The sequence below is a fragment of the Tistrella bauzanensis genome, assembly GCF_014636235.1.
GTDB lineage: Bacteria > Pseudomonadota > Alphaproteobacteria > Tistrellales > Tistrellaceae > Tistrella > Tistrella bauzanensis.
Genome location: NZ_BMDZ01000051.1, coordinates 1 through 42,417 on the forward strand (window position 1 = coordinate 1; position 42,417 = coordinate 42,417).

Annotated in this window: 38 protein-coding genes; 12 read left to right on the plus strand and 26 right to left on the minus strand. The window is 67.9% G+C overall.

The window, feature by feature from the left end; genetic code table 11:
• Positions 1-8: 8 nt before the first annotated feature.
• Complete coding sequence (locus tag IEW15_RS18300; protein ID WP_188580577.1) at positions 9-2,105, minus strand: glycosyl hydrolase family 28-related protein; 2,097 nt, start codon at positions 2,103-2,105, stop codon at positions 9-11.
• 245 nt (positions 2,106-2,350) lie between these two features.
• Here IEW15_RS18300 and IEW15_RS18305 point away from each other — a divergent pair, with 245 nt between their 5' ends.
• Positions 2,351-3,802, plus strand: a complete 1,452-nt coding sequence (locus IEW15_RS18305; RefSeq protein ID WP_188580579.1) for a TrkH family potassium uptake protein — start codon at positions 2,351-2,353, stop codon at positions 3,800-3,802.
• Positions 3,803-3,856: 54 nt separating this feature from the next.
• Here the strand turns inward: IEW15_RS18305 and IEW15_RS18310 are convergent, their stop codons facing one another.
• The 5 genes from IEW15_RS18310 to IEW15_RS18330 form a co-directional block, all read right to left on the minus strand.
• Positions 3,857-5,461: a gamma-glutamyltransferase family protein gene (locus IEW15_RS18310; RefSeq protein WP_188580581.1), complete on the minus strand. Its 1,605-nt coding sequence runs from the start codon at positions 5,459-5,461 to the stop codon at positions 3,857-3,859.
• 13 nt (positions 5,462-5,474) lie between these two features.
• Complete coding sequence (locus tag IEW15_RS18315) at positions 5,475-6,314, minus strand: sulfite exporter TauE/SafE family protein (RefSeq protein WP_229708272.1); 840 nt, start codon at positions 6,312-6,314, stop codon at positions 5,475-5,477.
• Between the two features lie 75 nt (positions 6,315-6,389).
• Positions 6,390-7,715: a TRAP transporter large permease gene (locus tag IEW15_RS18320; RefSeq protein WP_188580583.1), complete on the minus strand. Its 1,326-nt coding sequence runs from the start codon at positions 7,713-7,715 to the stop codon at positions 6,390-6,392.
• Positions 7,712-8,260: a TRAP transporter small permease subunit gene (locus tag IEW15_RS18325; RefSeq protein WP_188580584.1), complete on the minus strand. Its 549-nt coding sequence runs from the start codon at positions 8,258-8,260 to the stop codon at positions 7,712-7,714. The genes IEW15_RS18320 and IEW15_RS18325 overlap by 4 nt, the downstream gene beginning before the upstream one ends.
• Before the next feature lie 38 nt (positions 8,261-8,298).
• The gene (locus tag IEW15_RS18330) at positions 8,299-9,408 is read right to left on the minus strand and encodes a TRAP transporter substrate-binding protein (protein ID WP_188580586.1); all 1,110 of its coding nucleotides are present in this window, start codon (positions 9,406-9,408) and stop codon (positions 8,299-8,301) included.
• Positions 9,409-9,681: 273 nt separating this feature from the next.
• On the opposite strand from IEW15_RS18330, the gene IEW15_RS18335 reads away from it, so the two are divergent.
• Positions 9,682-10,374 carry a GntR family transcriptional regulator gene (locus tag IEW15_RS18335; RefSeq protein ID WP_188580588.1) on the plus strand — a complete coding sequence of 231 codons (693 nt, stop codon included), beginning with the start codon at positions 9,682-9,684 and terminating at the stop codon, positions 10,372-10,374.
• Between the two features lie 110 nt (positions 10,375-10,484).
• A complete protein-coding gene (locus IEW15_RS18340) occupies positions 10,485-10,922 on the plus strand; it encodes a pyridoxamine 5'-phosphate oxidase family protein (RefSeq protein ID WP_188580590.1) in 438 nt (145 codons plus the stop codon).
• Between the two features lie 23 nt (positions 10,923-10,945).
• On the opposite strand, the gene IEW15_RS18345 is transcribed toward IEW15_RS18340, so the two are convergent.
• The 3 genes from IEW15_RS18345 to IEW15_RS18355 all read right to left on the minus strand — a co-directional run bounded on the left by IEW15_RS18345 (position 10,946) and on the right by IEW15_RS18355 (position 15,784).
• Positions 10,946-11,701, minus strand: coding sequence for an enoyl-CoA hydratase/isomerase family protein (locus IEW15_RS18345; protein WP_188580593.1), 756 nt, complete (start codon positions 11,699-11,701; stop codon positions 10,946-10,948).
• Between the two features lie 219 nt (positions 11,702-11,920).
• Complete coding sequence (locus IEW15_RS18350) at positions 11,921-13,456, minus strand: Ppx/GppA family phosphatase (RefSeq protein WP_188580595.1); 1,536 nt, start codon at positions 13,454-13,456, stop codon at positions 11,921-11,923.
• A gap of 99 nt (positions 13,457-13,555) precedes the next feature.
• The gene (locus IEW15_RS18355) at positions 13,556-15,784 is read right to left on the minus strand and encodes an RNA degradosome polyphosphate kinase (protein ID WP_372402871.1); all 2,229 of its coding nucleotides are present in this window, start codon (positions 15,782-15,784) and stop codon (positions 13,556-13,558) included.
• A 434-nt stretch (positions 15,785-16,218) separates the two neighbouring features.
• On the opposite strand from IEW15_RS18355, the gene IEW15_RS18360 reads away from it, so the two are divergent.
• Complete coding sequence (locus IEW15_RS18360) at positions 16,219-16,755, plus strand: SixA phosphatase family protein (RefSeq protein ID WP_188580597.1); 537 nt, start codon at positions 16,219-16,221, stop codon at positions 16,753-16,755.
• On the opposite strand, the gene IEW15_RS18365 is transcribed toward IEW15_RS18360, so the two are convergent.
• The 13 genes from IEW15_RS18365 to IEW15_RS18425 all read right to left on the minus strand — a co-directional run bounded on the left by IEW15_RS18365 (position 16,724) and on the right by IEW15_RS18425 (position 31,007).
• Entirely contained in the window at positions 16,724-17,629 is a 906-nt protein-coding gene (locus tag IEW15_RS18365; RefSeq protein WP_188580599.1) for a glycerophosphodiester phosphodiesterase, read from the minus strand. The genes IEW15_RS18360 and IEW15_RS18365 overlap by 32 nt on opposite strands.
• A 43-nt stretch (positions 17,630-17,672) precedes the next feature.
• Positions 17,673-20,438 carry a bifunctional acetate--CoA ligase family protein/GNAT family N-acetyltransferase gene (locus IEW15_RS18370; RefSeq protein WP_188580600.1) on the minus strand — a complete coding sequence of 922 codons (2,766 nt, stop codon included), beginning with the start codon at positions 20,436-20,438 and terminating at the stop codon, positions 17,673-17,675.
• A gap of 123 nt (positions 20,439-20,561) precedes the next feature.
• Positions 20,562-21,434, minus strand: coding sequence for a TIGR01459 family HAD-type hydrolase (locus IEW15_RS18375; RefSeq protein WP_188580602.1), 873 nt, complete (start codon positions 21,432-21,434; stop codon positions 20,562-20,564).
• A 64-nt stretch (positions 21,435-21,498) separates the two neighbouring features.
• On the minus strand, positions 21,499-22,734 hold the full coding sequence (locus tag IEW15_RS18380; RefSeq protein WP_188580605.1) for an EAL domain-containing protein: 1,236 nt from the start codon (positions 22,732-22,734) through the stop codon (positions 21,499-21,501).
• Between the two features lie 13 nt (positions 22,735-22,747).
• Complete coding sequence (locus tag IEW15_RS18385) at positions 22,748-23,860, minus strand: quinone-dependent dihydroorotate dehydrogenase (protein ID WP_188580607.1); 1,113 nt, start codon at positions 23,858-23,860, stop codon at positions 22,748-22,750.
• Complete coding sequence (locus IEW15_RS18390) at positions 23,857-24,267, minus strand: DUF952 domain-containing protein (protein ID WP_188580609.1); 411 nt, start codon at positions 24,265-24,267, stop codon at positions 23,857-23,859. Before IEW15_RS18390 ends, IEW15_RS18385 begins: the two co-directional genes overlap by 4 nt.
• Positions 24,264-25,583, minus strand: coding sequence for an acetylornithine deacetylase (gene argE, locus IEW15_RS18395; RefSeq protein WP_229708276.1), 1,320 nt, complete (start codon positions 25,581-25,583; stop codon positions 24,264-24,266). The genes IEW15_RS18390 and argE overlap by 4 nt, the downstream gene beginning before the upstream one ends.
• Before the next feature lie 181 nt (positions 25,584-25,764).
• Positions 25,765-26,466 carry a response regulator transcription factor gene (locus IEW15_RS18400; protein WP_188580611.1) on the minus strand — a complete coding sequence of 234 codons (702 nt, stop codon included), beginning with the start codon at positions 26,464-26,466 and terminating at the stop codon, positions 25,765-25,767.
• Positions 26,467-26,601: 135 nt separating this feature from the next.
• The gene (locus IEW15_RS18405; protein ID WP_188580613.1) at positions 26,602-27,474 is read right to left on the minus strand and encodes an SAM-dependent methyltransferase; all 873 of its coding nucleotides are present in this window, start codon (positions 27,472-27,474) and stop codon (positions 26,602-26,604) included.
• Positions 27,471-28,592 (minus strand): glycosyltransferase family 4 protein, encoded by a 1,122-nt coding sequence (locus tag IEW15_RS18410; RefSeq protein ID WP_188580615.1) that lies wholly within the window; start codon positions 28,590-28,592, stop codon positions 27,471-27,473. The genes IEW15_RS18405 and IEW15_RS18410 overlap by 4 nt, the downstream gene beginning before the upstream one ends.
• Entirely contained in the window at positions 28,589-29,002 is a 414-nt protein-coding gene (locus IEW15_RS18415) for a 6-pyruvoyl trahydropterin synthase family protein (protein WP_188580616.1), read from the minus strand. The genes IEW15_RS18410 and IEW15_RS18415 overlap by 4 nt, the downstream gene beginning before the upstream one ends.
• A gap of 29 nt (positions 29,003-29,031) precedes the next feature.
• Positions 29,032-30,000: a zinc-dependent alcohol dehydrogenase gene (locus IEW15_RS18420; protein ID WP_188580618.1), complete on the minus strand. Its 969-nt coding sequence runs from the start codon at positions 29,998-30,000 to the stop codon at positions 29,032-29,034.
• Positions 29,997-31,007 (minus strand): RibD family protein, encoded by a 1,011-nt coding sequence (locus IEW15_RS18425; RefSeq protein ID WP_188580620.1) that lies wholly within the window; start codon positions 31,005-31,007, stop codon positions 29,997-29,999. The genes IEW15_RS18420 and IEW15_RS18425 overlap by 4 nt, the downstream gene beginning before the upstream one ends.
• A 314-nt stretch (positions 31,008-31,321) precedes the next feature.
• Here IEW15_RS18425 and IEW15_RS18430 point away from each other — a divergent pair, with 314 nt between their 5' ends.
• The 5 genes from IEW15_RS18430 (at position 31,322) to IEW15_RS18450 (ending at position 36,278) form a co-directional block, all read left to right on the plus strand.
• On the plus strand, positions 31,322-32,143 hold the full coding sequence (locus tag IEW15_RS18430) for a CDP-alcohol phosphatidyltransferase family protein (RefSeq protein ID WP_188580621.1): 822 nt from the start codon (positions 31,322-31,324) through the stop codon (positions 32,141-32,143).
• 80 nt (positions 32,144-32,223) lie between these two features.
• Positions 32,224-32,817: a YceI family protein gene (locus IEW15_RS18435; protein WP_372402872.1), complete on the plus strand. Its 594-nt coding sequence runs from the start codon at positions 32,224-32,226 to the stop codon at positions 32,815-32,817.
• A 65-nt stretch (positions 32,818-32,882) separates the two neighbouring features.
• Positions 32,883-33,998, plus strand: coding sequence for a GTP cyclohydrolase II (gene ribA, locus IEW15_RS18440; RefSeq protein ID WP_188580623.1), 1,116 nt, complete (start codon positions 32,883-32,885; stop codon positions 33,996-33,998).
• A gap of 257 nt (positions 33,999-34,255) precedes the next feature.
• Positions 34,256-35,623 carry a hypothetical protein gene (locus IEW15_RS18445; RefSeq protein WP_188580626.1) on the plus strand — a complete coding sequence of 456 codons (1,368 nt, stop codon included), beginning with the start codon at positions 34,256-34,258 and terminating at the stop codon, positions 35,621-35,623.
• A 142-nt stretch (positions 35,624-35,765) separates the two neighbouring features.
• Positions 35,766-36,278: a L,D-transpeptidase family protein gene (locus IEW15_RS18450; RefSeq protein ID WP_188580628.1), complete on the plus strand. Its 513-nt coding sequence runs from the start codon at positions 35,766-35,768 to the stop codon at positions 36,276-36,278.
• 58 nt (positions 36,279-36,336) lie between these two features.
• Here the strand turns inward: IEW15_RS18450 and IEW15_RS18455 are convergent, their stop codons facing one another.
• A complete protein-coding gene (locus tag IEW15_RS18455; RefSeq protein ID WP_188580630.1) occupies positions 36,337-37,017 on the minus strand; it encodes a YggS family pyridoxal phosphate-dependent enzyme in 681 nt (226 codons plus the stop codon).
• A 133-nt stretch (positions 37,018-37,150) separates the two neighbouring features.
• On the opposite strand from IEW15_RS18455, the gene IEW15_RS18460 reads away from it, so the two are divergent.
• Positions 37,151-37,699, plus strand: a complete 549-nt coding sequence (locus tag IEW15_RS18460; RefSeq protein ID WP_188580633.1) for a thiamine phosphate synthase — start codon at positions 37,151-37,153, stop codon at positions 37,697-37,699.
• Between the two features lie 22 nt (positions 37,700-37,721).
• Here the strand turns inward: IEW15_RS18460 and IEW15_RS18465 are convergent, their stop codons facing one another.
• The 3 genes from IEW15_RS18465 to IEW15_RS18475 form a co-directional block, all read right to left on the minus strand.
• Entirely contained in the window at positions 37,722-38,588 is an 867-nt protein-coding gene (locus IEW15_RS18465; protein WP_188580635.1) for a class I SAM-dependent methyltransferase, read from the minus strand.
• Complete coding sequence (locus IEW15_RS18470; protein ID WP_188580637.1) at positions 38,585-39,481, minus strand: sulfotransferase domain-containing protein; 897 nt, start codon at positions 39,479-39,481, stop codon at positions 38,585-38,587. The genes IEW15_RS18465 and IEW15_RS18470 overlap by 4 nt, the downstream gene beginning before the upstream one ends.
• A 224-nt stretch (positions 39,482-39,705) precedes the next feature.
• Entirely contained in the window at positions 39,706-40,800 is a 1,095-nt protein-coding gene (locus IEW15_RS18475; RefSeq protein ID WP_188580639.1) for a porin, read from the minus strand.
• A gap of 373 nt (positions 40,801-41,173) precedes the next feature.
• Between IEW15_RS18475 and IEW15_RS18480 the strand changes: the two genes are divergently transcribed.
• Together IEW15_RS18480 and IEW15_RS18485 are read left to right on the plus strand one after the other, a co-directional pair.
• Positions 41,174-41,761, plus strand: coding sequence for a DUF3108 domain-containing protein (locus IEW15_RS18480; protein WP_188580642.1), 588 nt, complete (start codon positions 41,174-41,176; stop codon positions 41,759-41,761).
• A 32-nt stretch (positions 41,762-41,793) separates the two neighbouring features.
• Positions 41,794-42,204, plus strand: a complete 411-nt coding sequence (locus IEW15_RS18485) for a YbhB/YbcL family Raf kinase inhibitor-like protein (RefSeq protein ID WP_188580644.1) — start codon at positions 41,794-41,796, stop codon at positions 42,202-42,204.
• The last annotated feature ends 213 nt before the right edge of the window (positions 42,205-42,417 follow it).

Consider the following 42,417-nt stretch of genomic DNA (forward strand, 5'->3'; position numbering starts at 1 on the left):
CTCGTCGATCAGCCGTGGCTCATCATGTCCATCGGCATGCGATCATGGGCACATGGGTGACCGTCCATGGGACTTGGTATGAGCCCCAGCGAGGTCACGGTCACCAGCCCCCGGAAGCCGGCCGGCAGGGCCGACGCATCAACCAGCGTCGTGGTGGTGCCGCCGACGGAACCGGTGACGTTCAGACGGTGGTTGATGAAGCGGTTGTCGATCGTCGCGTCGAAACGGACCTGCTCGGCGAACTCGGTCTTACCCAGTTCCACCAGTGGCCCGGCCATGGCCTGAACCGTCGCCGCGTCCCAGTCGCGGTCGAAGCGGCCGCGGATCACCTTCTGAAGATTGCGGATGATGATCTCGAACCGGTTGCGGGCCTGGATGCCGGCGGTATCGCCCGCCTCGAAGTCATAGATGTCATTGACCGGTGCCGAGAAGGCGTCGGCGGAGCGGATCGCCGCCCGGATGTCGAGACCGGTCGGCCGGACATGTGGCAGGTGCTTGACCAGCTTGCCCACATGCTCGCCAACTTCCAGCTCCGCCTCAAGCACACAGTCGAAGACGCCACCGGTCTTGTTGTCGGTACTGAACGGATAGTTCATCACTGGTGTCAGCACGGCACCGGTGCCGGTGGCCGAGGTGACGGTGATGATCGGCGGACGCTGATAACCCTTGCCGGTATCGGCGGTCGAGTCTCCCAGATACAGAGCCTGATCCGAGAGGGCCACGCTCTCGATGGCACCATTGGCATCGACGGTCAGGGTTCCCACCTGATGAGAGGTCGGGCCGCCGCCGACAACGTCATTGGTGAAGACCACAGTATCACCGGCGGTGTAGCCGCTGCCGCCATTGATGACAGTGATGCTGCTGATCCGCGCATCCTGCTGGGTCAGCGTGGTGTTCCACAGATGGTTCAGCCGCGCCACATAACCCTGAATGCGGATATGGCTGTTGCGCGCCGTGCCCCGGATCAGGTCGCTGCCACCGGTGCCGGTCAGCCCGGTCTCGTTGTCGTTGGTGATCCGGATGTCGGCATTCATGTTGTTGGCGTTGTACATCGTCAGCACGCCGCCGATCCGCCGGGGGTCGTCGATGAAATCGCCAGTGTGGGTATAGCCGTCGGGGCTGGCGTCATAAGCGGCGTTGCCGACATTGTGCAGCCAGATGTTCTTCAGATCGATCGACGACTTCATCTGGGGCGGCACACCCTGGACGATGAAGCCATATTTGCAGTCACGGGCGATCACCGTGTCGACGATCACCTGACGCAGTTCCCGGCCCAGGCTTTCAGTGCCCTCGATCGTCGCGACCACGTCGCAATCCTCGATCAGCAGGTTCTGGAGGATGATGTCGTTCTGGCCCAATTGAAGTGTGATGCCCTTGCCGCCACCGCCGGGGAAGATATCGGGCAGCTTGGCCGTGGTGTTCGATGTGAGATTGGTGCGGCAGCCTCGCAGACGCACATCCCTGACGATGATCTTCTCGCCGCGCCCCACCGAGCTTGCATAAGGCGCCGAGATCCCCAGCGCGTTGAACCCGCCACGAATCATGATCTGGTTGGCATCGAGCGTACCGCCATGCCAGTGAACGTTCTGCGCGTGACGGATGCTCACCAGCCCGCCCAGATGGCCGATGCCGCTCTTGGTACCATTTGTCCGCGCATCCCAATAGCCGGCTTCCCAGACGTTCTCGGGATCCGAGCCCCCAACCGGCAGTGCCTTCAGCACCGCGCCATAGGCGAAGACGATGGTGTTCGACCGGATCGACAGCGCACGGCTGAGACGATAGGTGCCGGCCGGCAGCATCACCACCTTCCAGGCGTCGGCCCAGGTCTCGGGGGCGCTGGTGCCCGAGGTTTTGCCCCAGCCCAGCAGATCGAACCGGGCATCGAACAGCGCCCGCAGGGCCGCCGTGTCATCGGTGACACCATCGCCGACCGCGCCGAAATCGCGGGCATCCAGATATTGCGCGTTCAGCCTGGTCGCCAGATCGCGCGCGGTCGTGGTGATGGTCGAGGCTGTATCGGTGCCGTTGGCGACGCCCGTGACGAAGCTGCCATAGGCAAGATACGTGTCGTTGTCCAACTCAGAGGCCGGGTACTGATAAATCACGTCAGATGCATCCGTGCTCATCATCACTGTCCCATATTGTGAAACGCCACCAGCCGCTGCCGGGGCCTCTTCACCTGAACCCACATGGCCATTTGCCGCCAGCAAGCTGGTGTTGCCGCGTTGCGGCAGCACCAGCCCCATGGACAGCGGCGGCGGTTTCCCCGATCATCGCCGGCGGTGCCGCGCCCGAACCCCCGGGCCCGCGGCCGTATTGCGTTGCGTTGCAGCATCGGGAGCCCGCCACTGTGATCGACATCAAGCCGGTGCTGTTCATCATCGGCGTGCTGCTGGCGCTGCTGGGCGCCGCCATGCTGGTGCCGGCCGCTTTCGATGCGCTGGCCGGCCATGCCGACTGGGCGGTGTTCGTGGTGTCGTCGCTGGTGACGGTGTTCGCGGGTGTCAGCCTGGTGCTCACCACCCGCACCGCACACCCCACCTCGCTGGGGCTGCGTCACGCCTTTCTCACCACCACGATGTCATGGACCGGGGTGGCGGCCTTCGCGGCCCTGCCGCTGATGTTCGCATCCCCCGACATCACCTATGCCGGCGCCTTTTTCGAGGCGATGTCCGGGCTGACCACCACCGGGTCGACCGTGTTGAGCGGGCTCGATACCGCACCGCCCGGCATTCTCGTCTGGCGCGGCATGCTGCACTGGCTGGGCGGTATCGGCATCATCGTCACCTCGGTCGCGATCATGCCCATGCTGCGGATCGGCGGCATGCAGCTGTTCCGCACCGAAAGCTCGGACAATTCGGAAAAGATCGTGCCGCGCGCCGCCCAGCTGGCCTCGGCCTTCGGCCGGATCTATCTGGTGATGACCATCGCCTGCATGGTGCTGCTGTGGTCGGCCGGCATGACCGGGTTCGAGGCGCTGGTGCATGCGATGTCCACCGTCTCCACCGGCGGCTTCTCCACCTCCGACGCCTCGATCGGCCATTTCGACAGCCCGCTGATCGAGATGATCGTCGTGGTGTTCATGATCGGCGGTGCCCTGCCCTTCGCGCTCTATATCCGCGCGCTGACCCAGAACCACGACGCGCTGTGGCGTGACGCCCAGGTTCGGGCCTTTCTGGCCGGCATCGCCATCTGGACGGCGGCGCTCAGCCTGTGGCTGGTGCTGGGTCAGGATGTGGAACCGCTGCAGGCGGTGCGGATGTCGCTGTTCAACGTGGTGTCGGTGATCACCACCACCGGCTTCGCCACCGCCGACTACAATCTGTGGGGCACTTTCCCGTTCGCGGTGTTCTTCTGGCTGATCCTGGTCGGCGGCTGCACCGGCTCCACCTCTGGTGGAATCAAGATCTTCCGCTTCGTCATTCTGGTCACCACCGCGCGCCGCCATCTGCACCAGCTGATCCACCCCAATGCGGTGATCGTGCCGACCTATAACCGCCGGCCGGTGCCCGAAGCCATTCTGCTGTCGGTTTTGAGCTTCGTGACCGTGTTCTTCGCGGTGTTCGTGATCCTGTCGATCGTGGTGGCGTCGCTGGGGGTCGATTTCATCACCGCCGCCACCGCGGTCTCGCAGGCACTGGCCAATGTCGGCCCCGGGCTCGGGCCGATCATCGGCCCGGCGGGCAATTACTCGACCATGAGCGACCCGGTGCTGGCGGTGCTGGCCTTCGCCATGCTGCTGGGCCGGCTGGAGCTGTTCACGGTGCTGGTCCTGTTCACGCGCGCCTATTGGCGCGCGTGAACCATCTTCATGATCCAGGCCGGGCGCGCACCTATTGGCGCGCATGCCCCGGCGTCACACCGCCGCCACCGCCCCGTCCGAGCGCGGATCGCTGGCCCCCTCGATCACGCCGGAGGGGTGCACCGATACCGCCCCGGCATGGCCCATCAGGTCGTCCCAGGCATCCACCATCTCCACCGCATGGCCAGCGGCGGCAAGCTGGTCGGCCAGCGCCGGATCGATGCGGCTTTCAAGCTTCAGCGAGGTGGTGCCGGCACCCCAGGTCCGGCCCAGCAGCCAGCGCGGCGCGGTGATCGCCGCCTGAAGATCCTGGCCGAAACGGACATGGCGGGTGAACACCGCCGCCTGGGTCTGGGGCTGGCCCTCGCCGCCCATGGTGCCATAGGCGATCAGCCGGCCGTCATCCAGCCGGACCATGGCCGGGTTCAGGGTGTGGAAGGGCAGCCGCCCCGGCGCCAGCCGGTTGGCGCCGGCAGCGGCCCCAAGGCCGAAGCCGCTGCCCCGGTTCTGCCACAGCACCCCGGTTTCCGGCACGACCACGCCACTGCCGAATTCCCAGTAGATGCTCTGGATATAGCTGACCACCCGGCCGGCCGCGTCGGCCGCCCCCAGCCAGACGGTGTCACCGGCGCGTGTCGGCTGCGGCCATGGCGCGGCCCTGTGGCGGTCGATATGCGCCGCCTCGGCCGCCAGCGCCTCGGGCGTCAGCCAGGATTGCGGATCGACCACCATCGCCTCGGGGTCGCCGATATGGGCGTTGCGCAGCAGGAAGGCGCGCTTGGTCGCCTCGACCAGTCCGTGGACATGATCGAACCCCTCGGCCACCGTCACGCCCAGGCGGTCGAAGATCCCAAGGATCGCGAGCGAGGCGGCGCCCTGGGTCGGTGGCGGCTGGTTCCACACCGTGGCACCGGGAATGTGCAGGGTCAGCGGCGCCACCAGCGCCGGGCGCCAGGCCTCCATATCGGCCAATGACAACGGGCTGCCGGCGGCGGCGAGCCCGGCCGCATTGGCGCGGGCGATGTCGCCACGATAGAAATCATCCAGCCCGGCCTCGGCCAGCCGTTGAAAAGTCGCCGCCAGCGCCGGCTGTTTCAGGATCTGGTGCAGCGCCGGCGGGCGGCCATCGGGGGCATAGACCGGGGCAAAACCCGGCTGGCCGGCCAGTTCCCCCAGCTTCTGCGCGGTCAGCGCCGCCTGCGAGGCGGTCACCGGCACGCCGTCGCGGCCATGGCGGATGGCGTCGTCCAGCAAGCGCGACAGCGGCAGCGCGGGCCGGCCGCCGCGCCAGTCCCTGGCCACCGTCAGCGCCGCCGCCCAGCCGCCGACGGCACCGGCCACGGTGAGTGCTGCCAGCGGCCCACGGGTCGGCAGGCTGCCGGTGTGGCCGGCCTCGGCATAGAAGCCCTCGGTGGCGTGCGCGGCGGCGGCGCCGCAGGCGCGGATCGCCACCGGCGCCTGCCCGGGCTCGGCGATCAGCCAGAAGCCGTCGCCGCCGATCGCGTTCATATGCGGATAGACCACGGCGATGGCGGCGGCGGCGGCGACCATGGCCTCGACGGCATTGCCACCCTCGGCCAGAACGCCACGGCCAGCCTCGGCCGCAAGATGATGGGGGGCGGTGACCATGCCGCCAAGGGCGGTGCGGGCGCGGATCATCGGTCGGGCATCCTCAGCTGAGCGAATAGAACATGCGGGCGGCGGTCAGGAACAGGAACAGTGCGAAGGCGCGCCTGAGCCAGACCGGCGAGATGGTATGCGCCAGCCGGGCACCGAGCGGGGCTGTCAGCATGGTGGCCGGCACGATCAGCGCGAAGCCCAGCAGATTGGCATAGCCCAGGCTCGCCGGCGGCAGGTCGGGCCGGCCGTATCCGGCCAGGATGAAGGCGATGGCGCCGGGCAGGCCGATCACCAGCCCCAGCGCCGATGCGGTGCCGACCGCGCGCCGGATCGGATAGTTGAACGCGGTCAGGATCGGCACCGACAAGGTGCCGCCACCGATGCCCATCACCACCGAGAACCCGCCGATCACCATCCCGATCAGATGGCGGAGGATGCCGCCGGGCAGATTGTCTGCCAGGGTCATGCCTTCAGGCCGCAACGCCATATTGGCCGCCACCAGCAAGGCCACCACACCGAAGATCAGGGTCAGCACCTCGCCTTTGGCGCCGCTGCCCAGCCAGCTGCCGATCAGCACCCCCACCAGCACCGCCGGCATCAGCCGCCAGAACAGCGCCGTATCCAGCCCGCCACGCCGGTAATGCGCCCGCGCCGAAATGATCGAGGTCGGGATGATGGTGGCAAGCGAGGTGCCCACCGCCACATGCATCCGCACCTCTTCAGGAATGCCGATCAGCGGGAACAGATTGAACAGCACCGGCACGATGACGATGCCGCCACCAACGCCCAGCAGGCCGGCAAGCGTTCCGGCGACGGCGCCGGTTGCTAGCAGTGCGGCCGCGAAGGCGGCCAGGAAGAACGGGTCGGCATGAAACAGGGCATCTAGGGTCAAGGTCGGATCTCCGGGTGCGGGGGGTCACCGGTTGTGAGGGTGGATGGCGGGTTGGAGGTTGAGAGGGGGAGGCTGCTACCAGCCGATGGCGCGGGGCAGCCAGGTGGCCATGGCCGGCATCAGGAACAGCGCCACCAGCGCCAGCGCCTGAAGGCCGATGAAGGGCAGCACGCCGCGATAGATGTCCATGCTGGTGACACCGGGCGGCGCCACCCCCTTCAGGAAGAACAGCGCCCAGCCGAAGGGCGGCGTCAGGAAGCTGGTCTGCAGGTTCATCGCCACCAGGATGGCCAGCCACACCATGTCGATATCGGTGTTGGCGAAAACCGGCAGGAACAGCGGCAGGGCGATATAGGAAATCTCGATCCATTCCAGAAAGAAGCCCAGCACGAACAGCAGCGCCATCAGGAACAGCAGCTCGGCATAGAGCCCGCCGGGGATCAGATCGAACATCCGGTGCACCAGCCCCTCGCCGCCCAGGCCCCGGAAGGCCAGCCCGAAGGGTTGCGAGCAGATCAGGATGAAGAACACCATGGTGGTGGTGATCAGCGTGGTCTTCAGTGTGTCGGTGAACACCGGCCAGCTCAGCCGCCGGGTGCCCGCCGCCAGCAGCAATGCCCCCAGCGCCCCCATCGATGCGGCCTCGGTGGGGGCAGCGATCCCACCGACGATCGAGCCCAGCACCACGAACACCAGTGCCAGCGGCGGCGCCACCACCTTCAGCAGCTTGGCCCGCAGCACGGCCGGCGACATGCCGGCCCGCTCATCGGCCGGGATCGCCGGCACCAGCTTCGGCCGCAGGATGCCCAGCACGATCAGATATCCCGCCAGCAGCGCCGCCAGCACCAGACCGGGGATCAGGGCGGCCGCGAACAGCGTGCCCACCGACAGCCCCATGATGTCGGCCAGCAGGATCAGCACCAGCGATGGCGGAATGATCTGGCCGAGCGTACCCGAGGCGCAGATCACCCCCGCCGCCACGCCCTTGTCGTAGCCGCGCGCGATCAGCGGCTTCAAGGCCAGCAGCCCCACCGTCACGACGGTGGCGCCGACCACGCCCGACGACGCCCCCATCAGCACGCCGACCAGCACGATCGCCAGCCCCATGCCGCCGGTCAGCCGGCCCATGGCATGGCCGATGACGTCGATCAACTCTTCGGCGAGTTTGGATTTCTCAAGCATCACCCCCATGAAGATGAACAGGGGCAGGGCCAGCAGGGTGTAATTGGTGACGACGCCGTAAACCCTGGACGGGATCAGTTGCAGCAGCAGCGGCCCGAAGCCCGCGAAGCCGAAGCCCAGCCCCGACACCGCCAGCGCGATGCCGACCGGGATACCGGCGACCAGCAGCCCGAAGAACGCGGCCACCATGGCGATGGCGAGCCATTCATTGCCGGTCATGGCCGACCTCCCGCCGGCGCCGCAGCCGCCAGGGCCGCCCGGCACTGGCGCGCCGACATCATCGCCTGAGCCAGCGCCTGCAACACCAGAATGGCGAAGCCCAGCGGAATGAAGGCCTTTAACGCGAAGCGCCACGGCAGCCCGCCGGGGTCGGGCGAGCCCTCCATCATGCCGATGGATTGCTGCACATAGGGCAGCGACAGCAGGATCATCGCCACCGCCATCGCCCCCATCAGGATGGCGGCCACGGTGTCGATCGCCGCCTGCACCGCCGGCCCCAGCCGGTCATACAGCACGTCGACCCGGACATGGGCGCCGTGGCGCATGCCATAGGACATGCCGAGCAGCGCGATCGGCGAGATCAGATGCCATTCCAGTTCCTGAAAGCCGACACTGCCGGTGCCCAGCACATAGCGCAGCAGCACATTGCCGCCCACCACCAGCACCAGCGCGAACCCGCACACCGCCGCCACCGCCCCGGCACCGTCGATGACGGCGCCGAGGATGCGGTCGAGCGGGCTGACAGGACCGATGGCCCCGGTCATGGCTCATGCCTCCCCCATGACTCTGGCCCCTTCATGGCTCAGGCCCCCTTGCCGGCATCGGCAATGATGGTCTCATAGGGCCGTTCGCTGACCGCCGCCCAGGACGCATGTTTGGCGCGGAAGGCCATGAAGCTGTCATGGACCTTCTTCGTGGTCGCGTCTTTGGCCGCTTCCGCCGCCAGCACCTCGTCGGTCACCGCCTTCAGCCGGTCGACCACCGGCACCGGCAGTTGCCGGGCGATGACACCCTCATTCTCGACCAGATCCTTCAGCGCATCGGCGTTCACCGCCTCCGACCAGGCGAAGCTGTCCAGATTGCAGGCCTGCGCCGCCGATTTCACGATCGCCTGCAGATCCTTGGGCAGGTTGTCCCAGGCCTTGGCGCCGATCAGTAGCTCGGTGACATTCGACGGCTCGTGCCAGCCGGTGGTGTAATAATTCTTGGCGGCCTTGTGCAGCCCCATGCGCCGGTCCTGATAGGGGCCGACGAATTCGGCGGCATCGATCACGCCGCGCTCCAGCGCCGGGAAGATCTCGCCGCCGGGCAACAGCTTCACTTCCACGCCCAGTTGCTGGTAAACCTTGCCGGCGAGGCCCGGAATCCGCATCTTCAGGCCGTTGAAATCCTCGATGCCGTTGATCGGCTCGCGGAACCAGCCGGTCATCTGCACCCCGGTATTGCCCATTGGAAACGCGATCAGCCCCAGCGGCTTGTAGATCTCGTGCCACAGCTCCAGGCCGCCCGCATGGTACAGCCAGGCATTCATGCCCTGAAAATTCAGCCCGAAGGGCACGGTGGTGAAATACTGGGCAGCGAACAGCTTGCCGGCCCAGAAATAGGCGTTGGCGGCGTTCATCTCCACAATGCCGGCGCGAACCGCGTCGAAGCCCTCCAGCGCCGGGATCAGCTCGCCGGCGGCGAAATGCTGGATGGTCAGCCGCCCGCCCGACATCTCCTTCACCCGCTCGCAGAAATCGGTCGGGCTGCCCGGCCCGGTGACATAGAACGGCGATCCCGGGCCATAGGCATTGGTCATCTTCCAGTTGAACCGTTCCTGCGCCCGCACGATCGCGGGGGCGGCGAACACCCCTGCCACCGTCCCGGCCGCACCGGCCTTCAGAAATCCGCGGCGCCTCACATCCGTCATGGCCCTGGAGCCTCCCCTCGAAACAGGCAACATCGATCGTGTATACACGAGCAATCCTTATGCCGAATCATACGGGTCAACAGGTTGAATGGTATGCTCTGGCATGTTCTCTGATTTTTCTGCCTATTTTATATCCATATTTTCGTAAATGATTATTTTTTAGGCGAAATAATCTTTGACACCACCAGCCGGGGGGAATTGTCTCGAAATTCCGCCCTTATCGGACCATAACAGCTTTGACACCGTGTATGCACGGACAGAAGGAGACCCGAAATGGGCAGGCAGATCGGCGGCGGCCACGAGGATGAGGTGACGGCGGCGTTGCTGTGCCACCGCCTGGAGGACGACATCGTCGGCGGCCGCATCCTGCCGGGTGCGCGGCTGGAGGAACTGGCCCTGGCGCGCCGGTTCGGCGTCTCACGCACCCCGATCCGCGAGGCACTGCAATTGCTGGCGGCGACCGAGCTGGTGGAAAAACGGCCCAATCGCGGGGTCTATGTCACCCTGCCCGCCCCTGAGCGGTTGACCTCGATGTTCGAGGCGATGGCGGAACTGGAGGCGACCTGCGGCCGGCTGGCGGCGGAACGGATGACCCCGGCCGAGCGCGGGCAGTTGGACCACACCCATCGCGTGCTGGGCGTGGCGATGCGCGCGGGCGAGGCTGGCGATTATGAGGCCGGCAACCGCCGGTTCCACGACCAGATCTATGCCGGCGCCCGCAGCGATGTGCTGGTCGAGTTGACCGCCGCGGTCCGCCGGCGGGTGGCGCCGTTCCGGCGCGTGCAGTTCAACCATCTGGCCCGGCTGGGCGCCTCGCATCACGAACATCAGGCGGTGGTCGATGCCATTCTGCGTGGCGACGGCCGCGCCGCCGAGGCGGCCCTGCACAGCCACATCATGGCCGCCCACGAGGTCGCCCAGGATTTTCTGGCAAGCCTGACCCTGGCCGCCCGCCGCCAGGGGTGACAAGGCTGCGGCGCCGCGGTCGGCACGGGATGAGGAACCATGATCCGGTTGAAGGGTTGATCCGGGCGGCCGCATGTCGCGGCCCCGGATCAACGCCGGAGATCACTGTTATGGCCGACATGACCATGAAAGACCTGTCGCGTAAGATGCGCGAGATCGACTTCACGATGCTGGTCACCCGCACGTCAAACGGTGCCCTTGCCGGGCGGCCGATGAGCAACAACCGCGACGTCGATTACACCGGTGACAGTTATTATTTCGCCAACGACCAGACCCGCACCGTGTCGGACATCGAGGCCGATCCGACTGTGTCGCTGACCTTTCAGGGCAGCAGCGGCGTGCTGGGTCAGCGGCCGCTGTTCGTCTCGGTCGAGGGCAGGGCCGAGCTGATCCGCGACAAGGCGCAGTTCAAGGCCCATTGGACCCGGGATCTGGACCGCTGGTTCGCCAATGGCATCGATACCCCGGGCGTGGTGATGATCCGGGTCCGCGCCAGCCGCATTCATTACTGGAACGGCATGGATGAGGGCGAGGTGACGCTGGGCTGAGCCAGACAGGCCAGCACCACGCCTCAGATCTCGTCGAAACGCGGCGGCCGTTTTTCCTTCAGCGCCGCATAGCCCTCGCGGGCCTCGGGCGAGGTGAAGCTGGCGCCGATCTCGGAGGCGGCGGCGGCGCGATCCAGGCGGCCAGCGGCGACGTCGTCGAGCAGGCGCTTGAAGCCGCGCACGGTGCGTGGCGCCAGTTCGGCGATGCGTGCGGCATGGTCGTCGACCGCGGCGTCAAGGCTGTCTTCCGCCACCAGTTGATCCAGAAAACCGATGCGGAGCAACTCGTCGGCCGCCATCGGTTCGGCCATCACCAGCAGCCGCTTTGCGGCCGATGGCCCCAGCTTACGCACGAACCGTTCAAGACCGGTCACGTGATACATCACCCCGATCCGGGCCGGCGGCAGAACCGCACGAGTGGCGGGCGTGCCGATGCGCATGTCGCAGGCCAGGGCCAGATCGGCGCCGCCGCCATAGACGCCGCCATTCATGGCGCAGATCGTCGGCACCTGCACCCGCGCCACCCGCTCGCACAGCTTCTCCAGCGGATTGTCGGCCCAGTCGACCCCGGCCAGATCATCGAAGGCCACCCCGGAACAGAAGGTGCCGCCTTCACCGGTCAGCACCAGCAGCCGCACGCCACGCGTGGCCTCGACCCGGTCGATCAACCCGATCACGGCCGGAATCTCGCGCATCAGCAGGGCATTGCGCTTGGCCGGCCGGGTCAGGGTCAGGGTGGCGCGCGGCCCGGCGATCTCCAGGCGGGCGGTCTCGATCATTGGCACGATCCTTCAGCGACGACGATGCCGGGGGCCTTCAGCGACGATGCCGGCAGGGCGCCGGCCGGTTGTCATCGACGCATGGTTGATCGAAATTGCTGATACATCAAGTGCAGGAAGGGGCCATTCTTCGCACGGTCGGCGGGTGAATGGCGCCGAAGAGGGCAGGCCGGTCACCACGACCGGGGCGGAGGTTCCCTGGCCGCCTCTCCCGTGTCATCACCCGTCCGCCTTCATCCGATAGCGGCGGCGCATGGCCTTGGCGAGCGATTCCAGGCGCCGTTCCACCACCTCGCCCATCAGGTCGCGGCCGTCGGGGCGGGCATGCAGGGTCAGGGTGCCAGACGTCGGCTCGATGCGCGCCCGGTCGAGCAGGGCCGAGGCGCAGCCCGAGAAGGTATCCGCCAGCCTGAGCGCCAGGCCGATCAACCGCGCGCGGGCCTGCGACGGCTGGTCCAGCAGATCGCGCGCCGGCTTGGCATCCAGGCCGGTGATGTTGCCGGCATAGCGCGCATAGATCGCCAGCGCCAGAAAGGCGCGCTCGGCATGGCGCAGCGGCAGGAAGGGCAGCGACAGGATCTCGCTCACCGCATGCTCGGCCCGGCGGTCGGGATGGGCGGCGATGGCGATTTCCGACAGCAGACAGGCGGCGTGACGCAGGCGCTGGTCGTTCGGGCTTTCGTCCGGAAACAGCGGCTTGATCCACTCATGGACATGGTCGCCGTAATCGGCGAAGCCGGCATGCTGATCGACCAGATCCCGGCAGGCCGCCATCAACGGGTCGGCGGCACGCAGGCTGGCCGGCAGGTTTTCATACAGCACGCCTTCGCGCAGACCATAGGCCGAGAACACGATTTCATGCGGGCGCACCCGGCGCACCAGCCCGGCCAGCGCCGCCGCGGCATGGGGCAGGGTGGCGACACGGCGCGAGGGCGCCGCCTTCAGCCGGGCAAGCTCGGCCGGCTTCATCGCCATCACCCGGTCGGCCAGCGCCAGAGCGGCGGCGGTGTCCAGCGTGTAGCGATGGATGGCGGCGATCGGGTGGCGGACTTCGGCGATATGCACCCGGGCCAGCGCCCGCCAGCCGCCGCCCACCAGATACAGGCCCCGGCCCTCGGCCTCGGCGGCCCAGGGGGCATCGTCGAGCGCGCGCTCGACCGCCTCGGTCCAGCTGCGGTTGTCGATGCCTTTCGCCGCCAGCCTCAGCGCACCCACCGGCAGGGTGATCTGGCGGCCGACAGCGCCCGCTTCCACCCGCACCAGTTCCAGCGACCCGCCGCCCAGGTCGGCAACCAGCCCGTCGGCCTCAGGTTCGGCCGACAACACGCCCAATGCCGAGAGGGTCGCTTCCTCGACGCCGGTGATGGTGCGCACCGACATGCCGCAATCGCGCTCCACCCGCTGGATGAAGGCGGGCCCGTCCTCGGCATCGCGGACCGCGGCCGTGGCCACCGCGATCAGCCAGTTGTCGGCAAGTTCCCGGCCGATGGCGGAAAACCGCTTCAGCGCGGTGATCGCCGCCTCGACCCGTTCCGGATCAAGCCGGCCGGTTTCGGCGACACCCGATCCCAGCGCACACAGCGCCTTTTCATTGAAGATCGGCTGGGGCATCCGCTTCAGGCCGTCGAAGATCACCAGCCTGAGAGAATTCGATCCGATATCGACCACGCCCAGTCGGCGCGGCCCGTTGCCGGGAAGCCTGTGGTCCGGCGCCATATCGGTGCCGGCCGTGGTGGGGAAGGCGCGATCGCTCATTCACTCCATCCAATTGGTTGCCGTCCGGCAACACGACCCGGCCCGCCAGGGTTCCCGCCGATCGGTGCCACGCCGGATATGCCCTGCCGGCCACGTCGGTCAGGTCAGCGACAGATGCGGCACCTCACCACGCTTGCGCAGTGCCTTGCCCCGACCCGACAGGCTGGGGTTGGTCATGAAATAGGTATGGGCCGAAAAGCCCTCCCCGACCGGTGCCATGCGCTTATACACGCCGTCGGGACCGAGCGTCCAGCTTTGCAGGGTGTCCTTCAGGTTCGCCACCATGATCTGGTCCAGCACCTGCTGCTGCACGGTCGGGTTCTCGATCGGCACCAGGGTTTCGACCCGGCGGTCGAAATTACGCGGCATCCAATCGGCCGACGAGATGAATACCTTGGCCTGCGGCGAGGGCAGAGCCTGACCATTGCCGAAGCATATGATCCGGCTGTGTTCCAGAAAGCGGCCGACGATGCTCTTCACCCGGATCCGCTCCGACAGCCCCGGCACGCCGGGCCGGAGACAGCAGATGCCGCGGATGATCAGCTCCACCTCGACACCGGCCTGCGATGCCCGGTACAGCGCATCGATGGTCAGCGGGTCGACCAGACTGTTCAGCTTGACCCAGATCGCCGCCGGCAGACCGGCCTGGGCATTGGCGATCTCGGCATCGATCAGCTCCAGCAGCCGCAGCCGCACGCCGCGCGGGCTGATCGCCAGCTTCTCGAAATGGGTGGGTTCGGCATAGCCGGTCAGATAATTGAACAGATAGGCGGCGTCGCGGCAGACATCGGGGTTGTCGGTGAAATAGGACAGGTCGGTATAGACCTTGGCGGTGATCGGGTGATAGTTGCCGGTGCCGAAATGGACATAGGTATTCAGCCCCTCGCCTTCGCGGCGCACCACCAGGCTGACCTTGGCATGGGTCTTCAGCGCGATGAAACCATAGACCACCTGCACGCCGGCGCGTTCAAGATCGCGCGCCCAGCGGATATTCGCCTCTTCGTCGAACCGCGCCTTCAGCTCGACCAGCGCGGTCACGGTCTTGCCGGCCTCGGCGGCGGCGACCAGCGCCTTCACGATCGGGCTGTCATTGCTGGTGCGGTACAGGGTCTGCTTGATCGCCACCACCGCCGGATCGGCCGCCGCCTGGCGCAGAAACTGCACCACCACGTCGAAGCTCTCGTAAGGGTGATGGACGATCATGTCCTTCTGGCGGATGGCCGCGAAGCAGTCGCCGCCGTGCTCGCGGATCCGTTCGGGGAAGCGGCTGTTATAGCTTGAGAATTTCAGATCTGGCCGGTCGTCGATGATCAGCTGGCGGATATCGGCCATGCCGGGCATGGCCGTCACCACCACCATGTCGGGGCTTTTCACACCCAGTTGACCCGACACGAAATTGCGCAGGCCTTCGGGCATCTCGTCATCGATTTCGAGGTGGATCACACTGCCGCGGCGGCGGCGCTTGAGCGCGCTTTCGAACAGACGCACCAGATCCTCGGCCTCTTCCTCGATTTCCAGGTCGCTGTCGCGCAGCACCCGGAATTCGCCCGAGGCGATCACGTCATAGCCGGGGAACAACCCGTCGATCAGCAGCAGGATCGTGTCCTCGATGCCGATCACCCGCACCTCGTCGGTCTCGGGCAGGCGCACGAAGCGTCCGACCTGGGCCGGCAGGCGCACCAGCGCGTTCATCAGCGTGCCGTCGGCCTTGCGGCGCAGATCCAGCACCAGCGCCAGCCCGCCATTCGGGATGAACGGGAAGGGATGGGCAGGATCGACGGCCAGTGGCGTCAGCACCGGGAAGATCTGGTTGCGGAAATGCGCATCCAGCCACACCCGTTCCTTCTTGGTCAGTTCCGACGGGCTGATCACCCGGATGCCCTGGTCCTTCAGGTCACGGCGCAGCGCCCGCACCGACCGCTGCTGTTCACGCATCGTCTCATGCGTGCGCTGGCGGATCTGGCGCAACTGCTGAGCCGGTGACAGCCCGTCCTGGCCGATCAGCTCGATGCCCATCTCCACCTGGCTCCACAGGCCCGCCACGCGCACCATGTAGAACTCGTCGAGGTTGTTGGCCGAGATCGACAGGAAGCGCACCCGTTCCAGCAGCGGATGGCGGGTGTTCCAGCTCTCCTCCAGCACCCGGTTGTTGAAGGCCAGCCACGACAGCTCGCGGTTGATGAAGCGCTGCGGCGAATTGATGTCGATCCGGCGCTGACCACGCTGCGGCCGCGCGGCCGGTGCCGGCGGTGGCGGCAGCGGATCGGCGGCGCGGGTGGCGGCGGCGACCGCACGCGCCTCGACCTCGGCAGCGGTCTCGGTGGTCACCGGCACCGGCTGTTCGGTCACCAGCGGCTCGACCAGCGCCTGCGCCGTGCCGATATCGGAATCGGCCGCCTGCTCGGACACCGTGGCCGCAGTCTGCTCAACGGGCATGGCCGCATCGGTTGCGTCGTGTTCGGCTGGCGTGGTCACGGCGTCGGACTTCGCGGTGCGCGGCTCGGTCGACAAGGCAACTCTCCTGGGCATGGGCTCCACCGTCATCGGCAGGGTGTTCCTGAGAACAGCGGGCGGGGGCGGCATTCGGTGCATTTCGGGTCGTCGCTGCCGACAATCGCCCTCACGGGGCACTTCGGCACAAAAATCCTACTCAGGATAGCTGATGATTGTTGCGAGCGCATGAAGGTGGTGCCATGTGATTCATGACGGCAATGTTGTTCTTCACGTCTCCGCGCCACGCCCTCTGTCGACGGATGCCCCGCATGAAGCGACTTGTTCTGCTCCGCCACGCCAAATCGGCGTGGGATAATCCGGCCCTGGCCGATCACGACCGGCCGCTGAACCCGCGTGGCCGTGCCGCCGCCCTGGCCATGGCACGCGCGGTCACCGAACTGGCGCCCGATCTGGTGCTGTGCTCGGATGCCGCCCGCACCCGTGAAACCGCAAGCCTGCTGGTCGAGGCCGGCGCCATCGACGAGGCCCGCATCATCTATGACGCCGGCCTGTATCTGGCTGAACCGGACACGATCCTGGCACGGCTGAACGCGCTTGCCGGCGACGCCGCAACGGTGATGATCGTCGGCCATAATCCCGGCCTCCAGGCGCTGGCCACCCATCTGATCCGCAGCGGCGACCCCGCCGGCCGCGCCACCCTGGCCGAGAAATTTCCCACCGCCGGCCTGGCGGTGATCGATTTCGACAGCGCTGTCTGGCCCGGCACGCCCGATCCGGCCACCTTGGCCGAGGCCGGCCGCCTCAGCCGCTTCGTCACCCCGCGCGCGCTGGCGATGGCGGGATAGGGTCGCCACCCGCTGCTGTCGATGGCGCCCTCTTGCGCCGCCGGGCATTGCGCCAGCGGCGCAGGGCCACCGGCAGCAGGGGGGTCGGCAGAGGCGCACCGAACAGACGGTCCGGCGCATCCACGATCGCCGCATCGGCCCCGGCGGTGAAGCGCCGGTTCAGCCGGCGGTGGCTGCTGCTGCCATAGAGCAGGATCATCGGCGCCGTGCCGGTGGTGGCGATCGCCGCCGCCCGCATGGCGCGGATCCGCGCCGGTCCGAAGCGGCAGGCGTTCAGCACCAGCACATCGCCATCCGCGATACAGGCAGCCATGCCGGCCCGGCCGATATCGCCCGGCCGGCGCAGCACCGGCCCGCGCGGCACCTGTGGCAGCAGCCGCGCGGCGGCGGCCAGAACCTCGGGTGCGGCACTGGTCAGGATGATCCGTCGCTGCGGCATGCCGGCGCCGGCCAGCACCCCGGCCACCGCGCCGACCAGCCGTGCTGCTGCGACGGCGGCGGTCGTGCCATGCGCGTCGAGCTTCAGATCCAGATCGATTCCTAAGCCGATGCGTGCCGCCAGGCCCAAGGCCCGCGCCAGGGTTGGCGGCGGCTCCCGCGATGCCATGGCGTCGGTGGTGCCGAACCAGGCGCCGGCATCCAGCACCGCAAACTGTGTTGCGGTCAGCGCCGACACTCGGCCCGCCGCATCGGTGGTGGCACGGATATCGGCATCATGCATCAGCACCGGCGTGCCGCAGGCGGTGAGCCGGATGTCGATTTCCGCCCAGTCCGTGCCCAGCATCGCGGCCCCGGCCAATGCCTGCAGGGTGTTTTCAGGGGCATGGGCGGCACCGCCGCGATGGGCGATCAGCCGGCCGCGCGGCAGATCCACCGGCAATCTTCGGCGCGGGCCGGTAGCGGGTGGCGCCATCAGGTCAGCCGGGTTTCGCGGCAGGCGGCGCCGGCCGGGATGGGGGAGCAGGCGGCACCAGATCCAGCACCACTTCCACCACATCGTCCTCCAGGCTTTCGCGCACGGTGAAGCCCAGGGTCACCATCAGCTTGCGCATCGGCCGGTTGTCGCGCAGCACCTGGCCGACGATCCGGTGAATGCCACGGCTGCGGCAATAGGCGATCACCTTGTTCATCAGCCGGATGCCCAGCCCCCGGCCTTTCAGGTCGGATCGCACCACCACCGCGAATTCGGCGTCGACACCGTCCGGATCGAACACCACCCGCACCACGCCCAGGGTTTCGGCCCCGGTCTCGTCGGGCAGCCGGCCGGGACGGGTATCGGGGATGTCGCCGCCGTCGAACCGGGCCCGGGCGATGAACGCCATCTCGCGGTCGTAATCGATCTGGGTGAAGCGGGCCATCTCGGTGTGGCTGAATTCGCGCACCACGCCGAAGAACCGATAGCGGATGTCCTCAGGCGTCAGATGACGGACGAAATCCTGATGGCCGGGCTCATCCTCGGGCCGGATCGGTCGCAGCACCGCACGCCGGCCATCGGCCAGCGTCACCGTCTCCACCAGATCCAGCGGATAGGGGCGGATCGCCAGCGGACCGCGGGTGCGGTTGTCCTCGAACACCTCGACATGGGCGTCGATCACCAGCACGCCGTTTTCATCGGCGACCAGCGGGTTGATGTCCAGGCTGCGCATATCCGGCAGATCGACCACCATCTGCGAGATCCGGATCAGCAGCCCCGACAACTCATCCAGATCCGCCGCCGGCCGGTCGCGATAGCCCTGCAACAGCTTGTGCACCCGGGTGCGACCCATCATCTCGCGCGCCAGAACCGTGTTCAGCGGCGGCAGCGCCAGCGCCCGATCCTCGATCAGCTCCACCGCCGTGCCGCCCTGGCCGAAGGCGATCACCGGGCCGAAGACCGGATCGTGAACCACCGCCACCAGCAGTTCATGGGCGCGCGGCCGGCGGATCATCCGCTGCACCAGAAAACCGTCCAGCACCGCATCGGGTGCCCGGCGGGCCATGCGCTCGGTCAATGTGGCGATGCTGCGGCGAACCTCGTCGGCATTCTCAAGATCCAGCGCCACCCCGGCGACCGCGCTTTTGTGCTCAATGGATGGCGAGGCGATCTTGACCACCGCCGGAAAGCCCAGGGCGCCGGCGGCGGTGACCGCCTCCTCGGCATCGCGGGCGAAGCGGGTTTCGATGGTGGTGATGCCATAGGCGCCAAGAATGCGCCCGGCCTCGATCTCGGTCAGCCGGGTGCGGCCTTCCGCCCGGGCGCCGGCGATCACCGCCTTCGCCGCCGGAATATCGGGGGTGAAGGTTTCCGGCACCGATGGCGGGGTCTGCATCAGCATGTCCTGAATGCGGCGATAACCCACCCGGTGCATGAAGCCGCGCACGGCATTGTTGGGCGTGTCATAGGTGGCGATGCCGGCATCGTTCAGGATCCGGCGGGCTGGCGCCGCACCCGGCCCGCCCAGCCAACTGGTCAGCAGCGGCCGGCGGGTGCGTTCGGCGGCCTTGGCCACGATCCGCGCCACCTCGGCGCCATCGGTCACCGCCGTCGGTGCGTGCAGCACCAGCACCGCATCGCAGCCCTTGTCCTCCAGCAGGATATCCAGCGCCTCGGCATAGCGTTCGGTGCCGCTGTCGCCGCCGATATCGACCGGATTGCCACCCGACCACACCCCCGGCAGCACGCCATCCAACCGGGCCACGGTCTCGGGCGCCAGATCCGCCAGCCGGCCGCCGCCGGCGATCAGGCTGTCGACCGCCATCACCCCCGGTCCACCGCCATTCGACAGGATCGCCAGCCGGTCGCCGCGCGGCGGCTGCAACCGGGCGAGCGTTTCCACCGCATCGAACAATTCATCGATCTCGCCCACCCGCAGAATGCCCGCGCGCCGCAGGGCGGCATCGTAGACGGCGTCCTCGCCCATCAGCGCGCCGGAATGGGTGGCGGCGGCGCGGGCGGCATCGGGGCCCCGGCCGGATTTGATCGCCAGCACCGGTTTGTTGCGCGCCGCCGCCCGCACCGCCGACAGAAACCGCCGCGCGCCGCCCACCGCCTCGATATACAGCAGGATCGCGCGGGTCGACGGATCGCCGGCCAGATAGTCGATGACGTCGGCGAAATCGATGTCGCGGCAGTCGCCCAGGCTGACCATGGCCGAAAAGCCGACGCCCTGCGCCACCGCATGGTCCATCACCGCGGTGCCGATGGCGCCCGACTGAGTCAGGAAGGCGATGCGGCCCTTGGGCACGCGGGCAGGCGCGAAGCTGGCATTCAGCCCCACCCGCGGCACCACCAACCCCAGCGTGTTGGGGCCAAGCAGGCGCAGGCCCGAGGGCCTGGCGGCATCCACCGCCGCCTGAGCCAGAGACACGCCACCGCTGGTATAGGTGCGCCCCAGTCCGGCGCCGATCAGCACGGCCACCCGCGCCCCCCGCTTGCCCAGCTGGGCGACCATCTCGGGCACCTGTTCGGGCGGGGTGCAGATCAGCGCCAGATCGGGTGTCACCGGCAGATCGGCGATGGTGCGATAGGCAAGCACCCCTTCCACCGAATTGTAGCGCGGGTTCACCGGCATGATCGGCCCGGCAAAACCGCCATCCAGCAGGTTGCGCATCACCATGCGCCCGACGCTGCCCGGCCGGGTGCTGGCGCCGATCACGGCCACCGCCTTGGGATTGAACAGGGCGTCGAGATGTCGGATGGTCATCGGTCTGGCCGCTCCGGTTCTGTCGCCGCGGATGGGATGCCGATCACCTTATATCAGGATGGCTTCAATCGCGAGACGGCGCGACGCCGAGGGGCGCGAGACGGCAGACGCCCCGCCCCACCGTCAGCGCCCCCAGATGAAGGCCGGCAGCATCGCCGTGGGGGCGAAGCCTTCCTCGGCACAGACCCGGGCGGCGATATCGGGGTCGGGCATGGCGCCATGCGACAGGCCCAGCTTCTCGGCCAGGATGCCGCCGGCGATGAAATAGCCGGGGATGCCGTAATCGGTGGCCCCCTGGATATCGGTGTGCGGGCCGTCGCCGACCGCCGCCACCCGGTCACGCGGCAGGTCCAGAATGTCCAGGCAGCGGTCATAGACCGAGGCGAAGGGCTTGCCGAAGGCGATCACCCGCCCGCCCAGGTTCTCGTAAGCCTGCGCCATCAGACCGGCGCAGGGAAAGCGCGAGCCGTCCAGCCGCACGATCACCATATCCGGATTGGCGCAGATCATCGGCAGGCCGCGCGCCGCCGCCGCCTGAAGCGCCGGCATCAGCGGCTCCAGCCTTGGATCCTCGTCGTCGAAGCCGGTGTTGAGCACCAGATCCGCACCATCGGCATCGGCCGCGTCGGTGAAATCGAGCCCGTCGAGCAGCCCCGCATCGCGCGGCGGCCCCAGATGCAGCACCCGTCGGCCGATCTTGCCCGCGGCCAGCAGGCCGGCCGCGGCATCGCGCGCGGTTTCCCCCGACGACACCACGCCGTCATACAGCCCGCGATCGACGCCGAACCGGTCGAGCTGTTCGATCACCCGCGCGGCGCGGCGCGGCGCATTGGTCAGGAACACGATCCGCCGGCCGCTGTCGCGCAGCCGGGTCAGGCAGTCGACCGCACCGGGATAGAGTTCGCGGCCGTCATGGATCACCCCCCACAGATCAAGGATGAAACCGTCATGGGCGGGGGCAATGGCGGCGACGCCGTCATACACGGTCATGGACATCAGGGCTGCGGGTCCGTTCTGTCAGAAAAGATGGGGACGGAAGACGGACAAGCGTCGGAGCTGCCTATCCAAGCCGCCTCGGCTCGCCGAACAGATAGCCGGCACCGTATTCGATGCCAAGGTCCAACAGGTCGATCAGCCGCTGGTCGTTGTCGATCTGGTCGACGACGGTTCGGATGCCACGGGCGCGCAATTCGCGCAGCAGGTCGCGGAACGAGGCCTGATCCTCGGGCGTGCGCGCCGCCGCCAGCACCGCATGGGCCGGCATCTTCACATAAGACAGCAGCCGGCGGCGTGACAGATTTTCGGTGTTCAGCCGCTTGGGGTCCAGCCCCGTGGCCATGAACCGGCAGCCCAGCCGGGTCAGCCGCTGCAACGCCGCCGCATCGCCCTCGTTCAACGCCAGGATCGCCGTCGCCGGGGCGGCGATGATCACCGAGGCCGGCACGCCGGCATCCTCGGCCAGATAATCAGCCAGATCCTCGCGCACCAGCGGGTCGGCCAGGGCATGGGCGGTCACATGGGCGACCACCGGCAGGTTCGGCTCGCCCGCCCGTGGCCGGCGCCCCACCTTCAACGCCCGCAGCAGCAGGTGATTGTCCAGCCGCTGGGCCAGCCCCGGCACCCGGGCGCGATCTTCCACCACATCCAGCCCGATCCGCTTGCCATCGGGGCCGTGCACCTCGGCGCGGGCCTCGACCAGCGCCGCGCGGCGGCTGGGCAGGCGCACGATCTGGGTGACCATCACATCGATCGCCCCCGATCCGATCGCGGCATCCAGAATCGCTTCCGGGTCCAGGGGCGGTGGGGGCGGCATCGGCGGCAGGCCGGCCCGCACCTCGAACACATCCGAGGGTGCCGGCGGCGGCGGGGTGCCCGCCTTGTCGCGCCGGCCGCGCGCCAGATCGGGCAGCATCCGTTGCAGGCTGCGCAACTCATCGACCAGTTCGTCCGATCGCGCGGCCTGTTCCAGCCGGTCGACCCGGTCGGTCAGCGCCTGCAGATCCACCGACATCCGCACCCGTTCGCGCCGCTCCACCGCCAGCCGCGACAACAGCGCCACCACCAGATGGCCAAGGGTCAGCGCGCCGGCGGCGCCGGTCCAGACCAGCAGCCGGAACAGCACGCCCTCGGCCGGGATCAGGGCCGCAGGCAGCAGGCCGAACACGGCATAGCCCGCGATCAGCATCCGGTCGCGCCGGCCCAGGGCGAAGGGATCTTCGGGCGGGGGCACACGCCTGCCCGTGACGTCGACGGCATCGACATCACCCAGGATGTCGTCCTCGACCCCCTCGGGCATGGCGATGCGTGGTTCACGCCGCCGAGCCGACGATCTCCCCAACATCCTGCACCCCTTCGGCGATCATCCGGCCATTGAGCCCGTCCACGATCCGCGCCACCAGCCCCGGCCCCTCATAGACCAGCGCCGAATACAGTTGCAGCAAACCGGCGCCGGCGGCCATCCGGTCCCAGGCATCCCTGGCGCTTTCGATGCCGCCGACACCCACGATCGGCATGGCGCCGCCGGTGGCGCGGTACACCTCGCGGGTCAGCGCCAGCGCCCGCCCCTTCAGCGGCCGGCCCGACAGGCCGCCGGCCTGGGCCCGGTTGCGGCCTTGCAGGCTGTCGGGCCGGGCCAGGGTGGTGTTGGCCACCACCATGCCGTCGATCGCCGCATCGCGGGCGGCATCGACCACATCGGACAGCCCGGCATCATCCAGGTCGGGGGCGATCTTGACCAGGATCGGCGGGCGGGCCTCGCCGGCGATGCCGCCATCGCGGGCGGCCTTCAGCCCTGAAAGCAGCCCGGTCAGCTGGGCGCGGCCCTGCAGATCGCGCAGGCCCGGTGTGTTCGGCGACGACACGTTCACCACCACCACATCGACCAGCGGCCCCAGCCGGGCCAGACCGGCGGTGTAATCGGCGAGCGCGTCCTCGCTGGTCTTGTTCTTGCCCAGATTGGCGAACACCGGGCGCCGGCGCCCCACGGGGGCGCCGGCCAGCCGGCGGCGGCGGGCGGCCAGACGCGCCGCCACCATGTCCAGCCCGTCATTGTTGAAGCCCATGCGGTTGATCACCGCCCGGTCGGGCGCCAGCCGGAACAGTCGCGGCCGGTCGTTGCCCGGCTGCGGCCGGGGCGTCACGCCGCCGATCTCGACAAAGGCGAAGCCGTAATCGAACAGCGGGTCGATGGCGACGGCATTCTTGTCATAGCCGGCGGCAAGCCCCAGCGGATGGACGAAATCCAGCCCCCACAACCGTCGCGCCAGCCCCGGCAGCGGCTGAACCGGCCGGGGCGGCATCACCAGCATCGCCATGCGCGTGCGCAGCGCCCACAGCGACAGCGCATGAGCGCGCTCTGCCTCCAGCCGGAACACCAGCGGCCGCAAGGCAGGCCATCTGTCCCGGCTCCGCCCTCCGGTCATGGGCCGACGCCGGTATGGGCCGGAAACAGGTGGTGGCCCGCCGCGTCCAGCGGCAGCGGATCGGCACGCACCACCGCCACCGACGGCAGCGGACCATAGATATGCGGAAACAGCTGCCCGCCGCGCGAGGGCTCCCAGCGCAGCAGCGGCCCCAGCCGGCGGATATCGATGGTGATCAGCAGCAGGTCGTTGCGCCCGGCCAGATGCAGCCGGGCGGTTTCAGCCAGTTGGGCCGCCGTCGAACAATGGATGAAGCCGTCTGTCTCGCACAGGCTGCCGCCGCGATAGGCACCGGGGGTGGCGGCGGCCCAGCGCGCCGCCTCGGCGAAATGGAAGATCCAGCCGCTGTCGTCGCCGGCGGCGGCGGGGCGCGCCTCGGCTGTGTGATCGGTTCTGTGGTCGGTCATCGCTGTCTCCCGGTCACGGCGGCGGGCGCACTGATACGGCTCAGATCCAGGCGGCGGTCGAGCCCGTCGACCAGCCAGTCATCCAGCCGGTCCAGAAACGCCATGCACTGGTCCAGTTGCTCGCGGGCCACGAATTCATCCGCCCGGTGTGCCTGATCGATGCTGCCGGGACCGCACACCACCGTCGGCACGCCGGCCTGCTGGAAGATACCGGCCTCGGTGGCGAAGGCAACCACATGGGTGCTGTTGGCGCCGGTCAGCGCCAGGGCCAGACGCTCGGCCTCGCTGTCGGGGATGGGGGTCAGCGGATCGACATTGACCGACACCGTGGTGGCGACGCCGGTATCGGCCGCGACCGCGCGCATCCGCGGCAGAACCTCGGCCTGAACCCGAAGATCCAGCCGGTCGACGATATCGTCGATACTGTCGCCGGGCATCAGCCGTGCCGACCAGTCCAGCACCGCCTCACGCGGGATGATATTGGGCGCGGTGCCGCCGGTGATCATCACCGCCGTGACGGTGGTATAGGGCGGATCGAACGGGCTGTCGGCGGCGGCGACCGACGCGTATTCCGCTTCCAGCTCGTCCAGAAAACCGGTGATCCGGGCGGCCGCGATGATGGCGTTGGCCCCCATATGAGGCTGGGAGCTATGGGCTTCGGCCCCGGTCACCCGCGTGGTACACAGGCAGACACCCTTATGCGCCGTCACCACCCGCATCGAGGTGGGCTCCCCCACCACCGCCAGCCGCGGCCGCCAGGGCTTGGCCGCGATATGTCGGGCCAGTTCGGGCGCGCCCATGCAGGCGACTTCCTCGTCATAGGTGAAGGCGAAATGGACCGGATCGGTCAGCGGCAGCGCCGCCCAGTCGGGCAGCTTGGCCAGCACGCAGGCGAGATAGCCCTTCATGTCGCAGGTGCCGCGACCATGGATCAGCCCGTCGCGTTCGACGATCCGGAACGGATCGGAGGTCCAGGGCTGGCCATCGACCGGCACCACGTCGGTGTGGCCGGCCAGCATCACCCCGCCGCGCCCGTCGGGGCCCAGCGTGGCATAGAGATTGGCCTTGGCGCCATCGGCCGAGGGCAGACGGTCCACCCGCACGCCGAAGCGGCGAAGCCAGGCCTCGACGAAATCGATCAGCGGCAGATTGCTCAACCGGCTGGTGGTGTCGAAGGCGATCAACCGCGCCATCAGCGCATCGCGACGGCGGGCGGCATCGGGCAGTGCCGCGATCAGGTCAACAGCCTCGCGATCAGGGGTCGCGATATCGGCCGCAGGGCCGATCCGGCCGGCGAGGTCAATGGTGGCATCCATGAAACGGCGGCAGCCTTGGGTGGGAGGGCGGGTGGGCGTGGGAAAGTGATTGAGCGGCGCAACCCGGCCGACCGCACTGCGTCCGGCCGTGACAGCTCTCATTCAAACGGTAAACAGGTCCGCGTCCCTGTGCAACGCGGCGCTGCGATCAACGGCTCCTGCGGCCAGTTGATGTGCCGGATCAGATCATCAGCCGATAGCCGCCCGGCTCGGTCACCAGCAGCCGGGCATTGCCGGGGTCGGGCTCGATCTTCTGGCGCAGGCGGTAGATATGGGTTTCCAGCGTATGGGTGGCGACGCCGGCATTATACCCCCACACCTCGTCCAGCAGCCGTTCGCGTGTCACCGGCTTGTCGCCGGCCCGATAGAGGAATTTCAGGATCTGGGTTTCCTTATCGGTCAGGCGCAGCTTGCGCCGGCCGTCCTCGGTCACCAGCATCTTGGCGGCGGGCCGGAACTGATAGGGGCCGATCGCGAACACCGCGTCATCCGATTGTTCATGCTGGCGCAGATGCGCCCGCACCCGTGCCAGCAGCACGGCGAAGCGGAACGGTTTGGTGACGTAATCATTGGCGCCGGCATCCAGGCCCAGAATGGTGTCGGCCTCGGTATCGGCACCGGTCAGCATCACCACCGGCGCCTTCAGCCCGGCGCGGCGCATCAACCGGCAGACCTCGCGCCCATCCAGATCGGGCAGGCCGATATCCAGGATCACCAGATCATGGGGCGCCGATTTCAAGCCCGCCTTCACCACTTCCAGCGCCTGGGCGCCGCTTGCCGCCTCGTCGATGGAGAATTCCTCATACAGCGCCAGCTGTTCGGCCAGAGTCTGGCGCAGCAGCGGGTCGTCGTCGATCAGCAGGATGCGCTTCTGGGCTGACATGGCGGCGGGCGGTCTCCGGCAAGGACGGCGGGCTGCGCCATCATGGGTGTCTGGCACATCAGCGGGGGCCGCACATCAAGCGGCTTGCCATACGGCAAGCCGGCCATACGGTAAGCGGGCGGGCCTCTTCTGGTTTTACTCACGGCCCCGGCGCCAGGCAAGCAGGTCTAGATGTCCGACCACCAGCCGGCCGGGGCTGGCGGCGTCTCTGGCGGACCGGAAGGCCGCCGGCTGCCCGGCCGGCACCAGCCCGTCGGCCGCCAGATCCTCCAGCGCGCCGGCCACGCCATCGACCATCGCCGCATGCATCGCGGTATCCTCAGGCCCGATCACCCAGTCGGATGCCACCAGCCGCACCGCCATCCCCCGGTCGGTCAGCAGCCGCGCCAGTGCCGGTGCCGCGTCGGCCCCCAGCGCCACGCCGCCCAGGCCCTTGTCGCGGCGTTGATGATGGATGAAGCCGGCCACCGCCGCATCGTCGCCATCGGCCGGCGGCGACCAGTCCATGCGGCCGTCGAAGGTCAGCGCCCCCAGCATCGGCACGCCGCGTGCGGCCACCGCGTCGGCCAGCCTGACCAGCCAGTCCATGCCCGCCAGATCGATCAGGGCGGTGAAATGCACCAGATCGGCATCGGCGATCAGCCCGGACAGATCTTCCAGAGCCAGATCGGCCGGCTGATAGGTGACGCGCAGATCGCCCGCCACCACGGCCGGCAGCGTCGCCAGCCGGGTCTGACCCGCAGCGATCAGCGCCGGGTCGCGTTCCACCAACCGCCATGACTGATGAATGCCGGGGCTGAGCCAGCGGGTCAGACAGGGCGCCAGATGCAGCAGTCCGCCGCCGGTGCCGGCACCAAGGTCGACGATGGTCAACTGATTGCCCGGCCGGCGGCGCAGCATCGCGGCCAGCCGCCGTTCCAGCGCCGGCACACGCGCGGCATGGTCGAAACCCGCCCGCAGGTCCAGCCAGCCCGCATCAAAGCCGCCACGGCCGGTCTCGTCGCTCATGACCTGTCCTCTTCCGAAAGGCCCGCTTCCGAGAGGCCCGCCAGCGCGGCCAGCCGCCGTGCCTGATCGGGCCAGCGTGGCAGGGCGGCACCCGCCACGGCGGCACCCGCCGCCAATTGCCGGCGCAGATCGGCATCGGCGATCAGCCGCCCCAAGGCATGGGCCAGCGCCGGCACATCGCCCGGCGGCACCAGAATGCCGGCACTGGCCGGCACCAGATCGGGCACCGCGCCCGCGACGCATCCCACCACCGGCAGGCCGGCGGCCATCGCCTCGGCGAAGGCCATGCCATAGCCTTCAAACCGTGACGGCAGCACGAAGACGTCCGCCGCCGCATAGCAGCGGGCCAGTGCCGCACCCGACAGCACGCCATGACAGCGGATGCGATCGCCCAGCCCGGCGGCGTCGATCGCCGCCCGCACCCGCCCCGCATGGTCAGGGTCCAGCGTATCGGGCCCCACCAGATCCAGCCGCCATGTGCTGCCGCCCGGCGCCCCGCCCAGATCCGACAGGGCCGCGACCAGATCCTGATGCGCCTTGCGGGGCGTCAGGCTGGCCACGCATAACAGGCGGATCTCGCCGGCATTCCCGCCATCATCCGCCCCGCCATCATCCCCCGGCACGGCCGGCATCGCCGGTTCCACGGACAGGCCCGGCTCGATCACCACCACCGGATGCCGGGTCCAGCCGCCATCGGTCAGCAATGCCGCCGTGGCCGGGCTGGTGGCGACCACGCCATCCACCAGCGCCAGAGCCGCGCGTTCCTGCCGTTCCAGATCCGTCGCCCGATCTGCCGTCAGCCCGGTTTCCAGCGCCATCGGGTGATGCACCAGCGCCAGCAGGCGCGGACACCGCGCATGGCGCCGCAGATCCGCCAGCAGCGGCGCCAGCCCGGGCAGCGCCAGACCGTCGATCAGCATCGCGCCCACCGCCGGCGCATTGTCCGCATGCAGCCGCGCGTGGATCGCTTCGGCGCGGGCATCCTGGCCTGCCGGCAGGGCCAGTGTCTCCACCTCATGGCCCAGTGCCGCCAGCGCCGCCATGATCCGGCGGTCATAGACATAGCCGCCGGTCGCCAGATCCACCGGCCCCGGCACCACCAGCAGAAGATCGGTCATGCCGCCGCCCGGCCCACCGGCGCCTCATAGGCGGCCCAGGCGACATGGCTTTCCTTCAGCACGATCCGGATCGCCTCGATACCGGCGGCACTGGCGCCAAGCCGTCCATCCTCGATCGCCGCCGCCATCCGGCCGTGCAGATACTGCGCCAGGAATTCGGTGGTGGTGTTGATGCCGGCAAAGTCGGGCAGATCGTCCAGATTGCGATAGGCCAGAGGCTCAATCGCAGCCTTCAGGGCCGTGTGGGCCAGCCCGATATCGACCACCAGCCCATCGTCGTCCAGGCGGCTGCGCTTGAATTCCACATCCACCACATAGGTCGCGCCGTGCAGGCGCTGGGCGGGGCCGAAAATCTCGCCGCGAAAGCTGTGGGCGATCATCACATGGTCGCGGACGCCGAGCGTGAACATGGGTAGGGTCGATCCTTCTCCAGTTTGGGTCAATAGATCAGGCGCAGCACGGTGCCGGTCAGCGCCGGATCGGGGCCGGTGCCCGACAGATGGCCGGGCAGACGCGCCGGCGCCTGATCAAAGGCCACCGCATCGACCACCAGCGCGTCCAGCGCCGGATCGTCCAGCAGACCGAGTGCCACGTCCAGCCGGTCGGCATGGGTCAGTCTGGCGCGCCGGCCGGCCGCGACATGGCCGACCTGCGACGATATCAGCCGCAGCCGGCGGGCGTGGAAGCCATGGCCCAGATGCAGGCTCACCGGCCGGCTGCCATGCCAGCTCGCCTCGACCACCGTCGCCTCGAACCCGGCCAGGGTCAGCGCCTGATCCAGCCCGGCACCCGATGCGCTGGCGTTGATCACGATGTCGCGGTCGGGTGTCGCCGCGTCGGGCGCGCGGAAATCCAGATCCAGTGCCCGCGCCTGATCGCCTCGGCCCTGGTCGCGGTCGACGATCTGCACCACCGCCCCCGGCAGGCGCCGGGCCAGACGCGCGGCCAGCAGCCCGACCAGCCCGGCGCCGATCACGGTGATCCGGTCGCCCGGCCCGGCGCCGGCATCCCACAGCACGTTCAGCGCGGTTTCCATATTGGCGGCCAGCACCGCGCGCGCGGTGGGCACAATATCGGGCACCGGCCGCAGGGCGGCCCGGGGCAGAACGAACCGGTCCTGATGCGGGTGCAGCGCGAAGACCCGCCCGCCATCGGGTGTTTGCCCCACCGCCGCATAACCATATTTGACCGGGAACGGGAAATCGCCCTCCTGAAAGGGTGCGCGCATGCGTTGGTATTCTGTCTCCGGCACGCCTCCGGTGGCGATCAGGGTTTCTGTGCCCCGGCTGACGGCGGTTTGCAGGGTGGTCACCAACACCTCGTCCATGCCCGGCGCAGGCAGGGGCTGGGCGCGGATCTCGAACCGGCCTGGCGCTGTCGTCCACAAGGCCCGCGCAGTGGCCGTCATGCCCGCGCCTCCACCAGATCGAAGCAGCATTCCACCAGGATATCCGGCCCCAGGATGAAATTGCGGCAGGGCGGGCGCAGCGCCTCGGCCAGATCGTCGATTTCCGGCAGGCACAGCACCGGCCGGCCCGATCCCAGCAGCACCGGGGCGATGGCGACCTGAAGCCGGTCGACCAGCCGCGCCTCGATCAGACGCGACACCGTGACCCCGCCGCCTTCCACGAACAGGCGGCGGATGCCCAGGCGCCGCAGGGCCGCCAGTGCGGCCACCGGATCCAGCCGGCCGCAGGCGCTGCGCGGCACCGGCAGCCCGGTGACCGCATCACCGCCGGCAACGCAGCCAGCGGGCGCCGGCATGTCATCGGCATGGACGACCAGGGTGGGGGCAGCGCCGTCGCCGAACAGCTTGTGGTCGGTGCCAAGCCTGCCGCCGCTGTCGATGACCACGCGCAATGGGTTGGGGCCATCGACCAGCCGCACGGTCAGGCGCGGGTCGTCGGCGGCAACGGTGGCGGCGCCGACCAGCACGGCATCCGACAGGGCGCGCATACGGTGGGCATGAACGAGATCCTCCTCGCCCGACAGCCATTGCGAACAGCCGCTCATGGTGGCGATGCGACCGTCCAGACTCTGCGCCAGATGGGCATAGACCCGTGGCCGGTGGTCGGGTGCGGCGCGCAGCACCGGCAGATACAGATCCAGCAGCCGTGCCGCGGCCGGTTCCACCTCGATCCGGGTCGCCCAGCCGCCGGCAGGCCATGCAGGGCCCGATGGATGGGCCGGGTCATTGATCAGGATCGCATCGGCCTCGGCGGGGTTCGTCACCGGTCGCAAGCCGCCGTCACGACACAGCGCCAGCCCCGCCACCGGCTGGTTGGCGGCGGCGATCGCCAGCAGGCCGGCCCAGATATGGTCGTGCCCCAGCCGCACCAGTCGCGGGGCCGCCACCGGGGCGGCGGTCGCTGTTGCGGTGGCGGCGGACCGGCGGCTGGGCGGCGGCAGGGTCATGGTGGCACTGTCTCCTCATAGGCGGGATGGCTCCTCATAGGCGGGCCGGCTGTGGACTGTCGCCCGGAACCTGATAGGTCATCGGATGGTTGATCACCGCCTGAAACAGCCGGCCGACACCGCTTGTTCCAGGATTGATCGATCCGCTGGCCGCCACATTGCGTAAACCTGGAGCGGGCCGGTCTGAACGAGCATCGCTCAGGCTCACCGCCCTCATTCAACCCTTCACCGGTAAATCACGCCAACTATAAACCGTAACGTTCCCACGGCCGACCATCTACACCCGACCCGTCTTCGTCTCCATATGGTGTTGCATGACAGCGAAACGAGAGGCCGCTCCCCTGGCCACCCTGCGGCTCGATGCCGGCCTGCATGCGATCGGTGCCACCGGGGCGGTGGCGGCCGCGGGCATCTTGCTCGCCATGCAGGATGACAGCCTGCTGTCGCCGGTCTATCCCGTCAAGGCCGTGGCCTGGCTGGCCTGCGCGCTGGCTCTGGCCTGGCCGGCACTGGCCCAGCATCTGCCGCAGCGGCGCATTGGCCCTGCCAATCGTGTCACCCTGTTCCGCGCCGGTCTGGTGGCGCTGGTCGCGGCCGCGATCGGCGAGCCGTTGATGGCGCATGATCAGGGCGGCGGCTCGGCCCTGACCGCCTGGGTGCTGTTCGCCACCGCCGCCATCTGTCTGGCGCTGGACGGGGTGGATGGCTGGATCGCGCGGCGCCGCAAGGTGGCGAGCCCGTTCGGCGCCCGGTTCGACATGGAGCTTGATGCCCTGTTCGTGGCCGTGCTGTCGCTGGCGGCGCTGGATGCAGGCCGGGCCGGCGGCTGGGTTCTGGTGGCGGGCGGCCTGCGCTATGCCTGGGTGTTGGCATCGTGGATCTGGCCGCTACTGGCCCGGCCGCTGCCGGCCAGCCATCGCCGCCGTGCCGTCTGCGCGCTGGGTGTGGCGGCGCTGGTGGGTGCGCTGAACCCGGTCTCGGCCGTGGCCGGCACCGTCTCGGCGGCGCTCGCGGTTGCCATGCTCGCCGCCTCTTTCGCCATCGATCTGGTTCTGGTGCTGCGCAAGCGGGCCGATGACGGCAGCGCCGGCGGCGACACCGACAACATGGCCCATACAGGGAGAGGACCGTCATGACCCTTCACGCCCACCGGACACCGGCCACGGCAGCACAGATCCGCAATCGGGCGGCCCACGGCCGGATGATATCGCTTCTGATGGCGGGTTTGATCGCCGCCGCGGCGGTCTTCGGTACGGGCCGGATGGCACGTGCCGAGCCTGCGACCTACACGCTCGATCCCGAACACGCCGTGGTCGGCTTTCTGGTGATGCATGCGGGCTTTGCCAATGTGCTGGGCCGGTTCGATCAGGTGGAGGGCAGCTTTGTGTTCGACGAGGCGGCGCCTGCGCTGGAGCAGGGCGAGATCCGGGTGAAGACCGCCAGCGTGTCGACCGCCCACGACAAGCGCGACGAGCATCTGCGCGGCCCCGATTTCCTGAACGCCGATGAATTTCCCGAGATGATCTTCCGGCTGGATCAGGCCGAGGCGACCGCCGGTCGGCAGGGCACCGTGACCGGCACGCTGGAGCTTCTGGGCGTCCGCAAGCCGCTGACACTTGACGTCACATGGAACAAGAGCGCCGAATATCCCTTCGGCACTGGCGTATTCGGCGCGCGCCCCTATGTTGTGGGGGTTTCTGCGCGTGGTACGATCCGGCGCAGCGATTTCGGCATGACCTACGGCCTGGACGGCGACCTTGTCGGTGACGAGATCTCGCTGATCCTTGAAATGGAGGCACGCCGGGAGTGAATGTGACATCGACGGTGACTGTGACATCGACGACCGCAGAAGCGGCAGGCGACGGGAAGGGCCAGATGAGCGACGCGAATGAGCGGCACCTTCAGCGTGCCCAGGCGGAATTGCGCGCTGGTGGTGCCGTGCTGTTGCGCGACGACCAGAACGATGTCCTGGTGATGTCGCCGGAACGGGCGGCGCCCGACCGGCTGGCGGCCCTGGCAGCCCTGACCGGCGCCCCCGCCGATCTGCTGATTTCGCGTCGCCGTGCCGCCCTGGCCGGGCTGGTGGCCCCGATCGACTCCGATGACCCACGCGGGGTGGAGCCTGTGGCGGCCCCGATCCGTGATATTCACGACCCGTCCTGGCGGCTGGCGGCCGACCCGATGCTGTCGGGCGACGGCGCCACGGCGCGCGCCCATGCCCTGGGCCGGCTCAGGCCCGCAGGGCGCGCCTCGGCGGCCGCGATCGCGCTTGCCAAGCGCGGCGGGTTGCTGCCGGCGCTGGTGGCGGTGGAGCGCCCCGCCGGCCAGTTGCCCGGTGCCGCCGCGACGCTCGACCCGGTGGTGATCGACGCCCGGTTGCTGAAGGAAGGCCAGATCGCCGCCGGCCATCTGACACAGGTGGCCGAGGCCCGTGTGCCGCTGGCCGATGCCGAAAATTGCCGGCTGATCGCCTTCCGCCCGGCCGATGGCGGGCCTGAACATCTGGCGATCGTGGTGGGAGAGCCCAACCCGGCGGCGCCGATCCTGGCCCGGCTGCATTCCGAATGCTTCACCGGCGATCTGCTGGGTTCGCTGCGCTGCGATTGCGGCGAACAGTTGAAAGGTGCCATCCGTGCCATGGCCGCCAGCGGCGGCGGCGTTGTGCTGTATCTAGCCCAGGAAGGCCGCGGCATTGGGCTGATCAACAAGCTGCGCGCCTATGCATTGCAGGATCGCGGGCTGGATACGGTCGATGCCAATCTGACGCTGGGTTACGAGGCGGATGAACGCGATTTCCGCCCGGCGGCCGAGATGCTGCGGGCGCTGGGCCACACCCGCATCCGGCTGTTGACCAACAACCCGGCCAAGGTGGTGGCGCTGGGCACCCATGGCATCGAGGTGGTGGAGCGGGTGCCCCATGCCTTCCCCGCCAATGGCCACAATGCCGGCTATCTGTCGACCAAGGCACGGCGCGCCGGCCATATGCTGTAAGACCGGCCGCACCCGGTGGAGCGTGGCCCGCCCGGGGCCGGCAAGGGCTGCCGACCGGCAATTCCTGCCCCCGGCAACCCGGCCTTGGCCTCTATGAACGACCGGGGCCGCCTGCGCCGAACGCGCCGCTCCACACACCCACCCCACGCCGCATCGCCCTGCAAACCGGGTTCTGCGGTGTTTTTCGTGATCTGTAGGGCATTTGGGGCATCTGGCACGATGCTTGAAAGGGACAGGGCTCACAGGTGCCACAGGGCATGTGGCACCCCCTGTTCCCCTTCATCGCAACCGGTTTCCCCCCGATGTTCATCAGCGACCGCTCGGAATACCGCTATGACACGCCGGCTTGGGCCGGCGGTGCCAGCGATATGCCGCCGGCACGTGGCCGCGACGCCGAGGCCACGGCCGTCGACACGGGAACGAGCGCGAAAGAGATCGGCTTCTGGGGCGAGGACGGCTTCACCTTTGGGGATCTGGTCGACCTCGTCAATCCGTTGCAGCAACTGCCGATCGTGGGCACGGTCTATCGGGCAATCACCGGCGACAGCATTGCCCCCGGCGCCCGGATGCTGGGCAGCATCGCCTTTGGCGGCCCGGTCGGCCTGATCGGCGCCATGATGGAAAACGCCACCACCGACACCAACGGCGCCACGCTGGGCGACCGCATGCTCGCCTGGGTGACCGGCGACGAGGCCGGCAGCGACACCGGCGGCACCGCCCTGGCCGATGCCGGCGATGACAGCGCCCTGCCCGACCCCGCCACCACCACCGGCATGGTCGACACCGCCGCCGCCGATACCCAGCGTCTGGCCGGCAGTGCCTATGCCGCCACCCTCGGCCAGCCGCCGCGCGAGAAGCCGGCCGGCGCCGCCGAGGCGCAACTGGCGCAGGGGCAGCCAGCCGCCGGTGGTCGCGGCCTGAACGAAGACCAGTTCGCGGCGCTGCTGGGCGCCTTCGGTGCCGCCCCGGCGCCGGCGGCGGCACCCGGACGACTGCCGGCCACCGCCAGCCTGGCGATCGATGAAGCCGAGGCCCGCGCCGCCGGCGCCCGCCGCACCAATGACCGGCGCACCGACGACCGCCGCACCGACGGCGCCCGGCCCAGCGAGCGCGAAATTGAAGCCATGCTGCGCGACAGCATCCCCGGCGGCGGTGCCGGCGGTACGCCGCTTGCGGATCTGTCCTTCGACGACGGCGCCAGCGGCCGGCTCGCTGGTGGCGGATCCTCTGGCAGCGATATGGGCGGCCGGATCATACCCGCCGCCGCCTTCCTTGGCATCGACGGCCCCACCGCCCTGAAGCCGCGCCTGCCCGTCACCGCGCCTGGCGCCGCCGCCTATGCCGCCCGCCAATCCTCTGCCCCCCGCCCCGATACCGCCCGTTCCAGCGACGAGGCCACCCAGGCGGCACAGGTCGAGCAGTTGCAGGCGCTGAACAGGCCGGCACCGGCCGACAGCGACGCCGCCGCCAATGCCGATACCAGTGCGGCGGCCGCAGCCGCAGGTCCGCTCGCGGCCGCCGATTTCGCGGCCCGGATGAACCAGGCGCTGGACCGCTATCAGGCACAGATGCGCGCCAGCCGGGGCGCCGCCGCCGGCTCGGCCGGTATCGCCCGCGACTTGTAAGGCTCCGCGATCTCTGGTCCCCGCGATCCTCGGGCCCCGCGATCTTCGAGCCTTAAGGCGAAATGCTGAGGCACCGTGACAATTGCGGGTCATGGGCCGCTTGCGGTTCAAGCCGTGCCGCCGACGTGGCAGACTAGGCACCATGCTTGTACGTTATGATCCCCTGCTCGCAAAATTCCGGTTCTGGTGGCGTGATCGGCGATTGCCGGTCGCGATCGGCCGCAACGGCATCACGGTCGCCAAGCGCGAAGGTGACGGTGCCACCCCGATCGGCACCTTGCCGATCCGCCGGGTGCTGTATCGGGCCGACCGCATCGAGCCGCCGCAGACCCGGCTGCCGGTCGAGGAAATCCTCCCCGAGCATGGCTGGTGCGACGAGCCGGAGAACCCGTTCTACAATCGCCCGGTCGATCTGCCCTTCCCCGCCCATCACGAACGGTTGTGGCGCGACGACCACGTCTATGACCTGATCGCGGTGCTGGGCTGGAATGATGCACCGGTGGTGCCGGGCCGTGGCAGCGCCATCTTTCTGCACGTGGCCCGGCCGGATTTCGCCGGCACCGAGGGCTGCATCGCGCTGGCGATGGATGACCTGCGCGGCGTGCTGGCCGATGCCGGCCCCGGCGACACGCTGACCATCAGCGCCCGCTTCTGACCTTCAGGATCTGATCGCCAAGGACGTCCGATCCCACGGCGTCCGGCCCTACCGCGTCTCAGGCGCCGGGCAGCGGCGGCCGGCTGCCGAAGATCGCCGTGCCAACCCGGACATGGGTGGCGCCCAGTTGCACCGCGACGGTGAAATCGCCGCTCATCCCCATGCTCAACACCGGCAGGTCATGGGCTTTCGCCATATCGGCCAGCAGGGCGAAATGCGGCCCCGGCTGATCATCGACCGGTGGAATGCACATCAGCCCCTTGATGCCCAGGCCCAGCTCCTCGCGGCATTCACGCAGAAATCCATCCAGATCGGCCGGCAGCACCCCGGCTTTCTGCGGCTCCTCGCCGGTATTCACCTGCACCAGCAGCCGCGGCAGACGGCCTGCCTGCCCCGCCTCTTCCGCCAGTTTGCGCGCCAGTTTCGGCCGGTCGACGCTCTGGATCACGTCGAACAGCTCAACCGCCTCGCGCAGTTTGTTGGTCTGCAACGGCCCGATCAGATGCAGTTCGATATCGGGAAAGTCCGCGCGCAGCGCGGGCCATTTGCCGGCCGCTTCCTGAACCCGGTTCTCCCCGAACACCCGCTGCCCCGCGTCCAGCGCCGGCCGGATCGCCGGCCCGTCATGGGTCTTGGACACGGCGACCAGGGTCACATCGGCGGGTACGCGCCCGGCATCGCGGGCGACGCGGTCGATCTCGGCCCTGACATGAGCCAGGTTGGCCTTGACGTCGGTCATCGGCTGGGGCTCCCTCAAGGCTTGCGGATGTGCAGGACCGGGCCAACGGCCCCGCCACCACCCTTCATGCATGGGCGACTGCGATATGGGGCGCCATCATAGCCGAGGCAGCAGGCTTCTCAACAGCGGCGGCATGCACCGCCTGACGGTTCTGGTCACCGACCGCCCCCGCCAGGGCCCGCCCGAAGCCGGCCTGACCCGGGGCCTCAGGCGTGGCGACGCCGTGCTGCTGCGCGATTATCCGGCGGCCGACCGTCCCGCCCTCGCCCGTCGCTGGCGCGCCATCACCCGCGCGCGCGGCCTGGTCCTGATCATCGCCGGCGATATCGGGCTGGCGCTGGCGGTGGGGGCCGACGGTCTGCATCTGCCCGGCCACCTTATGCATCGGCCCGATATCCAGCGTCGGCCGCGCCCGATGCTGGTAACCGCCGCCGCCCATGGCCGGGTCGATCTGATCCGCGCCCGGCGCCTGAAGGTCGATCTGGTCCTGGTCTCCCCGGTGCTGCCCACCCGCAGCCACCCCGGCGCCCGGGTGCTGGGGCCGCTGCGCTTCCGGGCACTGGCCACGCGCGCCGGCCTGCCGGTGCTGGCGATGGGCGGCATGACCGCCACCACGTTTCGCCAGGTGACCCCCTGCCCCAACCTCAAGGGCTTCGCGGCCATCGACGCCTTCGCGCGCTGACCGCAGGCCCCGGTCGCGCCGCTCAATCCGGCGGCGCCACCGCCGCATCGACCAGCTTTTCCAGCCACAGGCTGGATTCATAGGCGCCTTCCAGCAGCGGCAGGCCACCGGCGATACCGTTCTGCACCCGGCCGGTCATCCGGGTGGCGACGTAGCGGCTGGCGAACAGCGGCTTGTAACCGCCGGTGAACAGCAGTGCCGCCACCGCCGGCTGTTCGTTATAGCCCCGCCACGCCCAGCTCTGCGGATAGCCGTCAGGCAGGAAGATGTCGTGGAAATGAATCAGAACGCCCTTGGGCAGGATCGGCAGAATCCGGTTCAGCACGATGTCGACGTCACTGCCCGGCATCAGGATATGGCTGCTGTCCACCACCAGCATGTCGCCCGGGCCCAGCGCCGCGAAATGGCCCAGCGGCACACTTTGCAGCGGCTTGCGGATCACCGCGATGCCAAGTTCGTCGATCGCGGCGCGCGGTTCGGGGTCGATCGCGGTCATCTCGGCGCCGTGGCCGTCATCCCTCAATGCCTGAACGATGAAGCGTGTGGAATGGCCCGATCCAACCTCGATGATCCGCCGCGGCCGGGCTGCCCGCACCATGGTATAGGCGGCCAGCGCATCCAGTCGCGGAAACCAGTCCTGCGACCAGCGCGGCGCCGGCGGCCGCGCACCGGCAAGGCGTGCCAGATCGTCGCGATAATCGGCCGCGGCATCCAGCACGGCCGCAAACACCGGTTCCATGGCCTGGAACAGCGCCTCGGCGGCCGGATGCGGCCCCTTGGGTCGGGCCGCCTCCACCTGTTCCGCATAACGATATGGAATGAAATAGCCGCGCTTTGCCAGACCGAGCGCGGTCGACAGGGCTAAACGCCGGGCACGCTGCTCGCTCATTGTGTCCTTTCACCGTCGCCCGCCATCGTCCCCGCCTCGGGATCCGGCAGCGCATCGGCATAATCTGCGGGGATATAGCCGAACCGCGCCATCTGCTGGTGATGATCGGCGATGATCCGGCGGATCTGGTCTGGGGTCAGGCGTTCACGCCACTTGCCGGCGCCGCCCGATCGGAAGAAGGCTTTGGAATTGACGCTGCGCTCGCGGAAGCCGTGACGCTCTTCCATCTGTTTCAGCATCTTGAATGACGAAAAACGGATCGCCCGCTCCAGCCGTTCGCGCGGCGGCTTCAGGCCCAGAAAATCGGTGAGCTTGCGGAAGGTCTGCTGCGGCCGGTCGGTCATGTCCTCATAGCGCATGACATGCAGGCCCGGGTTTGGCACCTGGGTCCAGCTTTTCACATGCTGCGACCAGCTACCCAACACCTCGAACACATTGCGCTCGTCAGTGGCGGTGATCGCGCCCTCATTGGCCATCATCGCACTGGCACCGTCGATATCCAGGCCGAAATGATCGGCCACCGACGACACCACGTCCAGCGGATTGCGCACGATGTAAATCCCGCCGGCGCTGTGGGCCATGCTGATCAGCGGCACGCCATGGCGCTCAGCCACCATGTTGTGGGTCTTGGCGAAGACGCTGTCGGGGAAAGCCAGGGTCATATCGCGCTGCACCAGCGGCCGGATCTTCATGATCTCGGCCTCGGTCGCCTCGGTCAGCGGCTTGTCCAGATAGCGCAGATACCAGTGGGGCTTGCTTTCCCCTAAGCAGAATTCGGCGAAGCGGTCGGGCGGCACCGGGGACTTGGCATCGCGCAGCAGATTATGGAGGAACGCGCGGGTCCAGGTGTTGCCCGATTTAGGATAAGAGGCGAGCCAGATGATCGCGCCCATGACAGCAAAAATCCTCGACCGGATATCCGACGACATGGGCCGCCGGCATTGGGAATGCGTGGTTCCCATCCATAGCCGAAAATGCCGCCGGACAAAAGCTGCCCGACAGATGACTGGCCGCCATGCCCGCGCCGGCCGCCATACAAAAAGGGCGGGTCCGAAGCCCCGCCCTCTTTTCGTGCCATCGACCCGGAAGGCTGATGACAGCGGTGATACCGACAGGATCAGAAGTTGATGCCGGTACCAACCAGGAAGGACGTGCCTTCCTGACGTGCGGTCGCGCGATCGCTCTCCGCATTGATGAACTGGACGCCAGCGCTCAGGTTCACACCCGGACCCATGGCATAGGTGCCACCGATCTCGTAGAGCTCGAGCTCGTCATCGCCACTGCCGTTGCTGAACTCACGGGCGCTGAGCGCGTAGGCGCCGCCAACGGTATACGGACCAACGGCGTAGGTCAGGCCCACCTGCCAACGATCCATGTCGTTGTCGCCCTCAAGGCCGTTGTTGTCGTTGATGTAGGAGCCGCCGAAGGTAAAGCCGGCATAGCCCACATTCATGCCCAGGCTCCAGACCTGCAGGTCGTCCGCGTTGAACCCGTCCACGTCGAGCCCGTCCGCCTCAAGGCTGCCCTTCAGGTAACCACCTGACACGGCCAGATCGACGGCGCCAAGCTTGTTGACATAGTTGACGCCGACTTCGACGATCTGCTCCTGCCGGCCGGCCACGTCATCAGTCAGGTTGCCATAGGAGTTCGACGAACCACCCGTGCCACCCGCGAGGCTCGGGGTGTACGACAGACCGAGCTGGAAGCCGGCCATGCGTGGGGTGAAATAGGTCAGTTTGTTGGCGTCAGACGTCTCGTTCATACGGGTGACATCGGTCCGATTGTCGCCAATCGAGAAACCAAAGAAGTTTGGAGTGTCCATACCATGGCCAACGATGGCCGTCGGCGCGGCGTACTGCATGAGATAGGCAGCCGAGTTCTCGGCACCGAGCAGCACGCGGCCCCAGGAGCCATCGAAATAGACATAGTGCTCGTCGATCTGGTCGCCGGTGGTATAGCCTTCCAACTGCACCTGCACACCGACCTTCAGGCCGTTGTCAAGGACGGTCTCGCCCAGGAAGTGAATTTCACCTTCCTGAACAACGCTGTCGCTGCGATAGGCGGTCCCGCCGATGTCGTCCTGGTCGGTGATCTTGAAGAACGACTGGTAGTAGCCGCCCAGGCCCAGCTTGATCGGCTCCGCAGCAGATGCCTGGCCGGCGATGAGACCGACCGCGACGAGCGCCGTGGTGCCGATGAGAATCTTCTTCATGGTCATGCTCTCCCTGCATTTTCTGACCGGATCGTGGTGTCACGACGCGCTGATTGGTGTGTTGGAACAAACATGGCCGATTCCCGTGCATCGCTATCCATGCCCGCCATAGATTTGTGACATCCTTCACATTGCAATGGCATCATCGTGATGTTCGTCACATTTACGAGGCTAATAGAGCGTGCACACCTGATCGGCGTCAAGGAAGCAGCGAGCATCCCTTGTCGCCTTGCCGCCAGGACGTGCCCTTTCCGCAACAGTTTGCAGTGCAAAATTGCCGCGCATGCCATGATGATGACGCCTATATAGTGTCTTGTGGCCACTCCCTCATGGATGTACCTTATTTGAACGTGCCCCTATGCATGAGGTCACCATGTTCGGATATCAGCTTTCCCGCATAGCCAGATCGGCCACGCTGCTTTTCATTATGGCGGCTGGCCCCGCTTTCGCCCAGAACGGGCTCGATGGCAGCTTTCACGCACCGGTCCCAAGCACCGAGTTGGTCTGGCAGGGAGAGACCCATAGCGGAAACTACACCAGTCACAATGTCTTCATAGGGGTAGACGGCTTCAAGATCATGTTCAAGCGGGGCAGTGTCGAGGATGGAGCCTGGATCCCGTTCTGCTATAGCTGCGCGCGGAATGTCATCGATATGGATGCCTATGCTGCCCTCTGGCCCCTGGAGGTCGGCAAGTCGGTGTCCTTCCGCCGCAAGCGGGCCGACGGCAATCGCGAATGGGCGCATGTGATCACGGTAACCGGAACCGAATCTGTCACCGTCGGCGCAGGGACGTTCGACACCTTCGTTGTGGAGGAAGTCGCCACCAGTATTGGAGGAAGTTGGCGCAGCACGAGCCATTTCTGGTGGGCACCTGCCGTCAATTACATGGTGAAGCAAGAAATAGAAGAAAGCAGCGGACAATGGAGCCGCGACCAGGTTATCAATATCAAATCCCGGTGAGCCACTTCAAAAGATATGGTGGGGATAGTCGCATGGTATCCAAAATAATTGTCGCATGTTGTCTTCTGGCAGTGGCCGGATGCCAATCTACGACGGTTGCAGAAAATGCTACTCAGTTGACTGTCGAGTTTGATTGGCAAGGCATATCCGCATGCAGTTCTGTCTCACCTGAAATCCGCATTGCCAATGTGCCCGCAGAGACCAGATTTGTGGATATACAAATGGTGGATCTGGACTTCAGGACATTCAATCACGGCGGCGGAACAATAGCCTATTCTGGTCATGGCATCATAGAAAAAGGCGCCCTACCCACTTATGCTGGTCCTTGCCCTCCTGGCGGAATCACCCACCGCTATGAGTTCACTGTACATGCCCTGAACGAAGACAAAACCTTGATTTTGGGCCACGGAAAATCCAGTGCAACATTTCCTCCGGTCAGATAGCAATATATGGGCATGTCTCTGATGAGGCGGAGCCATATCGGAACTGAATCAAATGACCAGACGTGGTCATTGAATCGCCCGCAGATCGATATCTTTCTGATTGCGCACTGACGCTAAAAGCCTGCGCTGTGGAGCCTGTTGCAGAATGGGCTCCAAACCTGTCGATGTCCGCTTGCCCCCGCGCTGCGGGGCTGATTCCCTCGGGTGAGGTGA

Coding starts and splice junctions, on each gene's coding strand:
- IEW15_RS18310 (WP_188580581.1), bottom strand. CDS start 5,461: ATGATCCGCGCCCGCACCGCCCTTGGCGGCATGGTCACCGCCCCCCAT.
- IEW15_RS18320 (WP_188580583.1), bottom strand. CDS start 7,715: ATGACCGGCAATGAATGGCTCGCCATCGCCATGGTGGCCGCGTTCTTC.
- IEW15_RS18325 (WP_188580584.1), bottom strand. CDS start 8,260: ATGACCGGGGCCATCGGTCCTGTCAGCCCGCTCGACCGCATCCTCGGC.
- IEW15_RS18330 (WP_188580586.1), bottom strand. CDS start 9,408: ATGACGGATGTGAGGCGCCGCGGATTTCTGAAGGCCGGTGCGGCCGGG.
- IEW15_RS18335 (WP_188580588.1), top strand. CDS start 9,682: ATGGGCAGGCAGATCGGCGGCGGCCACGAGGATGAGGTGACGGCGGCG.
- IEW15_RS18340 (WP_188580590.1), top strand. CDS start 10,485: ATGGCCGACATGACCATGAAAGACCTGTCGCGTAAGATGCGCGAGATC.
- IEW15_RS18345 (WP_188580593.1), bottom strand. CDS start 11,701: ATGATCGAGACCGCCCGCCTGGAGATCGCCGGGCCGCGCGCCACCCTG.
- IEW15_RS18350 (WP_188580595.1), bottom strand. CDS start 13,456: ATGAGCGATCGCGCCTTCCCCACCACGGCCGGCACCGATATGGCGCCG.
- IEW15_RS18360 (WP_188580597.1), top strand. CDS start 16,219: ATGAAGCGACTTGTTCTGCTCCGCCACGCCAAATCGGCGTGGGATAAT.
- IEW15_RS18370 (WP_188580600.1), bottom strand. CDS start 20,438: ATGACCATCCGACATCTCGACGCCCTGTTCAATCCCAAGGCGGTGGCC.
- IEW15_RS18375 (WP_188580602.1), bottom strand. CDS start 21,434: ATGTCCATGACCGTGTATGACGGCGTCGCCGCCATTGCCCCCGCCCAT.
- IEW15_RS18380 (WP_188580605.1), bottom strand. CDS start 22,734: ATGCCCGAGGGGGTCGAGGACGACATCCTGGGTGATGTCGATGCCGTC.
- IEW15_RS18385 (WP_188580607.1), bottom strand. CDS start 23,860: ATGACCGGAGGGCGGAGCCGGGACAGATGGCCTGCCTTGCGGCCGCTG.
- IEW15_RS18390 (WP_188580609.1), bottom strand. CDS start 24,267: ATGACCGACCACAGAACCGATCACACAGCCGAGGCGCGCCCCGCCGCC.
- argE (WP_229708276.1), bottom strand. CDS start 25,583: ATGGATGCCACCATTGACCTCGCCGGCCGGATCGGCCCTGCGGCCGAT.
- IEW15_RS18400 (WP_188580611.1), bottom strand. CDS start 26,466: ATGTCAGCCCAGAAGCGCATCCTGCTGATCGACGACGACCCGCTGCTG.
- IEW15_RS18405 (WP_188580613.1), bottom strand. CDS start 27,474: ATGAGCGACGAGACCGGCCGTGGCGGCTTTGATGCGGGCTGGCTGGAC.
- IEW15_RS18410 (WP_188580615.1), bottom strand. CDS start 28,592: ATGACCGATCTTCTGCTGGTGGTGCCGGGGCCGGTGGATCTGGCGACC.
- IEW15_RS18415 (WP_188580616.1), bottom strand. CDS start 29,002: ATGTTCACGCTCGGCGTCCGCGACCATGTGATGATCGCCCACAGCTTT.
- IEW15_RS18420 (WP_188580618.1), bottom strand. CDS start 30,000: ATGACGGCCACTGCGCGGGCCTTGTGGACGACAGCGCCAGGCCGGTTC.
- IEW15_RS18425 (WP_188580620.1), bottom strand. CDS start 31,007: ATGACCCTGCCGCCGCCCAGCCGCCGGTCCGCCGCCACCGCAACAGCG.
- IEW15_RS18430 (WP_188580621.1), top strand. CDS start 31,322: ATGACAGCGAAACGAGAGGCCGCTCCCCTGGCCACCCTGCGGCTCGAT.
- IEW15_RS18435 (WP_372402872.1), top strand. CDS start 32,224: ATGGCGGGTTTGATCGCCGCCGCGGCGGTCTTCGGTACGGGCCGGATG.
- ribA (WP_188580623.1), top strand. CDS start 32,883: ATGAGCGACGCGAATGAGCGGCACCTTCAGCGTGCCCAGGCGGAATTG.
- IEW15_RS18445 (WP_188580626.1), top strand. CDS start 34,256: ATGTGGCACCCCCTGTTCCCCTTCATCGCAACCGGTTTCCCCCCGATG.
- IEW15_RS18450 (WP_188580628.1), top strand. CDS start 35,766: ATGCTTGTACGTTATGATCCCCTGCTCGCAAAATTCCGGTTCTGGTGG.
- IEW15_RS18455 (WP_188580630.1), bottom strand. CDS start 37,017: ATGACCGACGTCAAGGCCAACCTGGCTCATGTCAGGGCCGAGATCGAC.
- IEW15_RS18460 (WP_188580633.1), top strand. CDS start 37,151: ATGCACCGCCTGACGGTTCTGGTCACCGACCGCCCCCGCCAGGGCCCG.
- IEW15_RS18465 (WP_188580635.1), bottom strand. CDS start 38,588: ATGAGCGAGCAGCGTGCCCGGCGTTTAGCCCTGTCGACCGCGCTCGGT.
- IEW15_RS18470 (WP_188580637.1), bottom strand. CDS start 39,481: ATGGGCGCGATCATCTGGCTCGCCTCTTATCCTAAATCGGGCAACACC.
- IEW15_RS18475 (WP_188580639.1), bottom strand. CDS start 40,800: ATGAAGAAGATTCTCATCGGCACCACGGCGCTCGTCGCGGTCGGTCTC.
- IEW15_RS18480 (WP_188580642.1), top strand. CDS start 41,174: ATGTTCGGATATCAGCTTTCCCGCATAGCCAGATCGGCCACGCTGCTT.
- IEW15_RS18485 (WP_188580644.1), top strand. CDS start 41,794: ATGGTATCCAAAATAATTGTCGCATGTTGTCTTCTGGCAGTGGCCGGA.